This window comes from Phenylobacterium sp. (genome assembly GCF_036495085.1).
Classification (GTDB): Bacteria; Pseudomonadota; Alphaproteobacteria; order Caulobacterales; family Caulobacteraceae; genus Phenylobacterium.
Genome location: NZ_DASXNL010000140.1, coordinates 1 through 47296, shown reverse-complemented (window position 1 = coordinate 47296; position 47296 = coordinate 1). Strand labels below are relative to the sequence as shown.

General features: G+C 66.8%; 40 protein-coding genes. 20 read left to right on the top strand and 20 right to left on the bottom strand.

Translation table 11 applies throughout. From position 1 onward, the window contains the following. On the top strand, window positions 1–351 hold a 351-nt coding region (locus tag VGI62_RS16155), incomplete at its 5' end, for an acetyl-CoA carboxylase biotin carboxyl carrier protein subunit (RefSeq protein ID WP_331505545.1). A gap of 54 nt (window positions 352–405) precedes the next feature. On the opposite strand, the gene VGI62_RS16150 is transcribed toward VGI62_RS16155, so the two are convergent. The 4 genes from VGI62_RS16150 to VGI62_RS16135 are packed head-to-tail and all read right to left on the bottom strand — an operon-like array spanning window position 406 to window position 4912. Further along, window positions 406–1722, bottom strand: a complete 1317-nt coding sequence (locus VGI62_RS16150; protein ID WP_331505544.1) for an acetyl-CoA C-acyltransferase — start codon at window positions 1720–1722, stop codon at window positions 406–408. Between the two features lie 53 nt (window positions 1723–1775). After that, window positions 1776–2753, bottom strand: coding sequence for a hypothetical protein (locus VGI62_RS16145; protein WP_331505543.1), 978 nt, complete (start codon window positions 2751–2753; stop codon window positions 1776–1778). Next, window positions 2750–3973: a CoA transferase gene (locus VGI62_RS16140; RefSeq protein WP_331505542.1), complete on the bottom strand. Its 1224-nt coding sequence runs from the start codon at window positions 3971–3973 to the stop codon at window positions 2750–2752. Before VGI62_RS16140 ends, VGI62_RS16145 begins: the two co-directional genes overlap by 4 nt. A 9-nt stretch (window positions 3974–3982) precedes the next feature. Continuing rightward, entirely contained in the window at window positions 3983–4912 is a 930-nt protein-coding gene (locus VGI62_RS16135; RefSeq protein ID WP_331505541.1) for an aldo/keto reductase, read from the bottom strand. A 210-nt stretch (window positions 4913–5122) separates the two neighbouring features. On the opposite strand from VGI62_RS16135, the gene cpaB reads away from it, so the two are divergent. The 6 genes from cpaB to VGI62_RS16105 are packed head-to-tail and all read left to right on the top strand — an operon-like array spanning window position 5123 to window position 12055. After that, complete coding sequence (gene cpaB / locus VGI62_RS16130) at window positions 5123–6067, top strand: Flp pilus assembly protein CpaB (protein ID WP_331505540.1); 945 nt, start codon at window positions 5123–5125, stop codon at window positions 6065–6067. A gap of 20 nt (window positions 6068–6087) precedes the next feature. Then, window positions 6088–7470 (top strand): type II and III secretion system protein family protein, encoded by a 1383-nt coding sequence (locus tag VGI62_RS16125; protein ID WP_331505539.1) that lies wholly within the window; start codon window positions 6088–6090, stop codon window positions 7468–7470. A gap of 5 nt (window positions 7471–7475) precedes the next feature. After that, entirely contained in the window at window positions 7476–8660 is a 1185-nt protein-coding gene (locus VGI62_RS16120; RefSeq protein ID WP_331505538.1) for a hypothetical protein, read from the top strand. Next, window positions 8660–10138, top strand: coding sequence for a CpaF family protein (locus VGI62_RS16115; protein WP_331505537.1), 1479 nt, complete (start codon window positions 8660–8662; stop codon window positions 10136–10138). The genes VGI62_RS16120 and VGI62_RS16115 overlap by 1 nt, the downstream gene beginning before the upstream one ends. Next, window positions 10135–11094 (top strand): type II secretion system F family protein, encoded by a 960-nt coding sequence (locus VGI62_RS16110; protein ID WP_331505536.1) that lies wholly within the window; start codon window positions 10135–10137, stop codon window positions 11092–11094. Before VGI62_RS16115 ends, VGI62_RS16110 begins: the two co-directional genes overlap by 4 nt. Before the next feature lie 4 nt (window positions 11095–11098). Next, on the top strand, window positions 11099–12055 hold the full coding sequence (locus VGI62_RS16105; protein ID WP_331505535.1) for a type II secretion system F family protein: 957 nt from the start codon (window positions 11099–11101) through the stop codon (window positions 12053–12055). Between the two features lie 30 nt (window positions 12056–12085). On the opposite strand, the gene VGI62_RS16100 is transcribed toward VGI62_RS16105, so the two are convergent. After that, window positions 12086–13165 (bottom strand): hypothetical protein, encoded by a 1080-nt coding sequence (locus VGI62_RS16100; protein ID WP_331505534.1) that lies wholly within the window; start codon window positions 13163–13165, stop codon window positions 12086–12088. A 100-nt stretch (window positions 13166–13265) separates the two neighbouring features. On the opposite strand from VGI62_RS16100, the gene VGI62_RS16095 reads away from it, so the two are divergent. From VGI62_RS16095 to VGI62_RS16080, 4 genes are read left to right on the top strand one after another with little or no spacing between them, the layout of a single operon-like run. Next, window positions 13266–14552, top strand: a complete 1287-nt coding sequence (locus VGI62_RS16095) for a cytochrome P450 (protein WP_331505533.1) — start codon at window positions 13266–13268, stop codon at window positions 14550–14552. 5 nt (window positions 14553–14557) lie between these two features. Continuing rightward, window positions 14558–15583, top strand: a complete 1026-nt coding sequence (locus VGI62_RS16090; RefSeq protein WP_331505532.1) for a phosphotransferase family protein — start codon at window positions 14558–14560, stop codon at window positions 15581–15583. A gap of 44 nt (window positions 15584–15627) precedes the next feature. After that, entirely contained in the window at window positions 15628–15963 is a 336-nt protein-coding gene (locus VGI62_RS16085; RefSeq protein WP_331505531.1) for a hypothetical protein, read from the top strand. Window positions 15964–15972: 9 nt separating this feature from the next. Continuing rightward, complete coding sequence (locus VGI62_RS16080; RefSeq protein WP_331505530.1) at window positions 15973–17499, top strand: DHA2 family efflux MFS transporter permease subunit; 1527 nt, start codon at window positions 15973–15975, stop codon at window positions 17497–17499. On the opposite strand, the gene VGI62_RS16075 is transcribed toward VGI62_RS16080, so the two are convergent. Further along, entirely contained in the window at window positions 17496–17840 is a 345-nt protein-coding gene (locus VGI62_RS16075; protein WP_331505529.1) for an antibiotic biosynthesis monooxygenase, read from the bottom strand. The genes VGI62_RS16080 and VGI62_RS16075 overlap by 4 nt on opposite strands. Further along, window positions 17837–18148, bottom strand: coding sequence for an NIPSNAP family protein (locus VGI62_RS16070; protein WP_331505528.1), 312 nt, complete (start codon window positions 18146–18148; stop codon window positions 17837–17839). Before VGI62_RS16070 ends, VGI62_RS16075 begins: the two co-directional genes overlap by 4 nt. 87 nt (window positions 18149–18235) lie before the next feature. Here VGI62_RS16070 and VGI62_RS16065 point away from each other — a divergent pair, with 87 nt between their 5' ends. Then, on the top strand, window positions 18236–18967 hold the full coding sequence (locus VGI62_RS16065; RefSeq protein ID WP_331505527.1) for a helix-turn-helix domain-containing protein: 732 nt from the start codon (window positions 18236–18238) through the stop codon (window positions 18965–18967). On the opposite strand, the gene VGI62_RS16060 is transcribed toward VGI62_RS16065, so the two are convergent. After that, complete coding sequence (locus VGI62_RS16060) at window positions 18964–19407, bottom strand: DUF1810 domain-containing protein (RefSeq protein WP_331505526.1); 444 nt, start codon at window positions 19405–19407, stop codon at window positions 18964–18966. The two genes, VGI62_RS16065 and VGI62_RS16060, sit on opposite strands and share 4 nt — an antisense overlap. Window positions 19408–19506: 99 nt before the next feature. On the opposite strand from VGI62_RS16060, the gene VGI62_RS16055 reads away from it, so the two are divergent. The 3 genes from VGI62_RS16055 (at window position 19507) to VGI62_RS16045 (ending at window position 22644) form a co-directional block, all read left to right on the top strand. Then, entirely contained in the window at window positions 19507–19917 is a 411-nt protein-coding gene (locus tag VGI62_RS16055; protein ID WP_331505525.1) for a Zn-ribbon domain-containing OB-fold protein, read from the top strand. A 4-nt stretch (window positions 19918–19921) separates the two neighbouring features. Further along, window positions 19922–21064, top strand: coding sequence for a thiolase C-terminal domain-containing protein (locus VGI62_RS16050; RefSeq protein ID WP_331505524.1), 1143 nt, complete (start codon window positions 19922–19924; stop codon window positions 21062–21064). A gap of 134 nt (window positions 21065–21198) precedes the next feature. After that, window positions 21199–22644: a CehA/McbA family metallohydrolase gene (locus tag VGI62_RS16045; protein ID WP_331505523.1), complete on the top strand. Its 1446-nt coding sequence runs from the start codon at window positions 21199–21201 to the stop codon at window positions 22642–22644. On the opposite strand, the gene VGI62_RS16040 is transcribed toward VGI62_RS16045, so the two are convergent. Both VGI62_RS16040 and VGI62_RS16035 read right to left on the bottom strand, forming a co-directional pair. Further along, window positions 22641–25151: an ATP-binding protein gene (locus tag VGI62_RS16040; RefSeq protein WP_331505522.1), complete on the bottom strand. Its 2511-nt coding sequence runs from the start codon at window positions 25149–25151 to the stop codon at window positions 22641–22643. The genes VGI62_RS16045 and VGI62_RS16040 overlap by 4 nt on opposite strands. A 90-nt stretch (window positions 25152–25241) precedes the next feature. Beyond that, a complete protein-coding gene (locus tag VGI62_RS16035) occupies window positions 25242–25667 on the bottom strand; it encodes an Lrp/AsnC family transcriptional regulator (protein ID WP_331505521.1) in 426 nt (141 codons plus the stop codon). A gap of 122 nt (window positions 25668–25789) precedes the next feature. Here VGI62_RS16035 and VGI62_RS16030 point away from each other — a divergent pair, with 122 nt between their 5' ends. From VGI62_RS16030 to VGI62_RS16010, 5 genes are all read left to right on the top strand, one after another. Then, window positions 25790–26887 carry a saccharopine dehydrogenase family protein gene (locus tag VGI62_RS16030; RefSeq protein ID WP_331505520.1) on the top strand — a complete coding sequence of 366 codons (1098 nt, stop codon included), beginning with the start codon at window positions 25790–25792 and terminating at the stop codon, window positions 26885–26887. Between the two features lie 3 nt (window positions 26888–26890). Beyond that, window positions 26891–28423 (top strand): aldehyde dehydrogenase family protein, encoded by a 1533-nt coding sequence (locus tag VGI62_RS16025; protein WP_331505519.1) that lies wholly within the window; start codon window positions 26891–26893, stop codon window positions 28421–28423. A 132-nt stretch (window positions 28424–28555) separates the two neighbouring features. Then, complete coding sequence (locus VGI62_RS16020) at window positions 28556–29437, top strand: sulfotransferase domain-containing protein (RefSeq protein ID WP_331505518.1); 882 nt, start codon at window positions 28556–28558, stop codon at window positions 29435–29437. A gap of 101 nt (window positions 29438–29538) precedes the next feature. Continuing rightward, a complete protein-coding gene (locus VGI62_RS16015) occupies window positions 29539–30495 on the top strand; it encodes a MoxR family ATPase (protein WP_331505517.1) in 957 nt (318 codons plus the stop codon). A gap of 4 nt (window positions 30496–30499) precedes the next feature. After that, window positions 30500–31855 (top strand): VWA domain-containing protein, encoded by a 1356-nt coding sequence (locus tag VGI62_RS16010; RefSeq protein ID WP_331505516.1) that lies wholly within the window; start codon window positions 30500–30502, stop codon window positions 31853–31855. Here VGI62_RS16010 and VGI62_RS16005 read toward each other — a convergent pair. The 10 genes from VGI62_RS16005 to VGI62_RS15960 all read right to left on the bottom strand — a co-directional run. Beyond that, window positions 31833–33329 carry an MFS transporter gene (locus VGI62_RS16005; RefSeq protein ID WP_331505515.1) on the bottom strand — a complete coding sequence of 499 codons (1497 nt, stop codon included), beginning with the start codon at window positions 33327–33329 and terminating at the stop codon, window positions 31833–31835. The genes VGI62_RS16010 and VGI62_RS16005 overlap by 23 nt on opposite strands. A 98-nt stretch (window positions 33330–33427) precedes the next feature. Then, window positions 33428–36781 (bottom strand): carboxyl transferase domain-containing protein, encoded by a 3354-nt coding sequence (locus VGI62_RS16000; protein WP_331505514.1) that lies wholly within the window; start codon window positions 36779–36781, stop codon window positions 33428–33430. A gap of 315 nt (window positions 36782–37096) precedes the next feature. Further along, window positions 37097–39283 (bottom strand): xanthine dehydrogenase family protein molybdopterin-binding subunit, encoded by a 2187-nt coding sequence (locus tag VGI62_RS15995; protein WP_331505513.1) that lies wholly within the window; start codon window positions 39281–39283, stop codon window positions 37097–37099. Between the two features lie 4 nt (window positions 39284–39287). Continuing rightward, complete coding sequence (locus VGI62_RS15990) at window positions 39288–39752, bottom strand: (2Fe-2S)-binding protein (protein WP_331505512.1); 465 nt, start codon at window positions 39750–39752, stop codon at window positions 39288–39290. A gap of 77 nt (window positions 39753–39829) precedes the next feature. Beyond that, window positions 39830–41164 (bottom strand): sensor histidine kinase, encoded by a 1335-nt coding sequence (locus VGI62_RS15985; RefSeq protein WP_331505511.1) that lies wholly within the window; start codon window positions 41162–41164, stop codon window positions 39830–39832. A 178-nt stretch (window positions 41165–41342) separates the two neighbouring features. Continuing rightward, a complete protein-coding gene (locus VGI62_RS15980; RefSeq protein ID WP_331505510.1) occupies window positions 41343–42044 on the bottom strand; it encodes a TPM domain-containing protein in 702 nt (233 codons plus the stop codon). Then, on the bottom strand, window positions 42044–42832 hold the full coding sequence (locus tag VGI62_RS15975) for a TPM domain-containing protein (RefSeq protein ID WP_414695697.1): 789 nt from the start codon (window positions 42830–42832) through the stop codon (window positions 42044–42046). Before VGI62_RS15975 ends, VGI62_RS15980 begins: the two co-directional genes overlap by 1 nt. 38 nt (window positions 42833–42870) lie before the next feature. Next, complete coding sequence (locus VGI62_RS15970) at window positions 42871–43542, bottom strand: LemA family protein (RefSeq protein WP_331505509.1); 672 nt, start codon at window positions 43540–43542, stop codon at window positions 42871–42873. A gap of 114 nt (window positions 43543–43656) precedes the next feature. Continuing rightward, complete coding sequence (locus tag VGI62_RS15965) at window positions 43657–45525, bottom strand: ABC transporter ATP-binding protein (protein ID WP_331505508.1); 1869 nt, start codon at window positions 45523–45525, stop codon at window positions 43657–43659. Continuing rightward, window positions 45522–47296, bottom strand: a 1775-nt coding sequence (locus VGI62_RS15960) for an ABC transporter ATP-binding protein (RefSeq protein WP_331505507.1), incomplete at its 5' end; no start/stop codon positions are given. The genes VGI62_RS15965 and VGI62_RS15960, both read right to left, overlap by 4 nt.

Sequence of the window (47296 nt, the reverse complement as noted above, 5' to 3'; positions counted from 1 at the left end):
GCCCATGCGACCGAAACCGCCGTGCCGCGCTCCGTGCTGCTGACCGACGAGGACGAGATCGTGGTCTTCGAAGCCGGCGAAGCCTTCGTCTTCGCCGCCCACCCGCGGGTGGACGCCGATGACGGCGCGGCCGGCGACGGTTCTGTTCGCTCGCCGATGCCCGGCAAGGTCACCGGACTTTCGGTCAAGGCCGGCGACAGGGTCACGAAGGGAGCCCCCCTGCTGACCCTCGAGGCGATGAAGATGGAGCACGCCCTCACCGCGCCCTTCGACGGGACCGTGGAGGCGGTGTCCAGCAAACTTGGCGATCAAGTCAGCGAAGGCGCGGTGCTTGTGAAGCTGAAGAGCTAGTCCAAGGTCGGCCGCTCATCCGTCAGGCGTGCTGATTTCCGGTCTCGCCCCGCGCTATCCGTTCCTGAGCAGCGCCACGGACCCCTGTCCGCCGTCCGCGCAGATTGAAACGACCGCGTAGCTTCCGGTCGGCATCGCATGGAGCTCCTTGACGGCCTGACTGAGGATCCGTGCGCCGGTCGCGGCGAAGGGGTGGCCGAGCGCGGTCGAGCCGCCGTTGGGGTTCACCCGATCGACCGGCAGGGCCCCCAGCTTCGGCGACACCTTGGCTTTGTCCTTCAGGAAGGCGGGATCCTGCAGCGCCTTGATGTGGGTCGCGAGCTGGGCGGCGAACGCCTCGTGGATCTCCCAAAGGCCTACGTCGGCGTAGGTCAAGCGGTTGCGAGCCAGAAGGCGCGGGATCGAATAGGCCGGCGCCATCAGGAGATACTCATTGAACAGGTCGATGGCGTTGACCTCGTAATCCACAAGCCGCACCCGCGGTGTCTCCGAAGGCAACCGCTCGAGCCCCTTGGCGGTCGCGACCCAAACCGCGGCAGCCCCGTCGGTCAGCGGACTTGAGTTGCCAGCGGTGAGCGTCCCTTTGCCGCTGGTGGTGTCGAAGACCGGCCTGAGCTTGGCCAGCTTCTCAAGGCTGGTGTCGGGCCGCACAGTGGTGTCACGGCCGACGTCGTCCAATCTCAGCACCAGGTCGTCGAAGAAACCACGTTCCCAGCCCGCGGCGGCGTTGCGGTGGCTCGCAAGGGCGATCTCGTCCTGCTGGGTGCGGCTGATCTCCCAGCCCTTGGCCATATCTTCGGTGTGTTCGCCCATGCTCTTGCCGGTCGAACGGTTCTTGATCTGAGGGATGAACAGCTTCAGGTCGCCGGCTCGCACGCTGGTCAGCGCCGCCCAGCGATCGGCGAGGCTCCGCCCGTCCATGAACCGCCGCAGGTCATCGGAGAGCGGCTGGCTGAGCCCAATCTGAATGCGGCTCATGGCCTCCGCGCCGCCCACCAGCGCCAGGCTCCGGCCTTGATCGTCGAGCATGCCGGCCGCTTCGAATGCGCCGACCATGCTGGTCGAGCATGCCATCACCGTCGAGACCGCCGGAATCGTCGGATCGCCGCCCGCCGAAATCAGCGCCTCACGAGCGATATTGCTTAGGGTCAGGTTGGGGATCACGGCGCCCCAGACCATCAGGTCCGGCCGGGCGCCCCCGCTCGCGGGCAACTTGGCGAGCATGGCCTTCACCACCGGAACGGAAAGATCGAGCGCGTCGCGCTTGGCCAACCCTCCTCCGGCCCGCGCGAAGGGCGTGCGCACGCCGGCCGCCAGCCAGATATCGGGCCTGTCTGAGGAAGGTGCTCTGGTCGTCGGGGCTCTAGCCATCTGGCGCTCCTCGGTCCGCTAGACATGGTCCCAGCGACGCAGGTTTGAAAGCCTCACCTCGTGGCGCTGCCCGTGCGCGCCTGGCGCTCACGCTCCCGGGCGCCGGCCAGGATGTTCGGCAGCGAATAGTTGCCCTCGTGACAGGCAAATTCGAAGATCGGCTTATCGGTGCGGTAGAGCGAGTACTCCGCCAGCCACGGTCCCGTGTAGATCAGTGGATCCACGACCGTGTACTGGTAGAGGAGTTCGCTCGGCGACACGCGCGTATAGCGCTCGAGCACCTTCGCCGACGCGGTGACGAAAAGAGTCGGGAACGGCCGGATTGTGTCCTTGGCCGGCATGCCCACCGTCTCGATCACCAGGGTGTCGCCGTCCCATCGCGCGATGGAGTCACCCAGGGCCGAGGCCTGTATCGCCGGGCCGTGCTTGTCCGTGAAGGGCACGATCCGCAGATCGGGGCCGTACTCCGTCAGGATCACCACCGCATCGCGGGTCTGCACGATCTGGCGTGGATTGATGTCACTGGTCGAGACGATTGGCGGCTGGCCGAACCCGACGACGCAGCGCTCCCAGTTCGGCCGGGCCTCTGGACCGTCGGTGGGAAACGGCGGCTCACTTTGGGTCCGCAAGGCCTGCTCGATGAGCCGCATCTGAGCACGTGCCGCTGCCACGAGGGGCAGTTTTCCGTCCGCCGGCTCAACGACCTGCCGGGTGCGCCGCTGCCCGCGGACAATGGCCAGTTGCGACCGGCTCGTGTCCCCCGAGATCTCCGCCACTTCCGGATCCTGGGCGAAAACGGCGAGGTTGGCGACCTCGACTGCGAGCTTGCGGGCGAACGCCTGCGCCTCGGGCTCCGGCAGCGTCAGGCTCGGCGTGTCGGGCCGCGACTCCATCGGCAGGATGAAATGCGTATTCCAGACACCCTGCAGGTCCGGCTGGCCGAAGGATGTCCGCGGCGCCTTGTAGTCGGCCGCCGCTGCGGGTCCGCCGGCCAGAACTGCGACGGCGAGCAGGACAAGAGCCGGCTTCATCGCCCGTCGCCTCCCGCGACGAGACCCGCGTCATGTAGCCGCCCGATCTCCGCTGCGCTCATCCCGAGAACTTCCGCCAACACCTCGTCCGTATGCTGACCGAGGCGCGGCGCCGGCTTCACCTGGCCGCGTCGGTCCTGTGGGATCGTGGCCATCGCGCCAGGCGCCGGATAGTTCAGGCCGCTCGGATGGCTGACGTCTTCGAACACCGGATTGTCTTTATAGAGTCGAGGATCCTCGAGCGCCGCCTCCAATGGCTGGTAGGCGCCCCATGTGACACCGCCCGCGTCAAAGGCCGGCGCCAGTTCGGCGGCGGTTCGCTGAGCGAAGGCCCGCTCGAAGAGAGGATAAAGCCGGGCCCGATGCGTGAACCTGAGGCCTTCGTCTGTCGCGAAGGTGACGCCAAGCTCGGCTTCCAGCGCAGCGACCTCGCTCGTCAGGCCAAGCGCCTCCAGCGCCTTCGACCATTGCTTGGGCGTGATCGCGAGCAGCATCAGGGTCCGGCCGTCGCGGGTGGCGAAGTCGCGTCCGAATGCGCCGAAGATGTCGTTGCCCATTCGTTGACGCTGTCGTCCGGTCATCAGGGTCTCGGCAGTGAACCCCAAGTTGGCCATGGTCGCCGCCCCGATGTCCGAGAGCGGGGCCCTGATCTCGCGGCCTTGACCGGTCCGCGTCCGCGCCAGAAGCGCCGAGACGAGGCCGAAGGCGCAATAGGCGCCGGTGAGCAGATCCCACGCCGCCAGCACATGGTTCACGGGCCGCGGGTCGTCAGCGGGGCCCGTCATGAGCGGCAGGCCGAGCGCGGAATTGATGGTGTAGTCCATCCCCTGCGAGCCGTCCGCCCAACCCATCACCCGGACGCAGACCAGGTCGGGCCGGAGCGCCTTCAGCACTTCGTAGGACAAGAACCCGTCGACCGGGAAATTGGTGACGAAGAGGCCCGCGTCATCGCCGGGCGCGGCGGCCAGCCGCTGAGCAACCTCGCGGCCCGCAGGCCGGGTCAGGTCGATGGCGATCGACTTCTTGCCTTTGTTCAGGCCCTCCCAGTAGAGGCTTGACCCGTTATCCGCGAGCGGCCAGCGGCGAAAATCGGGACCGCCGCCGATGTTGTCGAAGCGGATCACCTCGGCGCCGAACTGGGCCAGATAGAGACCGCAGGTCGGGGCCGCGACGAAAGCGGAGCCCTCGACGACGCGTAGGCCTTTAAGAAGATCGTACATGCGGCTGGATCAGGCGACGAGCGCGCCGACCTCTTTGACCTCTTCGGGCGTCAGCGACCATCCGGCGGTGGCGGCGTTCGTCGCGACCTGTTCGGGCGAGGTCGCCCCGGCGATCACCGAGGAGACCACCTCGTGGCCCAGCAGCCATGCGAACGCGAGTTCGAGGATGGTATGGCCGCGCTCTTCGGCCCAGGTCGCCAGCTTCTCCACTTTGTCGAAGTTCCGGTCGCTCAGCGCTGCGGCTCCTCGGGCGCCCCACGCCGCAAGACGGGTTCCTTCCGGCGGCTTCTCGCCGCGACGGTATTTGCCGCTCAGGAGGCCCGAACCCAGTGGGAAGAACGGCAGGAAGCCCAGGCCGAAGTGCTCGCACGCCGGCAGCACCTCGAACTCCACCTTGCGCTCCAGCAGCGAGAACTGGTTTTGCGCCGAGACGAACCGCGTCGCGCCGGCGGCGGTCCAGTCGGCGTCGGCGATCTGCCAGCCCGTGAAGTTGGAATTTCCGATGTAGCGAACCTTGCCTTGGGTCACGAGATCGTCCAGCGCGCGCAGGGTCTCGTCGAGCGGGGTGTCCGCATCGGGAGCATGGAGCTGATAGAGGTCGATCCAGTCGGTCCCCAGGCGGCTCAAGCTGTCTTCCACCGCGCGCATGATCCAGCGGCGCGAGCCGCCCCGGCGGGATTCGTCATCCCCGATCCTCATGCCGAACTTGGTGGCGAGCACGATCTCTCCACGCCGTTTGCCCAGCGCCTTTCCAAGAAATTCCTCGGACTTTGTCCCGCCATAGATGTCGGCGGTGTCGAAGAAGGTGATTCCGGCGTCGAGCGCCGCGTCGACCACGCTCTGGGTCGCGTTCTGGTCGATGCGCATGCCGAAGTTGTTGCAGCCCAGTCCCACCTCGCTGACCTTCAGCCCCGAGGATCCCAGCCGGCGCATTTTCATCATCTTCCTCCGCAGGTCTTGGGGACAATCCGCACGCCCTGACGGCCATGCGCCGCGCGAGCCTAGCGCGTTCGTCGCCGGCCGCCAGGGGGCTCGCTTGGTCAATTGTGAAGCTTAAGGTGGCGTTCACCTCGTTTGTTGGGGATATCGCAAGTCTCCGATCCGTATGGTGACGCTCAGAAAAAGCTTCTCGGGCGAACGGTAAAAACCATGCGCGTCGTCACCATTGTCAGCCTCGGCGCTTGCGCCGTTTTCGGTCTAGGCGCCCTCGTCGTGGCCAAGACCATGTTGCCAAACGCGGCTTCGGCGAAGGTCGCAGCCATTGCGGCTCCGCCTCCCGGCGTCCCGGTGGTCGTGGCCAAGGCGGCGCTGAAATATGGCGACCGGCTGGACGCCTCCAAGGTCGTGATCCTGAAGCTGCCATCCAATGCGGTGCCGGAAGGCGCGTTCACTACGGTCGCCCAGGTGCTGGCCCAGGACGGCGGCGGCCCGCCGGTGGCGCTGACACCGATCAGTGCGCGCGAACCGCTGCTGCCTGCGAAACTCTCCGGCCCCGGCGCGCGCGCCTCGATCGCCGCTGAGATCGCCGATGGCTTCCGCGCCTACACGATCAAGGTCACCGACGTCACCGGCGTGGGCGGTCACGCCTTGCCCGGCGACCGCGTCGACGTGGTCCTGACCCGCGACCTGACGCCGAAGGGCGACACCCGCACCTGGGTGTCCCAGGTGGTGATCCAAAACCTCCGCGTGCTCGGCGTCGACCTTAACGCCGACCCGGTCGCCAATCGGCCGGCCACGCCCTCAACTGCTACGCTCGAGGTCAGCGTCTCCGACGCCCAGAAGCTCTCCGTGGCGGCCGACCTGGGGTCGCTGTCGCTGGCGCTTCGCAAGTCCGGCTCGACGGAGATCGCCCAGACCGCGCCCATGCGCACAACCTCGTTCCTCGCCGGCGGCGCCCCCAGCGCCCCCATCGGTCCGCGGCGCGCCCGTTCCGTCAGCGCGCCCGACGCTCCGCGGCTGATTACGATCGTGGCGACCGAAACCAAGAACAGCGGCAGCCGCCGCGCTGTCCCCAAGAAGGCCGCGGCCCCAGTTCCGCCGCCGCCCACCCTTCCTGACACCGCGCCGTCCAGTTCTGCGTCGAAGCCCGCGTGATCCTTCCGGAGCCCATGACCATGCCACGTAATTTGGCCACGGCGTTCTGCGCCACGCTCACGCTGCTGACGACCGGTGCTGTCGCTTCCCCGGCGCTCGCCGATGCCCTCCCCAGCGAGGCCGCTCCCAGCCGTGTGATTTCCGTCCCGCGGGACAAGTCCCTGTCATTCCGGCTCGACCAGCCGGCGACCAAGATCGTCGTCGCCCAGCCGGACATCGCCGAGATTGTCGCCACGACTGACCGGAGCTTCTACGTCCGGGGCCTTGAGCTCGGATCCACCAACCTCCTGGTCTACGGACCGGGCGGGCGGCTGATGGAAGTGATCGACGTCCGCGTCGGCGTCGACGCCAAGACGCTGGAGGGCGACCTCGCCCAGGCCCTGCCCGCCGAGCACATCAAGGTGCAAACGCTGGGTGACGGCATCCTGCTGACCGGCAATGTCACCAACCCGGGTGTCGCGCTCCGCGCCAAGGCGATCGCAGAGATGGCCGCGCCGGACGGCGTGACCTCGATGCTGCGCGTCAACGGCGCCCAAGTGGTCCTGGAAGTCCGGATTCTGGAAGCCAACCGCTCCATGTCCAACGACTTCGGCCTGGCGGCCCAGGTCAGCAACAGCTCGTTCAGCTTCGGCTACGGCACGGGCCTGCTTGGCACCACGGCGCCCACCGCATCACTCAGCCTCACCGGCGGCTCGGGCAAAACCACCATCGACGTCCAGCTGGCGGCCGCCGAAGCCCGTGGGCTGGTGCGCACCTTGGCGCGGCCCAACCTCGTGGCCATGTCCGGCGAGAAGGCGAGCTTCATTGCGGGCGGCGAGTTTCCGTATCCGGTGCCCGCCGGCAACAACCAGTTCACCATCGACTTCCGCAGCTACGGCGTGAAGCTGAACTTCATCCCCACGGTCGAGGACGATGGCAAGATCCGCCTCGCCGTGGAGCCGGAGGTCAGTGCGCTCGACCCCGCCCACTCCCTGACCTCGAACGGGGTGACGGTGCCTGCGCTTATCGTGCGTCGCACCAACACCGTGGTCGAGCTGAAGAACGGCGAGTCGTTGGCGATCGGAGGCCTCTTCCAGCGCAACTACGCCAACGCGCTGCGGCAGATTCCGGGCATCGGCGAGATCCCGATCCTGAGCGCCCTCTTCCGTTCCACTCACTGGGAGCGCGGCGAGACAGAACTGGTGATCGTGGTCACCCCGCGTATCGTCAACCAGGCCGACATCAATGCGGCGGCGACCGCGACCGTCGGCGGTCCTGAGCCTCGGGTGCTCGACCTGATGCTCAAGGGAGAATCGGCCGACACGCCGATGCTCCGCGACCCGGGCGATTTCCCCGCGCCGCGCTTCCCGACTCCGCAACTGCGCGGCGAGATCGCCCCGGTCGTCCCCGCTAAGGGAAAGTAACCAACATGACCGCCAAGCTTCTGGCCGGTCGCCGCGTTCTAGCGATCGGCAGCGCCCTGCCCGACCTTGCTCAAGGTCCGCTCGAGGGCGCGATCGTGACCACCGGTGGTCTAGACAGGCTGATCGGCGTTGGCGCTGCCGACGCCGACCTGCTGATCATCGAAGCCGACTCCTGGGGCGGCGCCGCTCTCGCGGCGGGCGTCCAGGCGCTGGCGCTTTGCGCTGCTCCGCCGCCGGTGCTCCTGGTCGGCGCGAACCTGCCGACCGCCGTGGTCCGAACCTTGCTTCGCCTCGAGCGCTCCGACGTGCTCGAAGCCCCGTTCAGCAATGAGAACCTGGCCGCCGCCGTCGCCCACCTGATGACGGCCAGAGCGGCTCCGGCCGCCGCCGCGCCGGCGCCGAGCGGCGACATTGCGCGGTGCTGGGCTGTGACCGGGGCTGTCGGCGGCTCGGGAGCCACGACGATCGCGATCGAAATCGCAAACCAGCTCTGTGTGCGCACAGGCAAGGACAAGAGCGTCTGCCTGATCGACCTCAACCTGGCTGACGGCTCGGCGGCGGCCTATCTCGGGGCCAGCCCGGCCATGCGGCTGCCCGACCTCGCACGCGCGGCCGACACGCTTGACCACTCCATGCTGCAGGCCTTCGCCACGCCGCTCACCAAGCAGTTCGACCTCTTTTCCGCGGCGCGCGACCCGCAAGCCTTCGAAAGCATTCCTCCGGAGGCGATCCTCAGGCTGCTGGAGGTGGCTTGCGAAACCTACCAGTGGGTCATCGTCGACATGCCGCGCCACCGCCGCGCGTGGAGTGTCCAGGCGTTGAGCGGATGCGACGAGGTGCTGGTGATCTCTGAGCTGACCGTGCCAGCGCTCCTGGCGGCGCGTTCCCTCTCCGATGAGATCGAACGCGCCATCGGCTCGGGCCGGAAGCCCCGCATCGTCCTGAACCGGGTCGCGGGGCGGATGTTCGGCCCTGCGCCGTCCCTGGCCGAGGCCGAGCGCGCCCTGCAGCGCAAGGCCGAAGGCGGCGTCAGCTCCGATTGGGAAGCCGCGGCGGCCTCCGTCAATCTTGGGGGGCCGATCGCGACCCACCGACCCAAGTCGAAGATCGTCAAGGACGTTCAACAGCTCGTCGAACGGCTGGCCGGCGAAGCCGCTCAGCGCGATGGCCAGACCACGAGGGCCGCCTGATGGGTCGCTTCAGCCTGCCCGGCGTACGCGCGCCCGCCGCAACCCCCGCCCCGGCCGCCCCATCGGCTGTGGCTCCGGCTCCGGCTCCCACGCCCTCACCCGCCGCCGCCGCGCCGGCCGCGCCTGTGGCCTTCTCGGCGCCTGCAGCTCCGTCGCGCCCGCAGCCGGCGACGGCCGCCCCCGCCGCTAAGGTGGTCACAGCGTCCCAACTCGATGTGCGGCTTCGCCTGCACTCGCGGCTGATCGAGGACCTCGACCTCGCCAAGCTCGACAAGCTCGACGAGACCGACATGCGCCGCGAGGTCATGCGTCTGGTCGCCGACTTCGCGCGCGCTGAGCGGATGGCGCTCAACACCGCCGAGCTGCAGGAGCTCGGCTCCTCAATCTATGACGAGATGAAGGGCCTGGGCCCGCTTGAGCCGCTGCTCAAGGACGACAGCATCAACGACATCCTGATCAACGGGCCGTTCCAGGTCTACGTGGAGCGGCGCGGCGAACTAGAGCTGACGGCCGTCACCTTCCGCGACAACGACCACCTGCTGCGGATCGTCAACCGGATCGTGGCCGGCGTCGGTCGTCGAATCGACGAAAGCCAGCCAATGGTGGACGCGCGACTGCCGGATGGGAGCCGGGTGAACGCCGCGATCAATCCGATCGCCATCGACGGCGCTGCGGTCTCGATCCGGAAATTCTCCAAGAAGCCGCTGACGCTGGAACGGCTGGTCGAGGTCGGCGCCATGCCGACCTGCGTCGCCGAGTTCCTCCATGGCGCGGTGCGCAGCCGCGTCTCCACGGTGATCTCCGGCGGTACGGGTTCGGGCAAGACGACGCTGCTGAACGCACTGTCGGCGGCGATCAGCGAAGGCGAACGCCTGATCACCATCGAGGACGCCGCCGAGCTGCAGCTGCAACAGCCGCACGTCGTGCGCCTGGAAACCCGGCCGCCAAATATCGAAGGCAAGGGCGAGATCCGTCAGCGCGAGTTGGTGAAGAACGCCCTGCGGATGCGACCTGACCGGGTGATCCTGGGCGAGGTGCGTTCCGACGAAGCCTTCGACATGCTCCAGGCCATGAACACCGGCCACGAGGGCTCGATGGCCACGATCCACTCCAACAACCCGCGCGAGGCGATCGGCCGACTTGAGCAGATGATCGCCATGGGCGGTCTTGCGATCAGCCCTGATGCGATGCGCCAGCAGATCGCCTCGGCCATCGGCCTGGTGATCCAGGTGATGCGCCTTGCGGACGGCAAGCGGAAGCTCACCCACGTCACCGAGATCACAGGCATGGAAGGCCACGTGGTGCAGATGCAGGACATCTTCACCTTCAATCGCACCCACACTGACGCCGACGGCACAGTGCACGGCGAGTTCCGCGCCACCGGCCTTCGGCCCCGGTGCATCGACGAAATGCAGCGGCGTGGCATCCACTACGACACCGCCAACTTCGACCCGACCCGCGTCCTGGGGGCAGCATGAAGTTCGACGGCAACGTAGTTTTCCTGATCCTGATCTTCGCCGCCGTGTTCACGGCGGGCCAGGCGGTCATCGGCCTCTTCACCGTGGCCACCACCAAGCGCCGGGTGAACAAGCGCCTGAAGGTCGCCGAGCGGGTTGACGGGGTCCAGGCCCTGGTCATGGAGCTCCGCAAACAGCGGGGCCTCAACGCTGCGGGCGAACGCAGCGACCGGCTGCGCTGGCTTTCCAACCTGATCGTCTCCTCCGGCGTCGCCTACGAACCCCGAAAGTGGGCGCTCTACGTCGCCGGACTCGCCGTCGCGGGGGGGCTCGCCGCAGCGGTGGCCACCAAGAACCCGGTGATGTTCCTGCTGGGCGCTCCCCTCATTGGCGTCGGCGGCCCTATCTTCTACCTGAAGACGATGGCGGGCCGTCGCGCCAAGGCGCTCGGTTTCCAGTTGCCGCAGGCCCTTGAGATCATCGTTCGCAGCCTTGAAGCCGGCCACCCGGTGCCGACCGCCATCTCACTGGTCGGCCGTGAAATGGCTGACCCGATCGGCTCCGAATTCGGCATGGCGGCCGACGAGATCGCCTATGGAGCCACTATGGAACAGGCGATCGCGCGAATGTCCGAACGTTGCCAACACCCCGACGTCGACCTGTTTGCCGCTACGGTGCGGTTGCAGGAACGCGCCGGCGGCAACCTGACAGGCCTGCTGAAGCTCAACGCCGCCACGGTCCGCGACCGCCACAAGATGCGCCTGAAAATCAAGGCCGCGTCCTCGGAAGGCCGCGCCTCGGCCATGATCCTCACCTCTGCGCCCTTTATCGCCATGGGCTTCATCATCGTCTCCTCCCCGCACTTCTATGGCGACGTGATCCACGAGCCGGTCGTGAAGTGGGGGCTCGCGGGCCTGGGGGTCTGGATGTTCATTGGCAACATGGTCATGCGCCGCATGATCGACCTGCGGCTGTAATCCTATGAATCCGATCTCGATACAGACGATCATCTCAGGCCTGGGTGTTGTGCTGACGCTTGGCGGCGTTGGCGGGGTGGCCTGGGCCCTGGGCAACGAGTTGCGCCAGCGCGCCGTTCGCCGCGGGCGGATGCAACTCGCCGGACCGTCGCTCAGCCCTGGCCGACAGCCTGAGCAGAAGCCTGCCGGGGTCATCGGGAACCAGCTTCTGGGGACAATGCGCCGGCTCGGCCAGCAAAGCGCCGTCCGCGATCCGGCCCAGCTCTCGGTGCTTCGCTCGCGCCTGATGCAGGCCGGGTTCTACAATCGCGAGGCGCCGGTCATTTATCTGGGCATCCGCGCCGCGGCGTTGGTGGTCGCCACCCTTGGCGTGCTTCTGATGCTGCCGCTGATCATGGGCGGCAAGACCGGCATGGCAGGCGTTATGGTCGCAGGAGCGCTCGCCGGAGCGGCCATTTTGGGTCCTGACCAGGTCCTGAAGGCCCGTCGCGTCAAGCGCGAGCGCGAGTATTCCGACGGCTTCCCCGACCTCCTCGACCTCCTGGTGGCCTCGGTCGAAGCCGGCCTCAGCCTCGACGCCGCCGTCGCCCGTGTCACCGAGGAGCTGGTCCGCCGCTACCCGACGCTCACCATCCACCTCCGCTTCCTGGTGCTGGAACTGCGCGCCGGCAAGTCGCGCAAGGAAGCCTGGTCGGCCTTCGCCGATCGCCTCGGCATCGACGACGCACGCCAATTGGCCACGATGTTGCGCCAGGCCGAAGAGATGGGCACCAGCCTGGGCGACACCTTGACGGTCTTCTCCCAGGACATGCGCTCCAAGCGGATGCTGCGAGCGGAGGAAAAGGCCCTGGCCCTTTCCGCCAAGCTCACCGTGCCGCTGATCCTCTTCATCTTCCCGTGCCTGCTGGGCGCGCTGATGCTGCCGGCGGTCGCGCGCCTGATGCACGTCTTCGCCAAGTAAAGGGGGCGAGCGGAAAGCCGCTCGCCTCGGTCAGACCCCGTACGGCCGATAGGGCCCGGCGATCAGCTGTTCGAAGACGCCAAGGCCCTCGCGCGCCGGCTCGCCCGGCGCCTCCATCACAGCCTTCGAAATCGCCTGGATGTGCCAGTTCTCCGGCGCACCCATGTCGACCTTGGCGAGCTCGATGTCTTCCCGCGCGACAGCGAGTTCGCCCTTCAGCTCACCGTGGCGCCACGCCCCGCCGTAGCCGATGCCACGCATCAGGAACACGCCCTTTGGCTCCAACCTGATGGAAGCCTCGCCTTGCTCCAGGGGGATCTTCAATGTCCCGCCACGCGCATGGCGCGTGCCGGCCTGAAGGGTCACCTCCTCCATGCGCGGCGCGTCCGAGTGCCAGCCGCCCTCCGCCCCGACGCCATCCGGCAGGATCACCGCGCGAGTGTTCCAGGGCTTGCCTTCGGTGTCGGCGTTGACGTGGAAAAAGACGCTGCGGTCGGCGAAGTTGAGCGGCGTCCATTGCCAGAAGAAGCCCATCATCCCGCCGCCCGGCGTCGGCTGCGGATCCGCAGCCCCTACCGGCCGGATTCCCCACGAGCGGTCGCGGGTGCCGGTCCAGCCGGCGCCGGTCTCACGCCGGTCGCCGTCCAACTCCGTCCAGCCCGTGACCCGAACGTTCTGGGTGAGGCGCGTATAGTCCATGAACATCCGCGGGCCGTTGCGCCGCGTGAAACGCGGCTCCTCGATCGGGAAGGCGCGGCCTTCGAAGGTGAGTTCGCACGCCAGGCCCTCCGCGCGCTCGAGCGTCACCTTCAGCTTCTGCAGCGGCTCGAGCACCTCGATCCTGATCGGCCCCACGACGAGCTCCATCCGCTCCAGGCCAAGGATCCGTGAGGCGTGCAGACAGCGCTGCACGCCGTCACGGGTGATCGAGACATGCGCATCGGCGACATTCAGCGCGGGATAAACCCCGAAGGCCACGGCCACGAACTCCGAGCCGTCCGCAGAGTAGGCGTTGAAGAAATAACGGTCGTAGAAGTTCCGGTCGGACCCCGAGTAGGCAATCGGCTCCGGGGTCTGGTGGATCGGGAAATCGTCACCCTTGGTCAGCATCGTCGGTTGGCTCCATCCCCTTGACGCGCCGTCAGGCTTGCGACCCGCCGCTGCGGCGTATCAAGTGGGTAAGACAAGAAGAAAACAAGTGGAGGATCCGATGAGCGTCATGACCGTCGCGGACCATCGCATCCCGCGGGATGTGGCCGAGCTGTTGGCGGCGCCGGCCGCATATGCTGACGGACGGATTCACAAGGCTTACGCCTGGCTGCGCCAGAACGAACCCTTAGGTGTTGCCGAGATCGAAGGCGTGGACCCCTTCTGGGTCGTCACCCGGCACGAGGACATCCTGGAGATCAGCCGGCAGAACGATCTGTTCCACAACGGCGATCGTTCGCCGACCTTGATCGGACAGGAGGGCGACAAGAAGGTCCGCGAGATGATGGGCGGCAGCCCGCACCTGTTGCGCACCCTGATCCACATGGACGCGCCCGACCACCCCAAATACCGGGCGCTCACCCAGGGCTGGTTCATGCCGCAGAACCTGCGTCGGCTGGAAGACCAGATCCGCGTGCTCGCCAAGGCGGCGGTGGAGAAGATGGCCGCCTGCGGCGGGCGCTGCGACTTCGTCAAGGAAGTGGCTCTGCACTACCCCCTGCACGTGATCATGAGCATCATGGGCGTGCCGGAGGCCGACGAGCCGCGGATGTTGAAGCTGACCCAGGAGCTGTTCGGCGCCGCGGACCCCGAGCTTGGCCGCGACGGCGACAAGCCCATGGAAGAACGGGATTTCGACTTCGGGGTCATCATCGACTTCTCGAACTATTTTCGGGCGCTTTCCGAGAGCAAGCGGGCCCATCCGACCGAGGACCTGGCAAGTCTGATCGCCAACTCCACGATCGACGGCCAGCCGATCTCCGACCTGGAGGCGATGAGTTACTACATCATCGTCGCAACCGCCGGCCACGACACCACATCGTCATCCACCGCCGGCGCCATGTGGGCCCTGGCCGAAAATCCCGGTGAGTTGGCCAAGGTGAAGGCCGACCTGTCGCTCATCCCCTCGCTCGTAGACGAGTCGATCCGGTGGACCACCCCGGTAAAGACCTTCATGCGCACGGTCACCGCCGACACCGAATTCGCCGGCCGTGACTTCCGGAAGAACGACTGGCTGATGCTTTGCTACGCCTCGGGTAACCGCGACGAGGCGGTGTTCGAGGATCCGCAAACCTTCCGCGTCGACCGCAAGCCCAACCGCCATTTGGCTTTCGGCTACGGCGCGCACCTCTGTCTTGGCCAGCATCTGGCCAAGATGGAGATGCGGATCCTGTGGGAGGAACTTCTTCCACGCCTCTCCGAGCTCTCGCTTGACGGGGCCCCTGCCATGAGCGAATCGGCCTTCGTCAACGGACCCAAGCGCCTGCCGATCCGCTTCAAGATGAGCTGAACTGGGTGAGCCATCCCCTCGAGCCGCGGCTCGCGCGATACATCGCCTCCCAGATGCCCGAGGCCTCGGACGTAGACGTCACCGCGCTGGAACGCATCTCCGGCGGCGCGTCACGGGAAACCTATCGGTTCCGGCTGACCTATCGCGAAGGCGGCCGCGCTCATGAGCGCAAGTTGATCCTCAGGCGCGATCCGCCGGCCAGCCTGATCGACACCGAGCGGCGGGTGGAGTTCGCCGCCTACCGCGCTTTCCATGGGTCAGCGGTGCCTGTGCCCCGGATGCTGTGGCTGGAAGAGGCCGACGAGGCCCTCGACCATCCGTTCTTCATCGCCGAAGAGCTGAGCGGCTTCCAGGCCGCGCCGCAGATGCTGTTCGCCGGCGGCTACGATGCTGTCCTGCCAAGGGTCGCCGAGCGCAAATGGACCATATTGGGCGAGATTGCCCGCGCCGACCCCCAGGCGCTCGGCCTGACCTCGGTGATGCAAGCGCCGGCGCTGGACGCTTGCTGGCGTCGTGAACTCGACCACTGGGAGCAGATCTTCGACACCGACGAGGCCGAGCCGCAGCCGATCGCGCGGGCCGCCATCCGCTGGTTGCGGGCCAATCCGCCGCCGCCGTCCCAGAAACTCTCGGTGGTGCATGGCGACTACCGGACCGGCAACTTCCTCTACGATGAGCAAGGCGAGATCCACGCGGTGCTGGACTGGGAGATGGCCCACCTGGGCGATCCGCTGGAGGACCTGGCCTGGGGGTTCAACCCGATATGGCAGTTCGGCCGCGGACTTGAAGGCGGCCTGGCCCCCAGGGAGGAGGCCATTGCGATCTGGCAGCGGGCCAGCGGCCTGACCGCCGACCCTGTCGCGCTCCATTGGTGGACGCTCTTCAACTGCGTGAAGGGCCAGGGAATCTGGGTAGGGTCGGCGCGCGCCTTCATCGACGGCGGCAACAAAGAGCCGATCATGGTCTACCCTGCCTGGTGGCTCCTGAATGCGCAGGACCGAGCGATCCTGAAGGTGATGGGCCGGCTGTGACCCCGAGCGTTCCCTCCGTCCTTTCCGAGCTCGCTGGGCTCCTGATGCGCAACGCCGCTCCCGGTGTGCCGGACGCGGAACGGGCCAGTGCGCTTGGCCTTTCCTCCATGCTGTTGGCCGTGGCTGCGGAAGTTTGGGACGGCGCCGCGCAGAACCTCGTGCAGGAAAACCGGGCGCTCGCCACCCTGCTGCGCGACACCGCCGCCGAAGCCGACCTGCGCCTTTCCGCACTCAGAAACGAGAACGCCCGGTTGCGCGCTCGCCTGATAGAAGATCACATCCTCGCCGAGGAGGCCGGCGATACGGAACGGCAGGAGGCCATCTGGGCCGAACTCCGCGCCTCGACGGTAAGGCGTATGCTCTCGATCTCTCCGGTCTGACGAAAAGCCATGGCCTCAGCCACCGATATCAAGAACCGCATCCCGATCACCGCCGCCCTGATGCTGGCGACGCTGATGAACACGCTGGATTCGACCATCGCCAACGTCGCCCTACCCCACATGCAGGGCAGCGTTTCGGCGGCGCAGGACCAGATCGTCTGGGTGCTGACGTCCTATATCATCGCGACCGCGATCATGACCCCGCTCTCAGGTTGGCTTTCGCTGAAGATCGGGCGGAAGACCATGTTCCTGGCTTCTATCTCCGGCTTCACCGTCGCCTCGATCCTCTGCGGCGTCGCCACCAGCCTGCCCGAACTCGTCATCTTCCGAATTGTCCAGGGGATCGCCGGCGCTTCAATGATGCCGCTCTCCCAGACGGTCATGCTGGACATCTATCCGCAGCAGATGATCCCGCGGGTGATGAGCATCTGGAGCGCAGCCGTGATCCTGGGGCCGATCATCGGACCGACCCTCGGCGGCTGGCTCACCGAGAGTTTTTCGTGGCGCTGGGTGTTTTACATCAACGTGCCGATCGGCATCCTGGCGTTCCTGGGGATCTCGACCTTCATGGATCGCGATGAGGGTGGCCGCCAACGGCCGTTCGATTTCCTCGGATTTGGCGCTCTTGTGCTGTTCATCGGGGCCTTCCAGCTGCTGGTCGATCGCGGCCCGACCCAGGACTGGTTCGATTCCAGGGAAATCTGGATCTACGCCGCCATCTGCCTGACGGGGCTGTGGCTCTTCATCGTTCAGACCATGACGGCCGAGCACCCCTTCTTCCATCGGGACCTCGCCAAGGACCGCAACTTCGTCACCACGACGATCTTCGGATTGTTCGTGGGCGTAATGCTGTTCTCCACGAGCGCGCTGCTGCCGTCGATGATGCAAAACCTCCTGGGGTATTCTGCCCTACAGAGTGGTGTCGCCAGCATGACGCGGGGCGTCGGCTCATTGATCGCCTTCCTGGCGGTCCCCGCCCTCGTCGCGCGCTTCGGGGCGCGCTCGGTGCTGCTCGTCGGCATCCTGCTCACCAGTTTCGCCCTGTGGCAGATGGGGCAGTTCGACCTTTCGATGACCGCGCGGCCCATCGAGATCTCCGGCTTCATCCAGGGCCTGGGCACCGGCCTTCTGTTCGCGCCACTGAACACACTGGCCTACGCCAAACTCGCGCCTGTCCACCGCACGGAAGGCACGATCGTGGCCACCATGGCGCGCAGCCTGGGCTCCGCCGCCGGCATTTCGCTCCTGCAGGCCATGCTCATCCGTGACGCCGCCGTCGCTCACTCGGGCCTCTCCGAACATGTCACGGTCACCGACCCGATCATCCGCTGGGTCATGCCGCAGATGTTCAGCTTGCAGTCGTCTGCTGGACTGAGCGCCCTGAACGCCGAGGTGAGCCGTCAGGGTTCGATGATCAGCTATGACGCCCTGTTCGGCGCAATGGCGGTCGGTTGCCTGCTGCTCGCTCCGACTTTGCTGCTGCTCAGGCCTCCGAGCGGGCCTCCGCCGTCAGCGCCGGAAATGGCTGTCGACTAGCCGTTCGCGAGGCGCGAATCCTCCGGTGCTCCGGCGCGCCGCGCCATTCCGTAATCGCGCACGACCCCCGCCACCCTCAACCTGTAGTCTGCGAAGATCTCCCGGCGTCCGGCGGACTGCGCGCTGCGATGCTCCGCCAGCCTTCGCCATTCCGCCACCGCCGCCTCGTCGCGCCAGAAAGACAGCGACAGGATCTTGCCGGGGGTCGTCAGGCTCTCGAACCGCTCGATCGAGAGAAAGCCGTCAGTGCATTCGAGTAGCGGCTTCAGCTTAGTGGCGAGGTCCATGTAGGCCTGTCTGCGGCCTGCGCGCGGCTCGACCTCAAAGATCACGGCGATCATCGCGCCCGCACCGGCTGCAGGAAGGTCCGCTCCTCCGAGAGGATGAACCTCTTCTCCTGCGCAAAACGGAAGTTGGCGACGGCCGCGGCGTCCGAGCGCAGCCGGCCGCGGTAAGTTTCATAGGCAGCCAGGCAATCGAAGCCGATCATCGCCAACGCGATGTTGTTGGTTCCCTCGTGAGGCAGGAAATAGCCCAGGAGATCACCCCCAAGATCGGGAATGATGGTCAGCCATCTTCGGGCATAGTCCTCGAAGGCGTCGCGCTGGTACGGGTCGATCACGTAGCGGATGCAGCAGGTGATGCTCATTGGGGGCCTCCTCGTCAGAGGCGGCTTTTAGCCGGTTCATCCGGCCTCATGTTTCGATCGCGCTCGAAGGCTTGAGCGGTGAACTCTATGGCGCTGCGACCTCAATTCACCTACGATCGAACCATGAAGGTCGGACCTGATATTGCGACCATTGGGGCCCTTATGGGCGACCCGGCGAGAGCCAATATGCTGACGGCTTTGCTGGCTGGGCAGGCATTGACCGCCGGCGAGCTCGCGCGCGAAGCCGGTGTCACAGCGCAGACGGCGAGTTCGCACCTCGCGCGTCTCGAGGGCGGTGGCCTGTTGGTCCAGCGCAGGCAGGGCCGTCATCGGTACTATGCGCTCTCCGGCGAGGATGTGGCCGCGGTGCTGGAGGCGTTGATGGGCCTTGCCGCGCGCACCGGCCATACGCGGGTGCGGACCGGACCCAAGGAGCCGGCGCTGCGCCGCGCGCGGGTCTGCTATGACCACCTCGCCGGCGACTTGGCGGTGGACATGCTCGAGCACATGATCGCCCGCGGCTTCGTTGTCGAGCAGGCCGAGGCGCTTAGCCTCACGCCGGCCGGCGAGACCTTCATGACAGCGCTTGGCCTGGATCTGCCCGCGCTCGCCACGTCGCGCCGACCGCTCTGCAAGGGCTGCCTCGACTGGAGCGTCCGACGCACCCATCTCGCCGGCGCTCTGGGCGCCGCCCTGCTGGATCGGTTTTATTCCCTGGGCTGGGCGGCGCGCGAGCCCGGCACCCGCCTGGTGAGCTTCACCCCACGTGGCCTCGAGGCCTTCAGCGAGATCTTCGGGGTCAGAGCGGACGCGGACTAGACGCCGAGGATGCGCATCGATTCCGGATCGAAGGCGCCGCCGAAGTATTTGCCGAGCGCCGACTGAAATACCGCCCCGTCCTTCGCCGCATGCGCGAAGAGTGTCAGGCAGGAGCGAAACTTCATGTCGTCGGGGCTGCCGAATATCTCGTGCGCGCTACGCCCGCCCACCGCCTGGACGAGCGCGACGCAGGTCAGGAGCCGCGATCCAAGCAGCGGATGGGTGAGATAGGCGTCCGCCTCCTCCCGCGAGCGGATGGCGTATTTCTGAGCCATGAGACTGGAGCCAAGACCTGCGAGCTGCGGAAATACAAACCACATCCAGTGGCTTTGCTTGCGGCCGGCGCGAAGTTCGTCCAGCGCCTGCTCGTAGAGCGTCGTGACGCCAGCCCGCTGGTCCTGGGCCTCAACGAACCGATCGAGATCGTAGGGGTTGCTCAAGGCCGAATTCCTGCACGTGACAAGCCGCCCGTCCTCGGCTTTGCTGCGCCACCCCCGGGTTCGGGGGCTTTCTGCATTTTCACCCGGAACGGATTTCATATGCCACCAAGGATGTTGCCAGAGCCCACGCCGGAGACCCGGCATTTCTGGGACGGTTGCAAAGCAGGCGAGCTTCGCCTGCAGCGCTGCACCGAATGCGACGGAGGGAGCTATTTTCCCCCGCGCCCCTTCTGCCCCACCTGCGGCAGCCGCAAGGTCGAGGTCTACAAGGCCACCGGCAAGGCGGTGCTGTGGTCCTATGTGATCAACCATCGGCCGCGCCCCGATATGGGGACCGAGCCCTACGCCATCGCCGTGGTGCAGCTTGAAGAGGGTCCGCGGATGATGACCAACATCGTCAACTGTCCGCAGACGCCGCAGGCGCTGCAGCTCGACATGCCGGTCACCGTCAGCTTCGCCAAGCAGACCGACGACATCTCCCTTCCGCTCTTCGAACCCGCGAAAGGGTGATCCTGTGAAGCAGAAATCAATCGCGGTCGTCGGCGCCGCCGAGACCACCCAGATGGGCAGGATCCCCGACGTCTCGGTGATCGGCCTTCACGCCGATGCGGCCCTGAACGCCATGGCCGATGCCGGCCTCAAGCCCTCCGATATCGACGGCGTCGCCACCGCCGGCGAGAGCCCAACGGCGCTCGCGCACTACCTTGGCATCACGCCCACCTATGCGGACGGCACCTCGGTCGGCGGCTGTTCCTTCATGCTCCACGTGCGTCATGCGGCGGCGGCGATCAACGAGGGCCTCTGCAAGACCGTCCTGATCACCCACGGCGAATCCGGGCGCAGCCGGGTCGGAGCGGGGCGCTTTGGGGCCTCGCCCTCCAGCTTGAATGGCCAGTTCGAGATGCCCTACGGCCCGATGGGACCGCCGACCATGTTCACCGTACCGGTGCTTCGCTACATGAAGACCTACGGGGTGACGGAAGAGGACCTGGCGATGGTCGCCGTCGTCCAGCGTGAATGGGCGGCGAAGAACCCGAGGGCCAGCTTCAGGGACCCCATCAGCGTCGACGACGTCCTGAACTCCGACATGATCGCCTGGCCGTTCCGCAAGCTGATGTGCTGCCTGGTCACCGATGGCGGCGGAGCGTTGATCCTGACGTCGGCCGAGCGGGCCAAGGATTTCCCGCAGAAGCCCGTCTACGTGCTTGGGACCGGCGAAAGCGTCGAAACACCGATGGTGAGCCAGATGGAGGATTTCACCACCTCCAAGGCGTTCCGCGTCTCCGGCAAGAAAGCGTTCGACGAGGCCGGCATCGAGCACTCCGACGTTGATCACCTGATGATCTACGACGCCTTCGCCCACTTGCCGCTTTACGGGCTGGAGGATCTCGGCTTCTGCAAGCCGGGCGAGGCCAAGGACTTCATCAACGGTCGCAATACGGCTCCGGGCGGAAAGCTGCCGCTGAACACCAACGGCGGCGGCCTCTCCTACATGCACTCTGGCATGTACGGCATGTACGCCATGCAGGAGAGCGTGCGGCAGATGCGCGGGATCGCCCCGGCGCAAGTCCCGGGCGCGAAGATCAGCGTAAGTCACGGCGTCGGAGGCATGTTCGCCGCCTCCGGCACCATCATCTTCTCCAACGAGGCGCCGTAGCCAAGCGTCTCTCCCCGTGCGGGAAAGGGTCGGGCGTGGGGGTGTCAGGCGTGGGTTTGCAGACCAATCGTAAAACGCGCTGCGACCATCGCCACCTCCGGCCGTTTTCTGCACGGGCGAGGCGGCAGGCTTGCTTGGCAAGCTTCGCCGCATTGCTCGTCCTGCTGCCTGCTGGTGCGCAGGCCCAGGACCTCACGCTGAGCGGCGTCATAACGCGCGCCGATCACCAGACCTATCGCGAGATCCCGTTCCGGGTTCCAGCCGGGACGGCCCGCCTGACGGTCGAATTCGCCTACACGGGCAAGGATCAGAAGTCCGTCATCGACCTGGGGCTGCGCGACCCCCAGCGGTTTCGCGGCTGGAGCGGCGGGGCCAAGCAGAGCTTCACGATTTCCGAAGCGGAAGCCACCCCCTCCTACCTGCCTGGACCGCTCCCGGCCGGCGTCTGGAAACTCGTGCTGGGTGTCCCGAACCTTCGGGCCGGGGCGCAGGCGCATTGGACGGCCCATGTGTCCTTTGAGCACGGCCAAGCCTTCGCGGGCTTCAGCGCCGCGCCGATCAAGGCCGGACCTGGCTGGTACCGCGGCGACCTGCACGTCCACACCGCCCACTCCGACGGTTCCTGCCCCTCGGACAAAGGCGTCCGCACGCCGTGCCCGGTATTCAAGACGCTGGAGGCCGCTCACGCGCGCGCCCTCGACTTCATCGCTGTCACGGACCACAACGCCACATCGCAGAACCAAGCATTGCGCGAGCTGGCGCCCTTTTTCGACGACCTCTTGCTGATCCCAGGCCGCGAAATCACGACCTTTCAGGGCCACGCCAACGTCTTCGGCCCCACCGGACCCATCGACTTCCAGCTTGGCTCGCCACGCGCGCCGACTCTGGCCGCAGTCCAGGAAGCCGTGGAGAAAGCTCAGGGTCTCCTCTCGATCAATCACCCCGCCCTGCCGTCCGGCGAGGCCTGCATGGGCTGCGGCTGGAGCGTGAAGGACACCGATTTCAGCCGCATCCAGGCTATCGAGGCCGTCAACGGCGGACGCGCCGACCCGCCGCTTTCCGGAATCGGCTTCTGGGAGGCGCGGTTAAACGCCGGATTCCGCATCACCGCCGTCGGCGGCTCGGACAATCACGATGCGACGCTCGATCCTTCGAAACCGTCGTCGGTCGGCTATCCGACGACGGTGGTCCACGCCGCTGAGCTCTCGCAGCCCGCGATCCTGATGGCGATCCGCGCCGGCCACGTGTTCGTCGACGTCACCGGCAGCCGCGAGCGAGGTCTCGACGTCAAGGCTGCATCCGGCGGACGGACCGCCGAGATGGGTGACGCCCTGACGGCCGCGGCAGGCGCGGCCATACGGGTGACCATCCATGTGACCCACAGCGCCGGGGGGGGTCTCAGCGTGGCTGGCGACGGTCCGAAGCCCAAGCTCGCTGATGCGGCGCTTTCGACCGACGACGAAACCCGCACAATCGAGGTGACGAGCGATGGGCAGCGGCACTGGCTTCGCATCGACGTGCGCGGACCGGACGGCCGGCTTTGGCTGCTTGGCAACCCGATCTACCTGAACGCGCGCTAGGCGGCCGCGATGTCGGCGTGTTCGCCCCCGGGCACAGCGCCGATCGCGACCATGATGCTCTCGATCAGCGCCTGGGCGTGGATGGGCTTGGAAAGATGCAAATCGGCCCCCGCCTCCTGGCTTGAGCGGACATGCTCATCGAGGGCGTTGGCGGTGAGCATGATTACCGGCGTCCGCGGCAGGCCGGCCTCGCGTTCGTATTCGCGCAGCAGGGCAGTGGCGGTGAGCCCGTCGAGCTCCGGCATCTGCATATCCATCAGCACCACGTCGAAGCGCTCAGCCTTCAGGAGGTCAAGCGCCAGCTGGCCATTTTCGACAATGGTTGGCACGACGCCCACCGACTCCAGGATCAGTTCGACGACCTTCTGGTTCGTCGGATGGTCCTCGGCCACCAGCACGCGGCGACCGGCTATGTCCAGGGATTGGCGGGGGTCGGGCGCCTCGGCCTTGGCGTCGCCATCCAGCCGCTCAAGAGCGAGATAGACCGAAAAGGTCGACCCGCGGCCAGGCGACGACTGGACGACGATCCGACCGCTCATCAGCTCGATCAGCGAGCGGCTGATCGCGAGGCCCAGGCCCGTGCCGCCGAACCGACGCCGAATGGAGGCATCGGCTTGCTCGAAGCGGCGGAACAGGCGCGCGCCGGTCTCCTCGTCAAAGCCGATGCCGGTGTCAGCCACCCGGAAGCGGATCTCTTCGCCCTGGGCGCTCACCTCCAGCACGATCTCGCCCGTCTCGGTGAATTTAACCGCATTCGAGAGCAGGTTCGACAGCACCTGGGTGATGCGCACGGTGTCGCCGGCGAATCGGCCTTGAGCCTCCGGCGCCACCGACCAGCGGAAGGTCAGGCCCTTGTTTCGCGCCGAGGCGCTGTGCAGTTCGGCGATGCCGCCAACCAGTCGCTCCATGCTGAAATCGTCGCTGGCGAGCGTGATTTCGCCGGCCTCGATCTTCGAGAAGTCCAGGATATCGGTAAGCACCCGCTCCAGCAGACGGCCCGACGAGGCGATAAGCTCGGCCAGCTCACGGCCTTTTGGCGTGGTCTGCTGGCCGGCCAAGGTTTCCGAGATGGCGATCACCCCGTTCAGCGGCGTCCGCAGCTCATGGCTCATGTTGGCCAGGAAGCGGGACTTCTCGGCGTTGGCGCGTTCGAGCTGGGCGGTGCGTTCGCCGACGCGATCCTCGAGCGAGGCCATGACAGCTTCGGTCTTCTCACGCTCCGTGCGCAATGCGGTCGCGAGCACGCCGATCTCGTCGTTCCGGCGCTCGACGTCGCGCACGTCAGGCCGTTCGGTGAGCCCGAAAGCCTCCGGTTCGCAGGAGGCCGCCAGACGCTCGACCGGACGCACGATGCTGCGCCGCGCCAGAAGCACTACGGCAAGCGCCTGCATCGCCGAGGCGATGCCGCCGATCAGCAGCACCCAGGAGGCCGATCGAAGGGCCGAAGCCATCATCTCGGCCTTGGGGTAGGTCAGCAGCAGATACCAGTTGGGTCCGCTCAAGCGTCCGAAGGCCACGATCTGGCGCCCGTCCGGGCTGTCGATGACACCGTTCTCGCGGCCATCCTTGGCGATCCGCGCGACGAGGTCGCTCAGGCCGAACTTCTTCTGATACTGCGCGAGCGTCGCCTCCGGCGCCGCGGCCCGATCGGTGAAGCCCGGGTAGGCGATCAGCTCACCCTTCGAGGTGACGATCATCGGCGAGGCGCCCGACGGGGTGTCCTTCACGGCGTTCAGGAAGAAGTGCGTCAGGCCCATGGAGGAGCCGAAGGCGCCAACGTAGCGGCCATTGACGTAGGCCGGCGTCAGGCAGGCGGTGGACAGGCGCTTGCCGACCGTATCCTGCACCAGTCGCTGGAGATTGGTGCAACGGGTCGCGTGGCTAGGGTCGTTCTGCGGCAGGGTGATCTGCGCCATCTCCTCCTTTTCGACGGAGAAGTCGGCCGGCGCGTCATGCCGATAGTACGTCAGGTGATCGGGCCGGTCGGGACCGTACATCACCAGGCGGGCCGGTTTGGGCGTGAAGAAATAGAGATTGTCGTAGTCGCGGCGGGCGGCCGGACCGAAATCCGAGATCAAGGCGAAGGCGGCGACGTAGACGCGCATTTCCGCCGGCGCGATCGCCTTCTCACCACCGAGGAAGGCCCCCATGCCGTAGGTGAAGTCGCCGCCGACCACCGCGCCGTCGAAATATCGGTCGCGGCTGCGGCGTGTGCCATCGGCCCGCGCCGGAAAATAGTCGTTGGCGAGCCGCAAGGCATCAGACTCGGTGAGGTGGCTCATCCGCCGTGCGAGCTCCTCGCCGGCTGCCTTGTGCAGGGCTGACAGATTGGAGAACTGGCGGTCCACGTTGCTACTGCGCTCGCGAACATAGTCGGTGAGGTAGCCGATCTGCCGGCTCGATAGCTCACGCTCGAAGACCACGAAGGCGCCGAGCGTGCCGAGCACAGTCATGACCAGCGACATCAGCCCGACGCTGATCAGGAACCGGCGCGATAGCGATTTCATTGGAACGGGGGCTCCGCTTGCCCACGAACCTTAGTCGCCGATCCTTGCGGTCAAGTTTACGGGGGTTGTCCCGAATTCTGGCGGAAGGCGCTACCGGTCGAGCTTGGTCGCCAGGACGATGGAGGAGTTGGTGCGTTCCACCCCGCGCAGGGAGCCGATCTCGTCGATCAGCGCGTCCATCTCCCCGACGGTGGGCGCCTCGACCGCGGCGATCATGTCGAAGGGGCCGCTCACCGATTGCAGCTTGCGCACCCCGACCATGCTCTTGAGCGCGGCCGTTACGGCGGCGGCCTGCTTGGGCTCGACCGTCAACATGATGAAGGCGTGAATCATCGCCGCTTCGCGGGCCTCAGACAGCTTGACCGCATAGCCCGCGATGACGCCGGTGCGCTCCAACCGGACAAGCCGGCTCTGCACCGTGGTCCGCGAGATGCCGAGCGCCCGCGCCAACTCCGCCACCGGCGCGCGGGCGTTGTCGCGCAGACGGGCGAGCAGGTGGTTGTCCAGATCATCCATCGGCGTTTTACCCATAATGTATGTCAATTCGTCGAAAGTACCCTTCTATAACGCCGAAATGCCAATTGAAACCGACAACGAGGGGAATGATCTTTGACCAGAAAGCGTCAGGGGAGGTCAGGGTGCTCAAAGCCACAGTCATCGGAGCCGGTAAGATCGGCTCCACGATCGCGAGTCTGCTGGCAGGCTCGGGCGACTATGAGGTTCTGGTCGTCGACCAGAATGAAGAGATGCTCGCCAAGGTCGATCCGCGCGCTCGGGCGATCATCATGGAGATCCGCGATCCCGCCGACCTCGCCCGCGCGATGGTGGGCAGTTTCGCGGTGGTCAACGCCGCGCCCTACCATTTGACCGCCGTCGTCGCACAGGCCGCAAAGGCCGCCGGCGCGCACTACCTCGACCTCACCGAGGACGTGGCCGCGAGCCGCGTGGTGCGCGAACTCGCCACCGGCGCAGCAAGCGCCTTCATACCGCAGTGCGGCCTGGCGCCGGGGTTCATCACCATCGCTGCCTGCGATCTGTGCAAGCACTTCGAAGAATTGCACGACGTGCGGCTGCGCGTCGGCGCCCTACCGCGCTACCCCTCCAACGCCCTCAACTACAACCTCACCTGGTCGACCGACGGCGTGATCAACGAGTACTGCGAGCCCTGCGAGGCGATCGTGGAGGGGCGCCTGCGCGAAGTCCCGGCGCTCGAGGAATGCGAGGAGTTCGCCTTGGACGGCGTCACCTATGAGGCGTTCAACACCTCCGGCGGCCTAGGCACGCTTTGCCAGACGCTCGAGGGCAAGGTGCGCAATCTTAACTACCGCACCATCCGCTATCCCGGCCACGCGGCGATCATGAAGGCGCTCCTCAACGATCTCGGCCTGCGCAATCGCCGCCCTTTGCTCAAGGACATCCTCGAGAATGCCGTTCCAGCGACGCTGCAGGACGTCGTCATTGTTTTCGTGACCGTCAGTGGACTGAAGGATGGCCGGTTGATGCAGGAGACCTATGTCAACAAGGTCTTCGCCCGGCCGCTCGAGGGCCGGATGATGAGCGCTATCCAACTCACCACCGCCGGCGCGGTCTGCGCGGTGCTCGACTTGCTGGCGCAAGGCCGCCTTCCGACGCATGGGTTCGTCCGCCAGGAAGACATTCCGTTGGCCGACTTGCTGGCGAACCGCTTCGGACGCTTCTACGTTCCCGAGCACCAAGACCTTCGCGCCGCCGAGTAGCCCATGACCGTTCAGATGAAGCTCGGCTCCGCCGCAGCAGACGCCGCCGAGGTGTTGAGGCGGCTGGATGTCCCTGCAGCGCTCTGGACCGGCGGCGATCGCCCGGTGCGTTCTCCCATTACCGGCGAGATCATAGGCCAGGTGCACGACGCCTCACCCGCCCTCGTCGCGGAAGTCGTCGGGGCCGCCCACGAGGCCTTTCTCGCCTGGCGCGCCACGCCTGCCCCGCGACGCGGCGAACTCGTGCGCCTCCTGGGCGAGGAACTGCGTGGCGCCAAGGCTGACCTCGCCCGCTTGGTGACCCTGGAGGCCGGCAAGATCGTCTCAGAGGCTTCCGGCGAAGTGCAGGAGATGATCGACATCTGCGACTATGCCACCGGTCTGTCACGCCAGTTGTTCGGCCTGACGCTGGCCACCGAGCGCCCCGAGCACCGGATGATGGAGACCTGGCATCCACTGGGCGTGGTCGGCGTGATTTCCGCCTTCAATTTCCCGGTCGCGGTGTGGTCGTGGAATGCGGCGCTGGCGCTGGTCTGTGGCGACGCGCTGGTCTGGAAACCCTCGGAGAAGACTCCCCTCACGGCCCTCGCCGTCCAGGCGCTATTCGACAAAGCTGCCGCCCGTTTCGGCGAGGCGCCCAGGAATCTCTCCTCCGTCATAGTCGGCGGCCGGGAGGTCGGCGAAGCGATGATCGACCATCCCAAGATCGCCCTGGTCTCAGCCACCGGCTCCACGGCGATGGGCCGGGCCGTCGCGCCTCGTCTGGCCGCCCGTTTCGCCCGCTCGCTGCTGGAGCTCGGTGGAAACAACGCCGCGATCGTAGCCCCCACCGCAGACCTCGACCTTGCACTGCGCGGCGTCGCTTTCGCCGCCATGGGCACCGCCGGCCAGCGTTGCACGACGCTTCGCCGCCTGTTCGTCCATGAGGACCTCTACGATGCCTTCGTGCCCCGCCTGAAGGCCGCCTACGGTTCCGTGCCGGTCGGCGATCCGCGCCAGGCTGGAACCCTTGTCGGCCCGCTGATCGACGCCGCCGCCTTCGAAGGGCACGCGCGAGCACTGGCCGACGCCCGCGCGGCCGGCGGTCAGGTCACGGGCGGGGAGCGTGTCGACCTCTACGGCAATCCGGACGCCGCCTACGTCCGGCCGGCGCTCGTGGAGATGCCAAGGCAGGATGAACTCGTGCGGCGCGAGACCTTCGCCCCGATCCTCTATGTCATGCGGTATTCCGACCTCGGCGCGGCCATCGCCCAGCAGAATGACGTGCCCCAGGGACTGTCCTCATCGATCTTTACCAATGACGTCCGCGAGGCAGAATTCTTCACCTCGGCCGCAGGATCCGACTGCGGCATCGCCAACGTCAATATCGGCCCCTCCGGCGCAGAGATCGGAGGGGCGTTCGGCGGCGAAAAGGAGACCGGCGGCGGCCGCGAAGCCGGCTCCGACAGCTGGAAAACGTACATGCGACGCGCCACCAACACGGTAAATTACGGGCGGACCCTGCCACTCGCCCAGGGCGTTGAATTCGACGTCTAGCCTCGCCCGCCGCGGCTCAAGCATGGCGTAACGCTGCTATGCCTGCTATCGCGAGACGTGGCCAGCATCGCCACAACCGCGTGGCCACGGCGTCCCGGAGCCTCGCCCTGTCCGATCGCACGGAGCCCCCAGATGACCGTCGATACGCTCGGCTGGCCCATCAAAGCCCGCGAGTTCAGCAACTTCCTGATGGATTCGACCCGTTGGAACGGGTTCGAGTTTCGGGACGACGACATCGTCATCTCGACCTTCTCGAAGACCGGCACCACCCTGACGCAGCAGATCGTCTCCCAGCTGATCTTCGACGGCGACCCTACGGTCTATGGGCAGGCGGAGTCGCCATGGCCTGACTTCCGACTGACGCCGGACGCGGCGGAACGGGCGCGGGCGCAGACGCACCGCCGTTTCATGAAGACCCATCTGCCGCTGGACGCCTTGGAGTTTTCGCCGAAGGCCAAATACCTCTACATCGGCCGCGACCCGCGCGACATCATCTGGAGCCTGCATCATCACCAGATGATCATGACCGCCGCCGGGCGCGAGGCGTTCGACAAGCTAGGCGACGGCGAACCCCAACCGCCGCTCCCCGATCCAGATATCCGCGCGTTCTACAACGGCTTCCTCGACCATCCCCGACCTGACTCGCTCTGGTCGCACGTCCGGGCCTGGTGGGAGATCAGGGACCTGCCGAACGTCCTTCTGCTGCACTTCGCAGACCTAATCGCCGACATTCCCGGATCGATACGGCGCATCGCAGCCTTCCTCGATATCCCCATCGATGAGGCGCGGCTCCCCGACATGGTGGCCCATTGCAGTATCGAGCACATGCGCAGGGCCGGGGCCGACGATCCGCTAATGAACCAGGTCTTCGAGGGCGGCACGCAGAGCTTCATCAACAAAGGGACCAACGGGCGCTGGCGCGACGTGCTCAGCCAAGCCGAGATCGACAAGTGCGACGAGATCGCTGCGCGCGAACTCACGCCCGCCTGCGCGACGTGGCTTTTGCGCGGCTGAGACCTCACCAACTCGCGGGCGCGGCAAACGCGCGTTTGCCCTCGCTTCTCGCGCGCGGCACAATCGGGCTTTCAGCGTCCGTATTTTGAAAGCCTACGACTTTGACGATTTCCACTCCGGCGCCTGCCCGCAGCGCCGCCGCCCACCCCTTCAGTTCCGTCGACGCTTTGGTCGAGGGCCTGGGCAGTGTCGGCTATATTGCGTCCCGCAGGATCGCCACCGCCCTCTACATGGCCGTGCACCTGCAAAAGCCGATCCTGGTCGAGGGCTCAGCCGGCGTCGGCAAGACCGAGCTCGCGCTCTCCACCGCGCGCTTGCTCGCAAAACCCCTGATCCGGATGCAGTGCTACGAGGGTCTGGACGAGTCCAAGGCGCTCTACGAGTGGAAGTACGGAAAGCAGCTGCTCTACACCCAGATCCTCAAGGACCGAATGGGCACCGCGCTCGCCGATGCGCCCAACATGGACGCCGCCATGGAGCGCTTGCACGGCATGGGCGACCTGTTCTTCTCCGAGCCCTTCCTGGAGCCCCGGCCGCTGATGCAGGCGCTCCGCCAGGACGACGGCTGCGTCTTGCTGATCGATGAGATCGACAAGTCCGACGAGGCGTTCGAAGCCTTCCTTCTTGAGGTGCTGTCGGCCTATCAGGTCTCGGTGCCGGAGCTCGGCGTGATCGTCGCCAAGACCCCGCCCCTGGTGTTCCTGACCTCGAACAATGTCCGCGACCTGGGCGATGCTCTGAAGCGCCGCTGCCTTCACCTGCACATCCCTCTGCCAGAGCCGGCGTTGGAGGAGCGCATCGTCGCCACCCGGGTGCCCGGGATCGAGCAGACCCTGACCCACCAGCTGGTGGCGTTCGTGCAGTCCCTGCGCACGCTCGACCTGCGCAAGGCTCCCTCGATCTCCGAAACCGTCGATTGGGCGCGCGCGCTGATCCTGCTTCATGCCGACAGCCTGGAACCGGCCATGGTCCGGGACACGCTGAACGTCATCTTGAAGTTCGAGCAGGACATCGCCGCCGTCGAACCCCAGATCGTCGAGCTGCTGCATCGGCGGTAAGGCGATGCAGCACACCCTCGAGGAATTCCTGAGAGCATTGCGGGCCGCCGACGTCCGGGTGTCACCGGCCGAGGCGATCGACGCGGCGCGGTCCGCCGCAGCCGTAGGCTACGCCGATCGCGAACTCTTCAAGGACGCGCTCTGCGCGACGCTCGCCAAGTCACGCGACGAGGTCGCCCGCTTCGACGAGACCTTCGAGACCTTCTTCGCCCGCGACCGGTTCAGCCTGCCCCCACCGCCGCCCGAACCGTCCGACGCCGACCCCTCAGTATCGGACGATGCGGCCGCCGGGTCGCCGCTCGCCCAGATGCTGCTGCAGGGTGACGCCGCCGCCGTCGCTCAGGCCATGGAGGCCGCCGCCCGCCGCACCGGCGTCGCCGAGATCCGACTCTCCACCCAGCGCAGCCGCATGACCCGTCGCCTGCTGGACGAGATGGGCCTGGCCGAGATCGAGCAGATCATCGCCAACGCGCGGATGAAGCCAGAACTCGAGGGTATGGCCGAACGCCTGGACACCGCTCGCAGGGCGCTGGCCGCGGAAGCCCAGCGCTTCGTGGAGCGCCAGCACGAACTTTACGCCTCAGGCTCGGGCAAGGCCCTGCGCGAGGAGATGCTGGCCAAAAAGGCCCTGAACGCCGATGGCGGCATCGATCCGGTCGACCTCGCCATGATGCAGGCGCTGGTCAAGCGGATGGCCAAGCGCCTCGCCGACCGGTATTCGCGCCGCCGCCACACCGCCAACCGTGGCCACCTCGACGTGCGCAAGACGCTTCGGAAATCCATGGCTCACGGCGGCGTGCCCTTCGAGATCGAGTGGAAGATCAAGAAGATCGACAAGCCCTCGATCGTGGCCATCTGCGACGTCTCGAAGTCCGTGGCCGCCGCAGCCCAGTTTCTGCTGACCTTCCTCTACAGCCTGAACGATGTGGTCGATCACCTGGACGCCTATGCCTTCTCCGGTCGGTTGATCCCGGTGAACGCCATCCTCGATGAGAACGGGGTCGAAGGCGCCATCCTGAAGGTCCTGCAGACCATCGGCTTTCAACAGACCGACTATGGCAAGGCGCTGGAGGATTTCTGCGAGAACCACCTGGCCCGCGTCGACCGCCACACCACCGTGATCTTCCTGGGCGACGGCCGGTCGAACTTCGCCGATCCAAGGCTCGACCTGATGCACCTGATCCAGCAGCGGGCGCGCGCCGTGATCTGGCTCAACCCCGAGCCCGAAAGCTACTGGGGCCAGGGCGACAGCGTCATGAACCGCTACGAGCGCTTCACCCACGTGGCCAAGTCCTGCAACACCCTGGGTCAGCTGGAGCGGATCATCGAAGACGTGCTCAGGTCGTACGTGCCGCACTGAGCTCGACGGCGCGGCTCACCCGCAGCCGGGCGGCGATCTCCGCGTGACGTCTGCGGCTGACGCCATACCAAGCCAGCGCCACGACCGATCCAACCCCGAACAGGGCGGCGAAGGGCCCCCACGCCAGGATCAGCAGGCGCAGCACATGCTCGGGCACGACGGCGTTCACTGTCATCCCCGCCGCCTTCGGGAAGTGCAACGCATCCAGAGCAAAGCCCGCCGCGACCTGGCCGAGCCCTGAGGCGGCCTTGGCCGCGAACCCGAGGCCCGCAAAATAGAGCCCCTCACGGCGGGCGCCGAACAGCATCTCGTGCTCGTCGGCGGCGTCGGCCATCATCGCGGGATACGCCACCACCGGGAACGCCAGGCCGAAGCCGGCGATCCCGACGTTGGCGATCAGCATCCACATCGCCACGTCGCCTGTAGGCGCGATGACCCCCAGCGCCCGCAGACCATGGATCACCGTGAGCGAGGCCATGACCACGCCAAGGCCCAGCATGCATGCCGTCCGCTTCTCGACGCGTGCAATCACGAGGCGCGCGAACGGCACGCCCACCATGATCGAGATGTAGAAGGACATCGAGACGAACTGGATCTGCTGCGGCTGCAGCTTCCAGACGAAGATGTAGGCGTGATTGTTCAGTGCGCCGTTGATCCCGGCGAGCATCCAGAACAGCAGCGCCGAGGCGAAGAGGGCGCGGAAGGAGCTGTTGCGGAACACCTCAGACAGCTCGCGGGGAAGGCCCGACAGCAGCGGCGCCGCCGGCGTCGCAGGTTGCGGGAGGCGTTTGGCGAAGCGCCAGACGCCAACGAGGCAGATGGCGCCGCAGACGAACAGCAGCAGCCCCATGCCCCGCCCGAACATCGGATAGTGTGCGCGTACCTGCAAACCGCCCTGGCCGGCAAAGAACACCGAGTAAGCGAGAATGACCATGACCAGGCTGATCGCGACGCCGAAGAAGCCACGATATGCCGCCACGCTGGCGCGTTCGGTGTACCCGCTGGCCATCTCCGCCCCCAGCGCTGCGTAAGGCAGGTTGTAGAGCGAGGCCACGCCGCGAAGCGACATCTTCGACATGACGAGCCAGCCGAAGAGGAGCAGTGGCTGGAGGCCGAGCGGCGGCGAAAACAGCATCCACAGCGCCAGGCCAGTCAGCGGCGCTCCGATCAGCATCAAGGGCAAGCGCCGCCCCAAACGCGTCCGCAGGTTGTCGGAGATCGAGCCGATCAGCGGGTCCATCACAGCGTCCAGGCACATGCTGATGCCAAGCGCCACGCCGACGGCGCTGCCCGACAGGCCAAGCACGGCCGTGTAGTAGAAGAACACGAAGCCGGCGACGACCAGGTAGCCGGACTCGATGGCCTGGCCGAACGCATAGACCAGCTTGACCCCGATGGGGGGCTTCAACTCCGATTGTTCGTGCGGCGGCGCGGCGATGTCCGGCGCTTCGACGAAATTCTCTGCAACCGCCACGTGGTTCCTCCCGACGGGCCTTGTTGAACTGACGGTAGCCCCCTGGACAGGGCTGGCAATCGGTGACGTGGCGGCAACGAGGCGATTGACCGGCGCGGTCACCAGCTGTCCACCCAGCGCAGCTTTTTCTCCGTGCGCGGCGGGACTGGCGGCAGGGCCTTCAGGCCCGCCATGATCCACTTACGCGTATCCGCCGGGTCGATGACATCATCGAGCGCGGGATGGGATCCGCGAGCCATGGCTTTGCCGCTTGCGTAGGCGGCGGCGACCATCTCGTCGAACCTGGCCGTGCGCGCGACCGGGTCCTCAATGGCGGCCAGCTCGTTGCGGTAACCGAGCTTCACCGAGCCTTCGAGGCCCATGCCGCCAAACTCTCCGGTGGGCCAGGAGACGCAGAACATCGCCGCCTGGTAGCTGCCGCCGGTCATGGCGATGGCGCCGAGGCCATAGCTCTTGCGCAGGATCACCGAGAAGATCGGAACCGTAAGATTGGCCCCGATCACGAACAGCCTCGAGCAGTGGCGGATCAGGCCGGTCTTTTCCGCCTCCGGTCCCACCATGTTGCCGGGCGTGTCCGACAACGACAGGACGGGGACGTCGAACGCCTCGCAAAGCTGCAGGAAGCGGGCGGCCTTGTCCGAGGCGTCACTGTCAATCGCGCCGCCGATATGCATCGGGTTGTTGGCGAAAACCCCCATCGGCCGGCCTTCCACGCGGATAAAGGCGGTGACCATGGCCAGACCGAACTTCGGCCGCAGTTCCAGCACGCTGCCGTCATCGGCGATCGTCTCGATGAGCTTTCGGATATCGTAGACCCGCAGCCGGTTCTCGGGGATCGAGCGGCGCAGCAGCCGCTGGTCCGCGCAGGTCCACTCCGCAAGCGGTCCCTGGAAGTAGGAAAGGTATTTCTTCGCTGTGGCGACGGCTTCGGCCTCGTCCTCGACAAGGATATCGATGGTGCCGTTGGCCTGCATGACCTTGATCGGCCCGATCTCCTCCGGCCGGAATACGCCCAGGCCGCCCCCCTCAACCATGGCCGGGCCACCCATACCGAGGGCCGAGTCCTTGGTCGCGATGATCACGTCGCAGCAGCCGAGGATCGCAGCGTTGCCCGCAAAACATCGCCCGGAGTTCACGCCGACCAGCGGCACGGTCCCCGATAGTTTTCCCCAGAACTCGAAGCCGCGCGTGAAGCCGCCGCCCTCGGTGTCGCCCGGCCGCCCGCCGCCCCCTTCGGTGAAGAACACGGTCGGCGTCCGCCAGCGATGGATCAGCTCGCTCATCCGGTCGAGCTTCCAGTGGTTGTTGGCCCCCTGCGTGCCGGCGAGAACGGTGTAGTCGTAAGAGAGCACCGCGGTGCGCGCTCGATCCTCGGGGAACCTGTCACCGTTGACGCTGGCCCAGCCCATGATCATGCCGTCGGCCTGGGTGGTCCGGATCAGTTCGTCGAGGCTGTGGCGGCGGCGGCGAGCGGCCACCACAAGCGGGCCGTATTCCACAAAGCTGCCCGGGTCGACGAGGTCCTCGACGTTCTCGCGCGCCGTCCGCTGACCGGTCTTGCGTCGCCTGGCCACCGCATCGGGCCGCGCGGCGTCCAGCGTCAGCCGATGGCGCTCGACGACCTCGGCCAGGTCCGGCCGGATGAAGTCGAGATCGACCTCTTCCTCCTCCGCTCCGCCGCCGCCGGCTATCTCCGCCTCCTCCAGGAAGGCCAGTGGATGGTCCTCGAAGACAGTGTCCCCGGCCTCAACGGTGATCTGCCGGACGATGCCGGAGACCTCAGCGGCGATTACGTGCTCCATTTTCATGGATTCCATGATCATCAGCGCCTGGCCGGCGCGCACCTCGTCGCCCACGGCGACCGAGATGTTTATGACCGTCCCCTGCAACGGAGCGCGCAGCGGCCGGGTCCCTTCTGGCCCCTCGGGTTCGTCTTCCTCCGCGGGCCGATCCGCCTCCTGCTTGCCCAGCGCCAGGATCGCCAGGGGATCGGTCGCGTCGACCTGATAGCCGACCTTCTGTGACCCGGCCGGCGCGGTCCCCCGCGCAGCGGCGTCGAAATAGAGCTTCGGGTGAGCCTCCGGTGCGCCGGCCAGCTCGCCCATATGCTCTTCGATAAAGCGGGTGTGGACCTCGCCGGCCGCCACCGCAGGCAGAGCGAGCAGGTTCTGCAGGAAGGCGATATTGGTCGGCGAACCTTCGATGCGGAATTCGCTCAACGCCCGGTAGGCCTTGGCCACCGCGCGGGACAGGCCGCCCGCGCCGGCGTGCACGATCAGCTTGGCGAGCAGGCTGTCGAACCGCGCGCTGGTGCGATAGCCGGCATAGCCGAAACCATCCACCCGAACGCCCGGCCCTGACGGCGGCTCGAAGGCCGCCAGCGTCCCTCCGGCCGGCTTGGCCGAGCCGTCGGCGGCCATGGTTTCCAGGTTCACCCGCACCTGCACCGCATGCCCGCGCGGCGCCGGCACATCGCCCTGGGTCAGGCGCAGCTCAGCCAGGGAGCGGCCCGCGGCGATCTGCAGTTGCAGCCGCACGAGATCAAGGCCGGTGACCTCCTCGGTGACGGTGTGCTCCACCTGCAGGCGCGCGTTGCCCTCGATGAACACAAAACGATCCCCGTCCACGAGGAATTCCATGGTCCCCAGGCTCGTGTAGCTGGCCGCCTCTCCGAGGCTGACGCCGGCGGCGAACAACGCCTCGCGAAAGGCCATCGGCAGCATGTCGGCCGGCGCGATCTCAATGACCTTTTGTCGCTGGCGCTGCAGGCTGCACTCGCGGTCCCAGAGGTGGCTGACCGAGGCCCCATCTCCCACGATCTGCACTTCGATGTGCCGGGCGTGCGGCAGGAACTGTTCGACGTAGAGATCGCCATCGCCGAACGCCGCCTTGGCCTCGGAGGCGCAGCGCTCGAACGCGGCGGCCAACTCGGAGGCCTGCAGCACCGGGCGCATGCCGCGCCCACCGCCGCCGGCCACGGCCTTGACCATCACCGCCGCGCCCTTGCCGAGGCCCGCGAAGAACTCCTGCGCCTGATCGAGCGTGGTGGCCCCATCGGTGCCCGGCAAGACCGGCACGCCGCACTGCTGCGCCAGCGCCCGCGCGCGAGCCTTGTCGCCGAACAGCTCCAGCGTCTCCGGCGTCGGGCCGACAAATGTCAGGCCTGCCTCGGCGCAGGCCCGCGCAAAGGCCGCGTTCTCCGAAAGGAACCCATAGCCCGGATGCACCGCGTCGCAGCCCGCCGCCCTGGCTGCGGCCACCACTTGAGCGATGTCGAGATAGGCGCCGGGCCCGGAGCCCTTCAGGGCCATCGCCTCGTCGGCTTTGCGGGTGTGCAGCGAGGTCGCGTCGTCCTCGGAGAAGACCGCTACGGTCGGCACGCCCATCTCGGCGGCGGTCCGAGCGATCCGGACAGCGATCTCGCCGCGATTGGCGATAAGAAGCTTCTGCACCCGGTCGTCCCCTTCGGTTCGCGATCTGGCGCCGCGTCCAAGCTATCAAGCGCAAGCCCGAGCCCAGGCCAAGCCCTTCCAGCGGGTTTCCGCCGCTGGGCAGGGAATATGTACCTTCCACCAAGCTTGGTATTCGGTTTCCAGCGCTGCCGCGGACACGAGGCTCCGGCCTCCTGCGAGGCGACCACGTCTTGGCTGCCAGGGCGGCCCTTGCGGTCCGCCGAGCGGCTGGGACGCGGCCCGATCCGGCAAGGTTGCGCCCAGACGCGCCTGTTCGGGAGCCTCAACCTGAATCCCGCCAACCAGTCGGACGGCTCAGGCCTTCAGCCGGCTCTTGTCGATCGGCAGGGTGCGGACGCGCTTACCGGTGGCGGCGAAGATGGCGTTGCAGAGCGCCGGGATCACCGGCGGCAACGCGGGTTCGCCAAGGCCGGTCGGCGGATAATCGGTCATCACGAACTTGACCTCAACCGGCGGCGAGTCAGCCATCCGCAGCAGAGGATAGTCGGTGAAGTTGCTCTGCTTCGCCGCCCCGTTCTCGATGGTGATCTTCTGGAAGAGCGCATGGCTCAACCCCTCGATCGCCGCGCCCTGCACCTGGTTGATCGCGCCCGCCGGATTGACGATCTGGCGGCCGACGTCGGCGGCGATCCAGACCTTCTCGACCTTCACCGCGCCAGTGGCCGCGACCTTGGCCTGGACCACTTCGGCGAAGTAGCCCGCGTGGCTGAAGTGGAAGGCGACGCCCATGCCCGTACCCTGCGCCAGCTTGGAGCGGCCTGCCCAACCGGACATCTTCTCGACCGCCGCCAGCACGCCCTTCATGCGCGCAGCGTTGTACTGCGCAGGCGCCTCGCCGACCATTGGCTTGTCGCCCAAGAGCTTCATGCGAAAGGCCAGCGGATCGGCGCCGGCCGCATGCGCCAGTTCGTCGATGAAGCACTGGTTGGCGAAAGCGATGGCGTTGGAGCCCGGCGCCCGAAGGGGCCCGGTCGGGACGCCCAGGGGAATCGTCGACTGGTCCATCTTGAAGTTCGGCACGAAGCGGCTGGGGAACTCCGTCCCCGCCATGCCGGCGCTCGAGGCCACGGCGTCGCCGTCGCCAAATGTCACGAAGTGGTCGTGCCAGGCTACGACGTTGCCGGCCGCGTCCACGCCGCCCTTGAAATAGTGGTAGCCCGCGGGGCGGTAGAAGTCGTGGTGCATGTCGTCTTCGCGGGTCCAGACGAGCTTGACCGGCGCACCGGCCTCGCGCGCGATCCAAGCCGCCTCGACCATGTAGTCGTTGGACAGCCTGCGGCCGAAGCCGCCGCCGCAGCGGGTCATGTGGACGGTGACGTCCTCCGGCTTGAGGCCGAGCGTGGAAGCCACCAGCTGCCGGCCGGGCTCCGGGTTCTGGGTCGGCGCCCAGATTTCCATCTTCCCGTCCTTGAACTGAGCGGTGCAGTTCTGCGGCTCCAGCGGAGCATGGGCCAGGAAGGGATAGGCGTAGGCCGCCTCGACCGTCTTGGCCGCACCCTTTAGCGCCGCGTCGACGTCGCCGTCCTTGCGCAGATTCTTCATCGGCGTGGCTGTGCTGAGCTCGGCTGCGCGCTTGTCGAAGTCTGCGCTGTTCTGCTTGGACGTGGGATGGTCTGCCCACTGAATATTCAAGACCTTGCGACCCTTGCGCGCCGCCCACCAGCTGTCGCCGACCACCGCCACACCTGGCAGCAGACCGTCGAGCTTCGTGCCGCCCTCAACCAAGAAGGCCTTCTTCACGCCCTTGACCGCGCGAGCGGCGTCGAGGTCGGCCTTGGTCACCTTGGCCCCGAACACCGGCGCTTTTTCGTAGGTCGCGTAGAGCATCCCCGGCACGCGCACGTCGATGCCGAACAGCGGCTCGCCCTTGACGATTTTGGCGACGTCGTACTGCGGCGTCGCCTTGCCGATGATCTTGTAGTCCTTGGGATTCTTCAGCGGGATGGTCTTGGGATCGGGCGCCGGCACGCCCGCGCATTGGGAGGCCAGCGAGCCGTAGCTCGCCTTGCGGCCCGTCGATACGTGGATGACCTCGCCGGCGCTGGTCTTGCACTCGCCCGCGGGGCAGTTCCACGCGGTCGCCGCGGCGTTCACCAGCATGGCTCTGGCCACCGCGCCCACCCGGCGCAACTCGTCCCAGTTCATAGGGGTCGCGAGGCTGCCGCCGGCGAACTGGCGGCCGAACAGCTTGGGATCGTTGTCGGCCTGTTCGATGCGGACGTTGTCCCAGGCGACGTCCAGCTCCTCGGCGATGATCATGGGCAGTGACGTCTTGACGCCCTGACCGATCTCCGGGTTCTTGGCCATGATCGTGACGATGCCGTTGGGCGCAACGCGGACAAAGGCATTGAGCGCCTGCGCGCCGGCGCCCTCGGCCGCTTCGGCCTTCGCGGCGATGCGGAAGGAAAGCACCAGGCCGCCGCCGACGACGGAAGCTTTCAGGAGGTCGCGCCGCGAGGCGCCGGGGAGTTCGAGGCTCATGATGTCAGGCCTTCACTGGCTGGCCGGAGGCCTGCTTGATGGCCGCGCGGATGCGCGTGTACGTGGCGCAGCGGCAGATGTTGGTCATCGCCGCGTCGATGTCGGCGTCGGTGGGTTTGGGTTTTGCGGCCAGGAGAGCCGTCGCCGCCATGATCTGGCCGGGCTGGCAGTAACCGCACTGGGCCACGTCGAGGTCCATCCAGGCAGCCTGCACCTTCTTGCCGATCGGGTGGTCGGCCATGGCTTCGATCGTCGAGACCTGGGCCGCTCCGACGGCGCTTACAGGATAGACGCAGCTGCGGACGGCCTTACCATCGACATGCACCGTGCAGGCGCCGCATTGGGCGACCCCGCAACCGAATTTGGGGCCAACGATCCCCAGGGTGTCGCGCAGCGTCCAGAGCAGCGGGGTGTCCGGATCGACATCGGCCTCCTGGACCTTGCCGTTCACGTTGAGCTTGAAAGTCATGCGCGCTCTCCAGAGACTTGGAGAAGTTTAGAGCCGCGCGACCACCCCCAGCAAGTAAAGAGCGTTATGTAATAAGGCTACCGAACGATGGGGAATTCGGTGCGCGCCCGGAAGCCATGCGGCTCGAACGCGAAGGCCACCTCGCCACCCTGGTTGCGCAAGACCTGCTTCAGGAGGCGGGTGCCGAATCCCGGATTGTTGGTTGTCGCGACCTCAGGCCCGCCGGTTTCGCGCCAGACAAAAGCGGCGCGCCCGTCGCCTGCGTCTTCAAATTCGACGGCCACCCGTCCGGTCCGGTTGGACAGCGCTCCGTATTTGACCGCGTTGGTGGCCATCTCATGCAGAAGGAGCCCCATGCCGGCGGCCATCTCTCCTCCGAGAACGACCTCAGAGAGGGCAGGGTCGATGTCGAACCGCGACAGACCGAAGGGCGCCACCGACTGGCCGATCACTTTCGCCAGGACCACCGCCCCCCTGCCCGACGCCGTCACCAGGTCCTGCGAATTCGCCATCGCTTGCAGGCGGGCCATGAGCAGTTCCTGGAACCCCTCGACCGTTTCCTGGCCGCGCGCCGTCTGGGTGACGATCGCCATGATCACCGCTATGCCGTTCTTTGCGCGGTGCGCCAGCTCACCCATCAAGAGGGCGCGGCGCTCATCCTCGGCCTTGCGCTGACTGATGTCCTGGGATGTGCCCACGACCAGTCTCGCCGCCCCGGCCTCAGTGGTAGCCACGCGGGCGTGGGCCAGGATCCAGCGCAGCTCGCCCGAGGGCGTTACGATGCGATGTTCCAGCGAGTAGTCGCCGCCGGCAGGCTTGTCGCGCGCCGACCGGAAGGCGGCCAGCACCTTTTCGACATCGTCGGGATGCACCAGTTCGAGGTAGCGCGGGATGGTCAGTTCGGCGTCCGGGGCGAGGCCGTAAATCTCCTTGTTGCGCTCTGACCAGTTGACCCGACCCGCCTCGATATCCCACTCCCAGAAGCCCAGGCTGGTGGCCTCCACCGCCACTTCCAGCCGGCGGCGCTGCTCTTGCAGCGTGGCCGCCATCTCGCGGCGGTCGGTGACGTCGATCTGAAGCCCGTCCCACAGCATGACGCCGTCGGGCTGCGGCCGCGGGAGGGCGACGAACCGGTGCCAGCGCACCTCGCCGTCGGCCCTACGCATCGCCACCTCGACGTCGAACGACTGCTCGGCGAGTCGCGCCTGCGCTTCCGTTGCGTCAAAGACCTTGCGGTGCTCGGGCAACATCATTTTGAACAGCAGGGCGGGATCGGCCATGGCGGCTTGGCCTGTCACCCCGTTCACCCCCAGGCAACGCGGGCCTGCAAAGGCGAAGCGGCGATGGCCGTCGGGCCTGGACTCCAGAACGAACGCCATGCCCAGCGAGCTCGCGTCGCTCTGCGACCTCACGATCGGATCGCCAGCCCTCAGGTTTTCCTCAGCGTCCACTGGATCCTGCAACGCCCCGCCCAACCGGCCCGCAACTTTGTCGTCACCCGCAGGGGCGAGCAATACCAGAAGAACGACGGTTTAGCGTTGCATAACCTCGTGCGACGCATCGCCCCAAGCCGCCCCGATCGCCTCTCGTTCAGGGCTTGGGAAGCACCACCACCGCATCGGGCAGCTCGTTCGGATTGTCGCCGGGGCGCGGGGGAAAATGCTCGGCAAGGACATCGCCGCACAGGCCTACGGCGGCCGCGAAACCCGCCTCCGGCTGACCCCGCTTGAGGCCTTCGGTCAGGGCCGCCATCGCGCGGTCCCAGACGTGTGGCTCGACGTGGTCGGCGATGCCGTCGTCGGCGATCAGTTCGGCCATCTGCTCGCCAAGCGAAACAAAGATCATGATGCCCGTCCTGGCGCGTGTCAGGTGCAGGTTCTTGGCTATGAACTGTTCAGCTGCGCGCCGCTGCACCCGCAGGCGCTTCAAGCTCCGCGGGGTCAGCGCACGCCGCACCGGCGGGATCGAAACGATCAGCGCCGTTACGATGAACAGCACCGCCTGCAGCGCGATGGCCCCGATCAGCGCATGGCGGATACCTGACTCGATGGCGACCCCGACGTCAGATGCTGTCCAGGTGGCGAAGACGTCCGGCACGCTCACGTGGACGCCGAGCAGCAGCAGCAGGGCGGGACCGAGGAGCGCCACGGCCGCCGCCCAGGCGATCGCCGTCTCGCCGTAGTGCGAACTTTCCTCGGTCACGACGCAGTAGATTTCACCTGTTGTGCGGGCCTCGGCCTTTCGCACAGCGGCCTCGATGGCCACGAGGTCTGACGGAGAGAGGGTCTTCATCACCAACTCCCCGAAGAGCCGCCGCCGCCGAACGAGCCGCCGCCGCCGGAGAAGCCACCGCCCCCTCCGCCGCCGCCGCCGCCTCCGCCCCAGCCGCCGCCGCGGCCGCCGCCCATGAACAAGAACGGCAGCCACCACATTCCGCCCATTCCACCGCGGCGCCCGCCGCTGCGCAGCAGGCCGGAGATCACCCAGAATATGATCAGGATGATCACGAAGACCGGGATGCGCGGCCCAACATCGCCGTTCGCCTGCTGCCGGGCCTGAGGCCGGGCGGCGGCCTGGGCGACGTTCGCCTTGGCCTGGTCGTCGGGAAGAGAGAGTTGGGCGATCAGGGCCTCGGTTCCGGCGACCACGCCGTCTTCCATGCGACCCTGCTTGAACTGGGGCAGCACTTTTTGCTGAAGGATCACGCTTGTAAGCGCATCGGTGAGCACCGGCTCGAGGCCATAGCCGATCTCGATCCGGACCTTGCGCTCCGCTGGCGCCACCAGAAGGATCGCCCCGTCATTGACGCCCTTGCGGCCGAGCTGCCAGGTCCGGCCGAGCTGATAGCCGAAGTCTTCGATCTCATAGCCCTGCAGGCTTGGCACGGTCGCCACCACCACCTGGTGGCCGGTCTTCGCCTCCAAGGCCGCGAGTTCACCGTCCAGCTTCTGGGCGGTGGCCGGAGACAGAATGTGAGCGCCGTCGACAACGCGCCCCGTGAGCGCCGGAAACTTCGGTGCGCTCGGCGCCGCCAGGGCCGCGCTCGCGAGCGCGAACACGGCCACTATCGCGACCACCACCCCTCCTCCGCGACGAAGGAGGGCGCGGGCGACGTCGGTCACTTGGTCGCCGGGGCTGCGGGCGGCGGGCTCCCAGGCGTCGAGCCCGCCGGCGCCGGCGGCGGGGCGGTGTCGAAGCTGACCGTCGGCGCCGACTGGGCCTGCGGGGCAGCCGAGAACAGCACCATCGGCTTGGACGCGGAGTGGATGGTTTTGGCGAACAAGATCTGCGGGAAGGTGCGAAGCGTCGTGTTGAAGTCCTGGACGCTGGTGTTGTAGTCGCGCCGTGCGATCGCGATGCGGTTCTCGGTGCCTTCAAGCTGGCTCTGCAGAGCGAGGAAATTCTGGTTGGATTTCAGGTCCGGATAGCGCTCCTGAATCATCATCAATCGGCCGAGCACGCCGGACAGCTTGTCCTGCGCCTGCTCGAATTGCTGGAACTGGGCCGGGTTGGTGATGGTCGAGGCGTCGACCTTGACCTGCGTCGCCGAAGCACGCGCCTCGGTCACCTCGACCAGCGTGCTTTTCTCCTGGGCTGCGTACCCCTTCACAGTGTTCACAAGGTTGGGGATCAGGTCGCTACGCCGCTGATACTGGTTCTGCACCTCGGCCCACTGCGCCTTGGCGGCCTCTTCCTTGGTCGGGATCACGTTGACACCGCAGCCAGCGATGATCAGCGGGGCGAGCACGATCAGTGCGACGCGCGCGAGACGGGTCCGGAATCGGGTCACGTGGGTCAGCCTCTCCAACCGCTCGATGTCGAGCTTGAACGTCCGCTATTTGGCCCCACCCGCCGATTGGCGCAACGCTGCACGGCATGACCTTGCGGTAAGGGCGCGCGCTTTTCAGGTCCGGGTGGCGAACTCCGTATCGCCCGTGGAGGCCACCACCTGGTCATCGAAACTCGCGTGCGCTGAGGTGTAGAGGTGGTGATAGAGGCCTGCGGTGGTCATCAGCTGGTCGTGGGACCCCTGTTCCAGGATGCGGCCCTGGCTCAGGACGATGATGCGGTCGGAGTCGCGGATGGTGCCGAGTCGGTGGGCGATCACCATGCAGGTGCGGCCGGCAAACAGCACTTTCAGCGCTCTTTGGATCGCCTGCTCGGTGAAACTGTCGATGTTGGCCGTCGCCTCGTCGAGGATCAGGATCTGGGGGTCGGCGACCAGCGCCCTGGCGAAGGACACGAGCTGCCGCTGGCCCATCGAGATATTGCGCCCACGCTGTCCGAGCTTGGTGTCGTAACCCTCCGGCAGCCGCATGATGAAATCGTGGGCGCTGACCGCCTTGGCCGCGGCGACCACGTCCTCGCGGGTGGCGCCGGCGGTGTTGTAGCGGATGTTCTCCTCAATGGTGCCGGTGAACAGGAACGGCTCTTGCAACACCATGCCGATCTTGCGGCCCAAGCTGTCGAGGGTGACATCGCGCACATCTTTGCCGCCCACCAGCACCTGCCCCTTGTCGGCTTCGTAGAAGCGGTGGGCGAGCGCAATGATCGAGGTCTTACCCGAGCCGGTGGGCCCGACCAGCGCCACGACCTCGCGCGGGCGCACCAGGAAGCTCACGTCGTGCAGGATCGGCCGCGCCGGATCATAGCCGAAGGTCACGTCCCGGAACTCGACGGTCGGCTCCTCCGCCGCTAGCGGCGCCGCCCCTGGCTTGTCCTGAATGGTCACCGCGACGTCCAGCACCTCGAAGATCCGGTGCGCGGCGGCCATCGCCCTTTGCATGATGGTGTACTGCATGGACAGCATCCGCACCGGATCGAAGAAGCGCTGCACATAGAGCACGAAGGCGATCATCACCCCGACGTCGATCCGCCCCCCCAACACCGCCTGACCACCGACCACGATGACCATCGCCATCGCCACGCCGGTCAGAACGTCGACGGTGGGCACCATGATCTGGCTCATCCACACCGCGCCGACCTGAGCCTTGAAGTTGTCCTGCGCCTTCTCGGCATAGAGCTCAAAGTTGATTTGTTCGCGCCTTGTCTCCTGGACGGTCCGCACGCCGTTTATGTTCTCCGCCAGCGCCGAGTTGGCGTTTGAGGAGGCGTCGCGCGCAAGGCGGAAGGCGCGTTTGGAGAACGGGAGCCAGACTGCACGGACAGCGATCAGCGCCGGCAGCACCGTCAGGGTCAGGAGGCCCAGCCGCAGATCCAGGCTGACCAGCATGACGGCGATGCCGATCAGCATCACGAAGTCGCCGACCGCGCCTGTCGTATTTTCGAGGAATTCCTGCAGCGAGCCCACGTCGCCCTGCAGCCGGCTCATCAGCCGGCCCACATGGGTCTTGTCCATGAACGACAGGGAGACGTCCTGGAAATGGGCGAACATGTGCCGCCGCACGTCGAAAATCACCCGGTTGGCCAGGCGCTGCGAGAGCCACTGTTCGAGGAAGAACATCGCCGCGAAGAGTCCGGCGGCCGCCGCAAACACCGCCAACATGAGGTGGAAGCGTTGCGGCTCGTGTCTCAACGCAGCGTTGGTCACCATGCCGATCAGCAGCGGCAGGCTGAGCTGCGAGGCGGCCGAGAACAGCACCGCGACCTGGGCTGTGATGAAGCTCCTGCGGTGTGGGCCCAGGTAGCCGAAGAACCGACGCGCCACCTTCGGATCGAACGTTCCGAAGATGTCGTCGCCTTCCGGCGAGCCAAGCGAGGCGCGTGGCTTGCGATGCTCCGAAGCCGGCATCCCTGTCGCCTCGTCGCTCACGCCAAGACCTCCAACTCGCCGGACGCCGCGCGGCTCTGCAGTTCGAACAGGCTGGCGTAGGTCCCGCCGGCCGTCACCAGCGTGGCGTGATCGCCGCGCTCCACGATCCGGCCGTCGTTCAGGACAATGATCTCGTCGGCATGCATGAGCGAGGAGAGCCGATGGGCGATGATCACCGTGGCCTTGGTCTTTGTAGCCCGCGCCAGGTTCTCGCGGACACGGCGCTCGGTGACGGCGTCGATGGCCGCCGTCGAGTCGTCGAAGATCATCACGCCCGGCCCCGGCACCACGCCACGCGCGATGCTCATTCGCTGCCGCTGGCCGCCGGAAAGCGCCACGCCGCGCTCGCCGACCCGGGTCTCGTAGGTCTCGGGGAGGGCCGCGATATGTTCGTGGATCTGGGCGGTCTTGGCCGCGCCGACGATCCTGTCGTCCTCCGCCCAGGGATCGGCATAGGCGACGTTGTGACCGACCGAGGCGTCGAACAGGAACGCCTCCTGCTGCACCAGACCCACGTATTCGCGCAACGAGGTCAGCGTCACATCCCGGATATCGGCCCCGTCGATCGTGATCGCGCCTTCGGTCACGTCGTAGAAGCGCGGGATCAGGTTGGCGATGGTCGACTTGCCCGACCCGGGCGGACCCACGATGCCCAGCGTCCCGCCCGGCCTCAGCTCGAAACTAATGTCGCGCAGCACCTGCTTGCCGGCCGCATCGTAGCGGAAGCCGACCGCCTCGAACCGCAGCACCCCCCGAGGGGCAACCAAGGGCTTGGCGCCCGGCCGGTCGGCGATCTCCGGCTCGAGGTCCAGCACCTCGAAAAGCCGCCCCCCGGAAGAGGTCGCTCTGGCGGCGGCATTGAAGATCATGGCGATCTGCCGAATCGGCCCCGACAGCAGCGTCATATAGGTGACGAACTCAGTGAGGCCGCCGACCGTCATCCGGCCGCTCAGCACCTGGTCGCCCCCATACCAGAGGAGCGCGCCCAGCGAGGCATAGTAGCTTACCTGCATCCAGGCCACGCCGCGGAAGCGCATGGTGATCCGCCGGTACTGGTGGCGCAGCACCTCTTGGGAGGCGGCGTCGAACTTTCCCATCTCGAAGGCCCGGCCGGCGAAGGCGCGCACCACTCGGATGCCCTGCAGGTTCTCCTCCATGGTCAGGGTCAGGATCGACATGAGCTGCTGCACCCGAAGCCAGGTGACCCGCAGCAGAAATCCCATCCGCGCCATCGCAATCGCGGCGACCGGCACGAACCCCAGTCCGATCGCCGCCATCACCGGGTCGGTGGAGATCATCATGTAGGCGGAAAAGCCGACCAGCAGGGCAAGCGAGATGGCCTGGAGCAGCGCGCCCTGGATGAAGGCCCGCGTACCCTCCAGGTCCAGCATGCCGCGGGTAATCAGGTCGCCGGAATGGATCTTGTCGTGGAAGCCGAACGACAGCCGCTGCAGCTGCTGGAAGAACCGCAGTCGCAGATCCAGCGCCACCTTCTGACCGAGGTATTCGCCCTGATAGCCGGCCGCCATCGTCAGGAAGCCGCGTGCGGCGGTCGCGATGATCACCAGGAGCGCGGTCATCTCCAGCCCGTGGCGCGCCTGGTCCGCATGTCCCGGCGCCGCCATCAGCAGATGATGGCTTTGGTCCACCGCGCGCCCCAGCAAGCGCGGCAGCGCCAGGGTCGCTATGGCGGCGAATAGCGACGTCGCGATCGCCAGCGCCATACGCCACGGATAGCGCATCGCCAGCCCGGCGATCCGGGCCAGCACCT

Coding starts and splice junctions, on each gene's coding strand:
- VGI62_RS16100 (WP_331505534.1), bottom strand. CDS start 13,165: ATGCTGACCAAGGGTGACGATTTCCCGATCCACCAGACCCCGGAGCCG.
- VGI62_RS16085 (WP_331505531.1), top strand. CDS start 15,628: ATGCGCAACGCCGCTCCCGGTGTGCCGGACGCGGAACGGGCCAGTGCG.
- VGI62_RS15990 (WP_331505512.1), bottom strand. CDS start 39,752: ATGACTTTCAAGCTCAACGTGAACGGCAAGGTCCAGGAGGCCGATGTC.
- VGI62_RS16120 (WP_331505538.1), top strand. CDS start 7,476: ATGACCGCCAAGCTTCTGGCCGGTCGCCGCGTTCTAGCGATCGGCAGC.
- VGI62_RS15995 (WP_331505513.1), bottom strand. CDS start 39,283: ATGAGCCTCGAACTCCCCGGCGCCTCGCGGCGCGACCTCCTGAAAGCT.
- VGI62_RS16035 (WP_331505521.1), bottom strand. CDS start 25,667: ATGGATGATCTGGACAACCACCTGCTCGCCCGTCTGCGCGACAACGCC.
- VGI62_RS16020 (WP_331505518.1), top strand. CDS start 28,556: ATGACCGTCGATACGCTCGGCTGGCCCATCAAAGCCCGCGAGTTCAGC.
- cpaB (WP_331505540.1), top strand. CDS start 5,123: ATGCGCGTCGTCACCATTGTCAGCCTCGGCGCTTGCGCCGTTTTCGGT.
- VGI62_RS16150 (WP_331505544.1), bottom strand. CDS start 1,722: ATGGCTAGAGCCCCGACGACCAGAGCACCTTCCTCAGACAGGCCCGAT.
- VGI62_RS16075 (WP_331505529.1), bottom strand. CDS start 17,840: ATGATCGCCGTGATCTTTGAGGTCGAGCCGCGCGCAGGCCGCAGACAG.
- VGI62_RS16025 (WP_331505519.1), top strand. CDS start 26,891: ATGACCGTTCAGATGAAGCTCGGCTCCGCCGCAGCAGACGCCGCCGAG.
- VGI62_RS16125 (WP_331505539.1), top strand. CDS start 6,088: ATGCCACGTAATTTGGCCACGGCGTTCTGCGCCACGCTCACGCTGCTG.
- VGI62_RS16135 (WP_331505541.1), bottom strand. CDS start 4,912: ATGAAAATGCGCCGGCTGGGATCCTCGGGGCTGAAGGTCAGCGAGGTG.
- VGI62_RS16010 (WP_331505516.1), top strand. CDS start 30,500: ATGCAGCACACCCTCGAGGAATTCCTGAGAGCATTGCGGGCCGCCGAC.
- VGI62_RS16105 (WP_331505535.1), top strand. CDS start 11,099: ATGAATCCGATCTCGATACAGACGATCATCTCAGGCCTGGGTGTTGTG.
- VGI62_RS16070 (WP_331505528.1), bottom strand. CDS start 18,148: ATGAGCATCACCTGCTGCATCCGCTACGTGATCGACCCGTACCAGCGC.
- VGI62_RS16040 (WP_331505522.1), bottom strand. CDS start 25,151: ATGAAATCGCTATCGCGCCGGTTCCTGATCAGCGTCGGGCTGATGTCG.
- VGI62_RS16110 (WP_331505536.1), top strand. CDS start 10,135: ATGAAGTTCGACGGCAACGTAGTTTTCCTGATCCTGATCTTCGCCGCC.
- VGI62_RS16065 (WP_331505527.1), top strand. CDS start 18,236: ATGGCGCTGCGACCTCAATTCACCTACGATCGAACCATGAAGGTCGGA.
- VGI62_RS15980 (WP_331505510.1), bottom strand. CDS start 42,044: ATGAAGACCCTCTCTCCGTCAGACCTCGTGGCCATCGAGGCCGCTGTG.
- VGI62_RS16145 (WP_331505543.1), bottom strand. CDS start 2,753: ATGAAGCCGGCTCTTGTCCTGCTCGCCGTCGCAGTTCTGGCCGGCGGA.
- VGI62_RS16140 (WP_331505542.1), bottom strand. CDS start 3,973: ATGTACGATCTTCTTAAAGGCCTACGCGTCGTCGAGGGCTCCGCTTTC.
- VGI62_RS16055 (WP_331505525.1), top strand. CDS start 19,507: ATGCCACCAAGGATGTTGCCAGAGCCCACGCCGGAGACCCGGCATTTC.
- VGI62_RS16080 (WP_331505530.1), top strand. CDS start 15,973: ATGGCCTCAGCCACCGATATCAAGAACCGCATCCCGATCACCGCCGCC.
- VGI62_RS16115 (WP_331505537.1), top strand. CDS start 8,660: ATGGGTCGCTTCAGCCTGCCCGGCGTACGCGCGCCCGCCGCAACCCCC.
- VGI62_RS16095 (WP_331505533.1), top strand. CDS start 13,266: ATGAGCGTCATGACCGTCGCGGACCATCGCATCCCGCGGGATGTGGCC.